The 42,757-nt window shown below is 70.7% G+C and carries 34 protein-coding genes and 1 pseudogene; 12 read left to right on the forward strand and 23 right to left on the reverse strand.

The genetic code is table 11. The features are described from left to right. Positions 1 to 8: 8 nt before the first annotated feature. The 19 genes from ACZ6KY_RS03320 to ACZ6KY_RS03410 form a co-directional block, all read right to left on the reverse strand. Positions 9 to 1,292: a thymidine phosphorylase gene (locus ACZ6KY_RS03320; RefSeq protein ID WP_469308608.1), complete on the reverse strand. Its 1,284-nt coding sequence runs from the start codon at positions 1,290 to 1,292 to the stop codon at positions 9 to 11. A 66-nt stretch (positions 1,293 to 1,358) separates the two neighbouring features. Continuing rightward, positions 1,359 to 1,772 (reverse strand): cytidine deaminase, encoded by a 414-nt coding sequence (locus tag ACZ6KY_RS03325; protein WP_469308609.1) that lies wholly within the window; start codon positions 1,770 to 1,772, stop codon positions 1,359 to 1,361. After that, positions 1,769 to 2,971: an ABC transporter permease gene (locus ACZ6KY_RS03330; RefSeq protein WP_469308960.1), complete on the reverse strand. Its 1,203-nt coding sequence runs from the start codon at positions 2,969 to 2,971 to the stop codon at positions 1,769 to 1,771. Before ACZ6KY_RS03330 ends, ACZ6KY_RS03325 begins: the two co-directional genes overlap by 4 nt. A 59-nt stretch (positions 2,972 to 3,030) precedes the next feature. Next, positions 3,031 to 4,155: an ABC transporter permease gene (locus tag ACZ6KY_RS03335; RefSeq protein ID WP_469308961.1), complete on the reverse strand. Its 1,125-nt coding sequence runs from the start codon at positions 4,153 to 4,155 to the stop codon at positions 3,031 to 3,033. 2 nt (positions 4,156 to 4,157) lie between these two features. Then, positions 4,158 to 5,846 carry an ABC transporter ATP-binding protein gene (locus ACZ6KY_RS03340; protein ID WP_469308962.1) on the reverse strand — a complete coding sequence of 563 codons (1,689 nt, stop codon included), beginning with the start codon at positions 5,844 to 5,846 and terminating at the stop codon, positions 4,158 to 4,160. Between the two features lie 243 nt (positions 5,847 to 6,089). Next, positions 6,090 to 7,142: a BMP family lipoprotein gene (locus ACZ6KY_RS03345; RefSeq protein WP_469308610.1), complete on the reverse strand. Its 1,053-nt coding sequence runs from the start codon at positions 7,140 to 7,142 to the stop codon at positions 6,090 to 6,092. Between the two features lie 313 nt (positions 7,143 to 7,455). Then, positions 7,456 to 8,511 carry a BMP family lipoprotein gene (locus ACZ6KY_RS03350; RefSeq protein WP_469308611.1) on the reverse strand — a complete coding sequence of 352 codons (1,056 nt, stop codon included), beginning with the start codon at positions 8,509 to 8,511 and terminating at the stop codon, positions 7,456 to 7,458. A gap of 330 nt (positions 8,512 to 8,841) precedes the next feature. Then, positions 8,842 to 10,074: a M20 family metallopeptidase gene (locus tag ACZ6KY_RS03355; RefSeq protein ID WP_469308963.1), complete on the reverse strand. Its 1,233-nt coding sequence runs from the start codon at positions 10,072 to 10,074 to the stop codon at positions 8,842 to 8,844. 520 nt (positions 10,075 to 10,594) lie between these two features. Next, the gene (gene pstB, locus ACZ6KY_RS03360) at positions 10,595 to 11,419 is read right to left on the reverse strand and encodes a phosphate ABC transporter ATP-binding protein PstB (RefSeq protein ID WP_469308964.1); all 825 of its coding nucleotides are present in this window, start codon (positions 11,417 to 11,419) and stop codon (positions 10,595 to 10,597) included. Between the two features lie 402 nt (positions 11,420 to 11,821). Then, complete coding sequence (locus tag ACZ6KY_RS03365) at positions 11,822 to 12,730, reverse strand: sortase (RefSeq protein WP_469308612.1); 909 nt, start codon at positions 12,728 to 12,730, stop codon at positions 11,822 to 11,824. A gap of 117 nt (positions 12,731 to 12,847) precedes the next feature. Then, on the reverse strand, positions 12,848 to 14,842 hold the full coding sequence (locus ACZ6KY_RS03370; RefSeq protein ID WP_469308613.1) for an Ig-like domain repeat protein: 1,995 nt from the start codon (positions 14,840 to 14,842) through the stop codon (positions 12,848 to 12,850). A 137-nt stretch (positions 14,843 to 14,979) separates the two neighbouring features. Then, positions 14,980 to 17,655: a hypothetical protein gene (locus ACZ6KY_RS03375; protein WP_469308614.1), complete on the reverse strand. Its 2,676-nt coding sequence runs from the start codon at positions 17,653 to 17,655 to the stop codon at positions 14,980 to 14,982. An 83-nt stretch (positions 17,656 to 17,738) separates the two neighbouring features. Next, positions 17,739 to 19,508 (reverse strand): substrate-binding domain-containing protein, encoded by a 1,770-nt coding sequence (locus ACZ6KY_RS03380; protein WP_469308615.1) that lies wholly within the window; start codon positions 19,506 to 19,508, stop codon positions 17,739 to 17,741. Continuing rightward, positions 19,508 to 20,800, reverse strand: a complete 1,293-nt coding sequence (pstA, locus tag ACZ6KY_RS03385) for a phosphate ABC transporter permease PstA (protein WP_469308616.1) — start codon at positions 20,798 to 20,800, stop codon at positions 19,508 to 19,510. Before pstA ends, ACZ6KY_RS03380 begins: the two co-directional genes overlap by 1 nt. 1 nt (position 20,801) lies before the next feature. After that, a complete protein-coding gene (gene pstC, locus ACZ6KY_RS03390) occupies positions 20,802 to 21,896 on the reverse strand; it encodes a phosphate ABC transporter permease subunit PstC (RefSeq protein WP_469308617.1) in 1,095 nt (364 codons plus the stop codon). Between the two features lie 261 nt (positions 21,897 to 22,157). Then, positions 22,158 to 23,237, reverse strand: a complete 1,080-nt coding sequence (locus tag ACZ6KY_RS03395; protein ID WP_469308618.1) for a hypothetical protein — start codon at positions 23,235 to 23,237, stop codon at positions 22,158 to 22,160. Positions 23,238 to 23,275: 38 nt separating this feature from the next. After that, positions 23,276 to 24,214 carry an N-acetylneuraminate synthase family protein gene (locus tag ACZ6KY_RS03400; protein ID WP_469308619.1) on the reverse strand — a complete coding sequence of 313 codons (939 nt, stop codon included), beginning with the start codon at positions 24,212 to 24,214 and terminating at the stop codon, positions 23,276 to 23,278. Between the two features lie 14 nt (positions 24,215 to 24,228). After that, positions 24,229 to 25,536, reverse strand: coding sequence for a cytidylyltransferase domain-containing protein (locus ACZ6KY_RS03405; RefSeq protein ID WP_469308620.1), 1,308 nt, complete (start codon positions 25,534 to 25,536; stop codon positions 24,229 to 24,231). 85 nt (positions 25,537 to 25,621) lie between these two features. Further along, positions 25,622 to 26,935: a DUF6716 putative glycosyltransferase gene (locus ACZ6KY_RS03410; protein ID WP_469308621.1), complete on the reverse strand. Its 1,314-nt coding sequence runs from the start codon at positions 26,933 to 26,935 to the stop codon at positions 25,622 to 25,624. A gap of 198 nt (positions 26,936 to 27,133) precedes the next feature. Here ACZ6KY_RS03410 and ACZ6KY_RS03415 point away from each other — a divergent pair, with 198 nt between their 5' ends. From ACZ6KY_RS03415 to ACZ6KY_RS03425, 3 genes are all read left to right on the forward strand, one after another. Then, on the forward strand, positions 27,134 to 28,114 hold the full coding sequence (locus tag ACZ6KY_RS03415; RefSeq protein WP_469308622.1) for a glycosyltransferase family 2 protein: 981 nt from the start codon (positions 27,134 to 27,136) through the stop codon (positions 28,112 to 28,114). Further along, positions 28,111 to 29,445 carry an alpha-2,8-polysialyltransferase family protein gene (locus tag ACZ6KY_RS03420; protein ID WP_469308623.1) on the forward strand — a complete coding sequence of 445 codons (1,335 nt, stop codon included), beginning with the start codon at positions 28,111 to 28,113 and terminating at the stop codon, positions 29,443 to 29,445. The genes ACZ6KY_RS03415 and ACZ6KY_RS03420 overlap by 4 nt, the downstream gene beginning before the upstream one ends. A gap of 431 nt (positions 29,446 to 29,876) precedes the next feature. Continuing rightward, positions 29,877 to 31,040, forward strand: coding sequence for an acyltransferase family protein (locus ACZ6KY_RS03425; protein WP_469308624.1), 1,164 nt, complete (start codon positions 29,877 to 29,879; stop codon positions 31,038 to 31,040). Positions 31,041 to 31,052: 12 nt separating this feature from the next. Here ACZ6KY_RS03425 and ACZ6KY_RS03430 read toward each other — a convergent pair whose 3' ends face one another. Next, positions 31,053 to 31,712 carry a TetR/AcrR family transcriptional regulator gene (locus ACZ6KY_RS03430; protein ID WP_469308625.1) on the reverse strand — a complete coding sequence of 220 codons (660 nt, stop codon included), beginning with the start codon at positions 31,710 to 31,712 and terminating at the stop codon, positions 31,053 to 31,055. A 62-nt stretch (positions 31,713 to 31,774) separates the two neighbouring features. On the opposite strand from ACZ6KY_RS03430, the gene ACZ6KY_RS03435 reads away from it, so the two are divergent. Then, on the forward strand, positions 31,775 to 33,262 hold the full coding sequence (locus ACZ6KY_RS03435) for an FAD-dependent oxidoreductase (protein ID WP_469308626.1): 1,488 nt from the start codon (positions 31,775 to 31,777) through the stop codon (positions 33,260 to 33,262). Here ACZ6KY_RS03435 and leuE read toward each other — a convergent pair whose 3' ends face one another. The 3 genes from leuE to ACZ6KY_RS03450 all read right to left on the reverse strand — a co-directional run bounded on the left by leuE (position 33,263) and on the right by ACZ6KY_RS03450 (position 36,216). Then, positions 33,263 to 33,913 (reverse strand): leucine efflux protein LeuE, encoded by a 651-nt coding sequence (gene leuE / locus ACZ6KY_RS03440; RefSeq protein ID WP_469308627.1) that lies wholly within the window; start codon positions 33,911 to 33,913, stop codon positions 33,263 to 33,265. It lies immediately after the preceding gene. 51 nt (positions 33,914 to 33,964) lie between these two features. Then, complete coding sequence (locus tag ACZ6KY_RS03445) at positions 33,965 to 34,543, reverse strand: Uma2 family endonuclease (RefSeq protein ID WP_469308628.1); 579 nt, start codon at positions 34,541 to 34,543, stop codon at positions 33,965 to 33,967. 92 nt (positions 34,544 to 34,635) lie between these two features. Further along, positions 34,636 to 36,216: an acyl-CoA mutase large subunit family protein gene (locus ACZ6KY_RS03450; RefSeq protein WP_469308629.1), complete on the reverse strand. Its 1,581-nt coding sequence runs from the start codon at positions 36,214 to 36,216 to the stop codon at positions 34,636 to 34,638. A 251-nt stretch (positions 36,217 to 36,467) separates the two neighbouring features. Here ACZ6KY_RS03450 and ACZ6KY_RS03455 point away from each other — a divergent pair, with 251 nt between their 5' ends. The 8 genes and pseudogenes from ACZ6KY_RS03455 (at position 36,468) to ACZ6KY_RS03490 (ending at position 42,620) form a co-directional block, all read left to right on the forward strand. Then, positions 36,468 to 37,343, forward strand: coding sequence for a L,D-transpeptidase family protein (locus tag ACZ6KY_RS03455; protein WP_469308630.1), 876 nt, complete (start codon positions 36,468 to 36,470; stop codon positions 37,341 to 37,343). A gap of 141 nt (positions 37,344 to 37,484) precedes the next feature. Continuing rightward, positions 37,485 to 37,825: pseudogene (locus ACZ6KY_RS03460) on the forward strand (zinc ribbon domain-containing protein); the annotation flags it as partial. A 579-nt stretch (positions 37,826 to 38,404) separates the two neighbouring features. Further along, the gene (locus tag ACZ6KY_RS03465) at positions 38,405 to 38,848 is read left to right on the forward strand and encodes a hypothetical protein (protein WP_469308631.1); all 444 of its coding nucleotides are present in this window, start codon (positions 38,405 to 38,407) and stop codon (positions 38,846 to 38,848) included. A 290-nt stretch (positions 38,849 to 39,138) separates the two neighbouring features. Continuing rightward, positions 39,139 to 39,315, forward strand: a complete 177-nt coding sequence (locus ACZ6KY_RS03470) for a hypothetical protein (RefSeq protein WP_469308632.1) — start codon at positions 39,139 to 39,141, stop codon at positions 39,313 to 39,315. Positions 39,316 to 39,483: 168 nt separating this feature from the next. Continuing rightward, positions 39,484 to 39,849, forward strand: a complete 366-nt coding sequence (locus tag ACZ6KY_RS03475; RefSeq protein WP_469308633.1) for a PRC-barrel domain-containing protein — start codon at positions 39,484 to 39,486, stop codon at positions 39,847 to 39,849. A 486-nt stretch (positions 39,850 to 40,335) separates the two neighbouring features. Next, positions 40,336 to 40,995: a fasciclin domain-containing protein gene (locus tag ACZ6KY_RS03480; protein ID WP_469308634.1), complete on the forward strand. Its 660-nt coding sequence runs from the start codon at positions 40,336 to 40,338 to the stop codon at positions 40,993 to 40,995. Positions 40,996 to 41,336: 341 nt separating this feature from the next. Continuing rightward, positions 41,337 to 42,260: a YihY/virulence factor BrkB family protein gene (locus ACZ6KY_RS03485; protein WP_469308635.1), complete on the forward strand. Its 924-nt coding sequence runs from the start codon at positions 41,337 to 41,339 to the stop codon at positions 42,258 to 42,260. 81 nt (positions 42,261 to 42,341) lie between these two features. Continuing rightward, a complete protein-coding gene (locus ACZ6KY_RS03490) occupies positions 42,342 to 42,620 on the forward strand; it encodes a GlsB/YeaQ/YmgE family stress response membrane protein (RefSeq protein WP_469308636.1) in 279 nt (92 codons plus the stop codon). Positions 42,621 to 42,757 lie beyond the last annotated feature (137 nt).

Genomic DNA, 42,757 nt, shown 5'->3' on the forward strand with positions numbered 1-42,757 from the left:
CGTGCCGATCAGGCGATACGGTCCAGCACGATCGGCGTGGCCTTGAAGTCCGTGCCCGCCGGCGCGATGTCGTAGGAGCCCTCGACTCCCTGGAGCGCGTACTCGAAGCGGTCCGGGGTGTCCGTGTGGAGGGTCATGAGGGGCTGGCCCGCCGTCACCGTGTCGCCCGGCTTGGCGTGCAGCTCGACACCCGCGCCGGCCTGCACCGGGTCCTCCTTGCGGGCGCGGCCGGCGCCGAGGCGCCAGGCGGCGATGCCGATGTCGTACGCGTCGAGGCGGGTCAGCACACCGGAGGCCGGGGCGGTCACGACGTGCTGCTCGCGGGCGACGGGCAGCGCGGCGTCCGGGTCACCGCCCTGAGCGGCGATCATGCGGCGCCAGACGTCCATCGCGGAGCCGTCGGCGAGCGCCTTCGCCGGGTCGGCGTCCTTCACTCCGGCCGCGTCGAGCATCTCGCGCGCCAGGGCGATGGTGAGCTCGACGACGTCGGCCGGGCCGCCGCCGGCGAGGACCTCCACCGACTCGCGGACCTCCAGGGCGTTGCCCGCGGTCAGGCCGAGCGGCGTCGACATGTCGGTGAGCAGCGCGACCGTCTTCACACCGTGGTCGGTGCCGAGGCCCACCATCGTGGAGGCCAGCTCGCGGGCGTCCTCGATGGTCTTCATGAAGGCGCCGGAGCCGACCTTCACGTCCAGGACGAGCGAGCCCGTGCCCTCGGCGATCTTCTTGGACATGATGGAGGAGGCGATGAGCGGGATGGCCTCGACCGTGCCGGTGACGTCGCGGAGCGCGTAGAGCTTCTTGTCGGCCGGGGCGAGGCCGTCGCCGGCCGCGCAGATGACCGCGCCCGTGGTGTCGAGGACGTGCAGCATCTCCTCGTTGGACAGCAGCGCGCGCCAGCCGGGGATCGACTCCAGCTTGTCCAGGGTGCCGCCGGTGTGGCCGAGGCCGCGCCCGGAGAGCTGCGGCACGGCGGCACCGCAGGCGGCGACCAGCGGGGCCAGCGGGAGGGTGATCTTGTCGCCGACGCCGCCCGTGGAGTGCTTGTCGGCGGTCGGGCGGGACAGGGAGGAGAACTCCATGCGCTCGCCCGAGGCGATCATCGCGGCCGTCCAGCGGGCGATCTCACGACGGTTCATGCCGTTGAGCAGGATCGCCATGTTGAGGGCGGCCATCTGGTAGTCGGCGACCTCGCCGCGGGTGTACGCGTCGATGACCCAGTCGATCTGCGGATCGCTGAGTTCGGCGCGGTCCCGCTTGGTGCGGATGACGGAGACGGCGTCCATGGCCATGGCGTTCCTTCCGAAAGATGAGCGGCCCCTCCCTGGGATCGGTGGATCAGGAGGGGCCGCGGGGCATTACTTGGTGAGATGGGCCGGCCCGAAGGCCTGCGGCAGCATCTCGGAGAGGGGCACGAGCCCCTCCGGTGTCTCCAGGATCAGTTCGTCCCCGCCGAACTCGAACAGCAGCTGCCGGCAGCGTCCGCACGGGACGAGGATCTCGCCCCGCCCGTCGACGCACGTGAAGTGCGTCAGCCGGCCGCCGCCGGTGGTGTGCAGCTCCGAGACGAGACCGCACTCGGCGCACAGGCCGAGGCCGTAGGAGGCGTTCTCGACGTTGCAGCCGGAGATGATCCGGCCGTCGTCGACGCGGGCGGCGGCGCCGACCTGGTAGTCCGAGTAGGGGGCGTACGCGCGGGACATCGCCGTACGGGCCACCTCCCGCAGCTCCTCCCAGTCGACGTCCGCGGACGCCACGCCGGCGGGGGTCACTTCCCCTGTCCCTTCCGGTACGGCAGACCGTCCGCCTTCGGCATGCGCAGGCGCTGGGCCGACAGCGAGAGGACGAGCAGCGTGATGACGTACGGGGTGGCGGAGACGATCTGGTTGGGCACCTCGTTGGTCGTGGCGTACCAGAGGTACACGAGGACGCCGACGACCAGGGTGATGACGGCGGACACGTACTTCTTCTTGACCGCGAGCCAGATCGCGCCGATGACGAGCAGGATGGCGCCGAGCAGCAGCAGGGCGTGGACGTTCTCCGAGCCGCCGCGCAGGTTGAGGCTGTCGGTGTAGCCGAACAGTCCGGCGCCGAGCGCGAGGCCGCCGGGCATCCAGTTGCCGAAGATCATCGCCGCGAGACCGATGTAACCGCGGCCGCTGGTCTGACCCTCCAGGTAGAAGGGGTTGGCGACGATGGAGAGGAAGACTCCGCCGAGGCCGGCCAGACCGCCGGAGATGATCACGGCGATGTACTTGTACTTGTAGACGTTCACGCCGAGCGACTCGGACGCGATCGGGTTCTCGCCGCAGGAGCGCAGCCGCAGACCGAACGAGGTGCGCCACAGGATCCACCAGGTGGCGGGGACCAGCGCGATGGCGATCAGGGTCAGCCAGGAGACGTCGGTGACCAGACCGCCGAGCAGACCCGCGAGGTCCGAGACGAAGAACCAGCCCTTGGAGTTCAGGGTGGTGAGCCAGTCGGAGAGCCCTGGCACGGTGAACTGGCCGAGCGAGTCGACCGGCGGGGACTGCTTGGCCGAGCCTCCCTGGACGCCTTCGAAGGCGATCGGGGCGAGGTAGCGGGTGACGCCGAGCGCCAGGATGTTGATGGCCACACCGGAGACGATGTGGTTGACGTTGAACGTGACCGTGATGATCGCGTGCAGCAGACCGCCGACGGCGCCGCCGAGGACGCCGATCAGGACACCGGTCCACGGGCCCCACTGGTAGCCGGCCCAGGCGCCGAACCAGGTGCCGAGGATCATCATGCCTTCGAGGCCGATGTTGACGACGCCGGAGCGCTCGGCCCACAGACCGCCGAGACCGGCCAGGCCGATCGGGACGGCCAGTTCGAGCGCGGTCGACATCTGGCTGACGTTGGTGATGCCGTCGGCGCCGGTGATGATGCGGACGATCGAGGTCAGCGCCAGGGCGCCCGCGATCACCAGCAGGAGGACGGGAAGCGACATCCGGCGGCCGCCGGGAGCCGCGGGCTGCAGCGTGGGCTGGTTGACGTCGGTTGCGGTGGTCACTGGCCAGCCACCTCCTTCTGGGTGTTGTCGGTGGCGCCGAGGACGTGGCCCGCGGCGATTTCCGCGCCGACGCGGCGCTGCTGGCGGCGCAGACCCCACTCGCGCACGGACTCGTACGAGACGACGACCGCGATCACGATCAGGCCCTGCATGATGACCGCGATTTCCTTGTCGTACCCGTGGAAGTCGAGCTCGGGCGAGGCCTTGTCCAGCCAGGCCCACAGCAGGGCGGCGAAGGCGATGCCGACGGGGCTGTTGCGGCCGAGCAGGGCGATGCCGATACCGAGGAAGCCGATGCCGACCGGGAAGTTCAGGCTGTACGTGTGGGTGTCGCCGAGCAGGATCGGCAGACCCGCGAGACCGGCGATGCCGCCGGAGAGCAGCATCGCGGTGAGCACCATGCGCTTGGGGTCGACACCGCTGGCCGCGGCGGCGGACTCGGAGGCGCCGGAGGCGCGCAGGTCGAAGCCGAAGCGGGTGCGGTTGAGGACGATCCAGTAGCCGATGCCGAGGAGCACCGCGAGGATGACCAGGCCGTAGATCTCGCCCGCGTCACCCATGTTGAAGCCGGGGATCCAGCCGGACTTGTGCATCTCGCCGGTGGTGTTGTTGTTGCCGAGCTTGACGCCGAAGACGTCGGGCAGCCAGAGGTAGGCGATGACGGAGGTCGCGATGGCGTTGAGCATGATCGTCGCGACGACCTCGCTGACCCCGCGGGTGACCTTGAGGACACCGGCGATACCGGCCCAGAACGCGCCGGTGCAGATGGCGGTCACCATCAGCAGCGGGACCTGGAGCACGGCCGGCAGCGCGACGTGCGCGCCGACGATCGCGGCCATCATGGCGGCGAGCTGGTACTGGCCGTCGACACCGATGTTGAACAGGTTCATCCGGAAGCCGATGGCCACCGCCAGCGCCGCGATGTAGTACAGCGAGGCCTGGTTGATGATCAGGACCTGGATGTCGGAGTACGTCGCCTGCTGGAACATGATCGTGTACGGCTCGATCGGGTTCTTGCCCGAGGCGATCAGCACGACCGAGGTCAGCGCCACGGCGACGACGAGCGCGATGACCGGTCCGGCCACCCCGAGGAGCAGGCGCTCCTTGTCGAACTTCTTCATCATCAGGCCTCGTCTTCCGGGGCGTCTGCCGGGGTCTCGGCGGGCTCTTCGAGCTCGGCCTGGTCGGCGAGCTCCTCGTTCTCCAGATGTCCGGAGGCGGCGCCGGTCATGGCCGAGCCGAGTTCCTCCGGGGTGATGGTGGCCGGGTCGGCGTCCGCGACCAGCTTGCCGTTGTAGATCACCCGGAGCGTGTCGGACAGGCCGATCAGCTCGTCCAGGTCCGCGGAGATCAGCAGGACGGCGAGTCCTTCGCGGCGCGCCGCGCGGATCTGGTCCCAGATCTGCGCCTGCGCTCCGACGTCCACACCGCGAGTGGGGTGGGCGGCGATCAGGAACTTCGGCCGGTGGCTCATCTCTCGGCCGACGATCAGCTTCTGCTGGTTGCCGCCGGACAGGGAGGCCGCGGTGACGTCGATGCCGGGGGTACGGACGTCGTACTCCTCGACGATGCGCCGGGTGTCCTGCTGGGCGCCCTTGATGTCGATCCAGACGCCCTTGGCGTTGGGCTTCTCGGTGACATGGCCGAGGATGCGGTTCTCCCAGAGGGGTGCTTCCAGCAGGAGGCCGTGCCGGTGGCGGTCCTCGGGGATGTAGCCGATGCCGCTCTCGCGGCGCTTGCGCGTCGACAGGCCGGTGATGTCCTCGCCCGCGAAGCGGATGACACCGGAGTCGGCGCCCTTGAGGCCGATCAGCGCGTCGATGAGTTCGGTCTGGCCGTTGCCCTCGACACCGGCGATACCCATCACCTCACCGGCGTGGATGGTGAAGGAGACATGGTCGAGCACGAGCCGCACGGTGCCGCGCTCCACCTCGTCCATGAGCAGGGCCGCCGAGCCCTTGCCCATCGACACCGAGCCCTTGGCGAAGACCACCAGGTCCTCGACCTCGATCACGGCCCGGTCGGTGACCGTCGACTCGGAGGTCTCGGGCGTCGGCAGTTCGCTGCCGACCATCAGCTCGGCGAGCTGACGCGGGGTCGTCTCGGACGGCACGGCGGTGCCGACCGTCGTACCGCGCCGGATGACCGTGATGTCGTCGGCGACCGAGAGGACCTCGCCCAGCTTGTGCGAGATGAAGATGACCGACAGGCCCTCGGCCTTGAGTTCGCGCAGGTTGTCGAAGAGCGCGTCGACCTCCTGCGGCACCAGGACGGCGGTGGGCTCGTCCAGGATCAGGATGCGGGCACCGCGGTAGAGGACCTTGAGGATCTCCACGCGCTGCCGCTCGGCGACGCCGAGCTCCTCGACGAGGACGTCGGGGCGGACCCCGAGGCCGTAGCGCTCGGAGAGCTCCACGATCTTGCGGCGGGCCTTGCCGCCGATCCCGTACAGCTTCTCGCTGCCCAGGACGACGTTCTCCAGGACGGTGAGGTTGTCGGCCAGCATGAAGTGCTGGTGGACCATGCCGATGCCGCGGGCGATGGCGTCCGCGGGCGACGAGAAGGTGACCTGTTCACCGTCGACGGCGATGGTGCCCTCGTCCGGCTTCTGCATGCCGTAGAGAATCTTCATCAGCGTCGACTTGCCGGCGCCGTTCTCGCCGACGAGGGCGTGCACGGTGCCCTTGCGGACGCTGAGGTGGATGTCGTGGTTGGCCACGACGCCAGGGAATCGCTTGGTGATCCCGGCGAGTTCGACAGCGGTCGCCTGACCGTTGACCGCGCCGGCCGGAGGGCTGCTGGACGCGTTGATGGCGCACTCTCCTGAGGGAAAGGGGGTCGTCTACGCGCGTAGCGCCCCTACGGCAACGAAAGGGGCCACGCGCCGCGAGAACGGGACGCGGGGAGCAAGACTCCCCGCATCCCGTTGAGCGGACGTAACCCCGCGGTTACCAAGCGACTCCGGGGCGGAGCGGGCGCCTCCCCGTGCCGGACGGCACAGAGACGCACCCGAACTTCCCCGGGACCGCATTGGCTGCTCCTGAGGTACTTCTCGTCAGCTGGTCTTGACCTTGATCGCACCGCTGATGATCTTCTCCTGGGCGGCCTTGACGGCGTCCTGGATCGCGGTGTTGTTCTTGAACGCCGGGTTGGAATCGGCCAGGCCGACCTCACCGGACTTCAGATCGCCCCGAACGATACCGCTCTCGGGCTTGCCGTCCTCGACCGACTTCGCCAGGTTGTACACCGCCTTGGCGACGTCCTTCGTGGCGGAGGTCAGGATCGAGTCCTTGTACTGGGCCAGCGCCTGCTGGAGGTACTGGTCGGAGTCGACACCGATGGCCAGGACCTTCTTGGCGGAGGCGGCCTCGATGACGCCCTGACCGGACAGACCGGCCGCGGCGTAGACGACGTCGGCCTTCTTCTCGATCTGGCCCTCGGCGGCCGTCTTGCCCTTGTCGGGGCTGGCGAAGCCACCCTCCTGGGCGGTCTGCGTCAGGTACTGCGAGAGGACCTTGACGCCGGGCTTGGTGTCCTTGACACCCTGCTCGAAGCCCGCCTCGAACTTGTGGATCAGCGGAACGTCCACGCCGCCCACGAAGCCGACGGTGTCGGTCTTGGTGGACAGGGCGGCGGTGACGCCGGCGAGGTAGGAGGCCTCCTGCTCGGAGAAGACCAGGTCCGCGACGTTCTTCGCCGTGACGGTGGAGTCGTCGACGATGCCGAAGGTGGTGTTCGGGAGCTTCGCCGCGGCGGCCTTGACGGCCGGGCCGTAGGAGTAGCCGATGCCGATGACCGGGTTGTAGCCCTGCTTGGCCAGCGAGACCAGACGCTGCGTCTTGTCCGCATCCGTCTCACCGTCGGTGGGCTCGACGTCGGCGGTGGCGTACTTGAACTCGCTCTTGGCCTTCTTCAGACCCTCGAACGCGGCGTCGTTGAAGGACTGGTCGCCCTTGCCGCCGACGTCGTACGCGATGGCGAGGCCCTTGTGACCCTTCGCGTCCGTCGAGGACGAGGCGGAGGTCGAGGTGCCGCCACAGGCGGACAGAGCGAGGGCGAGAGAGGCGGTCGCAGTACCTGCGAGCGCGATGCGGGTAACCCGGCGCATTACGTGTGCTCCTGTCGTTCAGCGCCTGACGGTTCAGCTTCGGCGCTGGCTTCGCCGCAGATTAACGCGCGTAGACCAACTAGAAAACCCCTTCTGTCCACCTTGTTATCCGGCTGTGCCCGACGCCACTTGTCCACGCGACCGGGACTTGCCGATCGCAAAGGGAAAGTGGCGGTGGGTGACCCCGGAAACGGACAGCGGAACGGGCGGGCACCTGGGGTGCCCGCCCGTTCCGCTGCGCTTCGACCGTGTTCGCCCGTACGACGGGGAGGTGGCGGGACCGGCCCGCCGCGTCACCCGCCGCTCGCGGCGACTAGCTGGTCTTGACCTTGATGCTGCCGTCGACGATGGCCGCCTTGGCCTTGGCCACGGCGTCGGTGAGACCGGCGATCTCACCCATCTTCGGGTTGCTGTCGGCGAGGCCGACACCGTTGACCTTGAGGTCGAAGGTCTGCGTACCGGTCAGCGGCTTGCCGTCGTGGACCGACTTGGACAGCGTGTAGACCGCGCCGCCGACGTCCTTGAGCGCGGAGGTCAGGATGTGGTCCTTGTACTGGGCCAGCGCCTGCTGCTTGTACTGGTCGGAGTCGACGCCGATCGCCCACACGTTCGCCTTGGCGGCGGCCTCGATGACACCCTGGCCGGACAGACCGGCCGCGGCGTAGAGGACGTCGGCGCCCTTCTCGATCTGGCCCTCGGCGGCGGCCTTGCCCTTGTCGGGGCTGGAGAAGCCACCCTCCGCCGCGGTCTGCGTCAGGTACTGCGAGAGGACCTTCACGCCGGGCTTGGTGTCCTTGACGCCCTGCGTGTAGCCGGCCTCGAACTTGTGGATCAGCGGAACGTCCACACCGCCCACGAAGCCCACGGTGTTGCTCTTGGTGGCCTTGGCGGCCGCGACACCGGCGAGGTACGAGGACTCCTGCTCGGCGAAGACCAGGGAGGCCACGTTCTTGCCCGCCACGACCGAGTCCACGATGCCGAAGCTGGTCTTCGGGAACTTCGCGGCGGCCTTCTCCAGCGCGGGGCCGTAGGCGAAGCCGATGCCGATGACGGGGTTGTAGCCCTGCCTGGCCAGCGACTCCAGGCGCTGCTGCTTGTCGGCGTCCGTCTCGTTGTCGGTGGGCTCGACGTCGGCCGTCTTGTAGCCGAACTCCTTCTTCGCCTTCTCCAGACCGGCGAACGCGGCGTCGTTGAAGGACTGGTCGCCCTTGCCGCCGACGTCGTAGGCGATGGCGAGGCCCTTGGCACCGCCGCTCGAACTGCTGCTACTGCTGTTGCTGTCGCTGCTGGTGCCGCCGCAGGCCGTGGCGGCGAGTGCGAGCGACGCGACCCCCACCGCGACGCGGGTCAGGCTGGCTATCCGACGCATCTGAAGCTCCCCATTCTCCAAAGCCCCGCAGTGGGTGCTGAGTTCGGCGCACATTAACGCGCGTAGACCGTCCAGGGAACGGGGTTCCGCCTGGCCGTTATCCATTCGTGCCGATGGCCGGTTACGTCCTTGTGAACCACCGGACCGAAAGGCGCGTTTGGGGATGCAGCACCCTCCACGACCACCACGCGGTGTGTCCGGATAACGGAGTCCACGTGACGGAGCGGGTGGCTTCTGCTCCACAGAGTGACTGATGACGAACGACTGGGGACCACGCTACTGCGAGGGATCTGGGGGCGCGACCGGAATCACCGGCCGCGCCCGACGCCTTCAGACCCGGTCGGACGGGTCCTGGACCAGCAGGGCCGCGGCGGTGAACATCTCGACGCCGACCGTGATCGCGTGCTCGTCCGCGTCGAAGTCGCCCCGGTGCAGATCACGGATGGTGCGGTCGCCCGGCGGGCGCACCCCGAGGCGGGCCATCGCGCCGGGCACGTGCTCCAGGTACCAGGAGAAGTCCTCGCCGCCGAGGCTCTGCTCGGTGTCCTCGATGGAGTGCGCGCCGCGCCGGGCGGTCATCGCGTCGCGGAGCAGGTCGGTGACGGCGGGGTCGTTGACGACCGGCGGGACGCCCCGGATGTAGTTGATCTCGGACTTGGCGCGGTAGAGGTTCGCGATCTCGTCGATGGCAGCGTGGACGAGGTCGGGCGCGGCCCGCCAGGCGTCGAGGTCCAGGCAGCGGATCGTGCCGGACAGCTCGGCGTGCTGCGGGATCACGTTGCAGGCGTGCCCCGACTCGATGCGCCCCCAGGTCACCGCGAGCCCGCTGCGGGCGTCCACCCGCCGGGCGACGAGCGCCGGCACGTCGGTCACGACCCGCGCGGCGGCGGTGACGAGGTCGGTGGTGAGGTGGGGGCGCGCGGTGTGGCCGCCCGCGCCGTCCAGGGACACTTCCAGCCGGTCGCACGCCGAGGTGATGGCGCCGTGCCGCAGTCCGATGCGCCCCGCGTCGACCCTCGGGTCGCAGTGCACGCCGACGATCCGCCCGACTCCTTCGAGCACGCCCGACTCGATCGCGTCCGGGGCGCCGCCGGGCAGGACCTCCTCCGCGGGCTGGAAGATCAGCCGGACGCGCCGGGGCAGCAGACCCTGGGCGTGCAGGTCGGCGAGGACGAGACCGGCGCCGAGCACGACCGTCGTATGGACGTCGTGGCCGCAGGCGTGGGCTCGGTCGGGCACCGTCGAGCGGTACGCGCAGTCACTCTTCGTGTCCGGGATGGGCAGCGCGTCGATGTCGGCGCGCAGCGCCAGCATGGGACGTACGTCGTCCGCGTCACCGATGTCACAGATGAGGCCGGTCCCGATGGAGAGGACACGCGGCTTCAGGCCCGCCCGTTCCAGGCGCGCCTTGATCGCCGCGGTGGTGCGGAACTCCTGGTTGCCGAGCTCCGGGTGCATGTGCAGGTCGCGACGGAACGCCACGAGTTCGGCGCGCAGCGCCTCGGGCAGCGCGCCGGGGAGCAACGGCTCCCCGGGGAGATCGGCCTCGGACTCTCGGGACATCAGTTGGTTCACCCTTTGAAGGGTAGGACGATCGGGCGGCCAACTGACCCACGATCAACAAAAGTTCAGCCCGTTAGGGGAAGAAAATCTGACCGCGCGGCGCATGACCGGCTACGAGGATGGGTAAACTCGCCCGGCTCTTCGGGCGTTTGGATCTTGAGCGGGCCGGGTGACCGGCTGTGATCCGACTCGGCCGGGGATCGCCCGCCGATGTGCACGAGGGAACGCCCGGTATACCGGGCGCATTCCCCTATCCGGCCTCCACAGTCTCACAACACCGCAACCGGATTCCGTAACCGTCACCGTCGCGCGACGGGCGGGTCACGTTCTGTGATCCGCGGGGCCGGGGGCGGCCCCCGGCGATGGGTGGGGCCGGGGTTGGCCCGGGTGGGCCCGCGAGGACGGCCGGACGAGCGGGGGCCCGCCCAGGACGGACCCGGCGGGGGCGGGCCCGGCACGGGTCGGCGCAGCACGGGCGGACCCGGCGCGGGTGGTCCGGCCCGCACCCGGCGGGGGGGGCTCAGCCGAAGCGGCCCGCTACGTAGTCCGCCGTGCGGTGGTCCTTGGGGGTGCCGAAGATGTCGGTGGTGGGGCCGTGCTCGACGATGCCGCCCGGGGTTCCCTGCTCGGCGAGGAAGAAGGCGCACCGCTGGGAGACGCGGGCCGCCTGCTGCATGTTGTGGGTGACGATCACGACGGTCACCTCGCCGGCGAGCTCGTGGATGGTCTCCTCGACGCGGCGCGTCGAGGTCGGGTCGAGCGCCGAGCACGGCTCGTCCATCAGCAGCACCCGGGGCCGTACGGCCAGGGCGCGGGCGATGCACAGACGCTGCTGCTGGCCGCCGGAGAGCGCGCCGCCGGGCTGGCGGAGTCGGTCCCGTACTTCCTTCCACAGACCGGCCCTGGTCAGGCTCTCCTCCACCAGCTCGTCCTTCTCCCGGCGGCCCGCGCGGGTGCCGGTCAGGCGCAGGCCCGCGACCACGTTGTCGTAGATCGACATGGCCGGGAACGGGTTCGGCTTCTGGAAGACCATGCCGATCCGGCGCCGGGCCTCGGTCAGCCGCCGCTCGGGGGCGTAGATGTCCTCGCCGTCGAAGAGCACCTCGCCGGCCATCGCGGCCGAGGGGATCAGCTCGTGCATCCGGTTGAGGGTGCGCAGGAAGGTCGACTTGCCGCAGCCGGAGGGGCCGATCAGGGCGGTGACCTGTCCGGCGGGCATGGTCAGGGAGACACGCTCCAGCACCAGGTGGCTGCCGAACCAGGCCGACACCTCGCGCGCTTCGAGCTCCGCGGGGGCGGCCGTCGGCCGGGCCGGGAGCGTCCTGTCCGACGGGACGGGCGGCAGCGCGACGGTGTCGGCCACGGCGGTCCCCGGGTCGATGACGGCGGTGGCGGCGGGCGCACGGCCGGTCCCGGCGGTGGCGGCCGGCACGCTGTCGGTCGGGGCGGTCTCGGTCGCGGCACTGTCACGCGCGGCGGTCGCATCGGTCACGTCGGGCACCTCATGGCGGGATCGGGTCGGGCTCGGCTGGGTCACGCGGGGTCGAGTCGTCAGGTCGGGCTCGGCACGGGTCGGGCTCGGCTGTGTCACGGGTCGGGTCGGGTCGGGGTCGAGGCAGGCTCGGCACGGGGTCGAGTCAAGCTCGGCACGGGTCGGGTCGGGCTCGGCACGAGGTCGAGGCGGCCGGCCACATCGCGGATCGGGTCGGGCTCGGCCGGGTCACGGGGACGGGGCCGCTCGGCGCGGTCACAGTAGGTTCGGGAGCAGTTCGGTGGCTCGGGTCGCGACCTGGAGGCCGAGAAGGGCGACGACCGGCGCGAACACGATCCAGGTCTGGTGGCGGCCCCAGCGGTGCCAGGCCCACACCGCGGCGACCGCCACGGCCACCAGTGCCTGGAGCCACATCACCAGCGGCCACGGCATCCCGCCGGGGCGGGCCAGCGGCTGTTCGGCCTCGGGAAGCGTGCCGGAGCGGATGACCGCGGCCGGGGTCCGCGCGGGTGCGGAGACCAGCTCGGCGTCGACGCGCAGCACTCCGCCCGGCATGAAGTCCGGTCCGGTGGCCGTGAGGAGGACCATGCGGCCCTTGCCCGCGTCGAGCGGGGCGGGCGCCGGATCACCGGCGCGCCGGATGCCGAAGACCTGGTACTTCGCCTTGCCCTGGCCGGTGGTCACGCTGAACGTGTCGCCTGCGGCGAGGTCGCCGAGGTGCTCGAAGGGACCGCCGTACGCGGCGGCGCGCCCCATCAGCACGCTGGTGCCGGCCTGCCCCGGCATCGGGGTGTCCCGGCGGTGGCCGGGGCCGTCGGTCATGACGCCGGAGTCGGTGCCCTCCAGGACCACCTGGTGGACGTGGAGGGCGGGGATGTCGACGATCGCGACCGGGGTGCCGGGGGCGAGCAGCGCGCCCTGCTGGTCGGTCTGGGCCACCGGGGCGGTGCCCAGGGCCAGTTGGGCCCGCAGGGAGTCGTACGCGGCGTGCTGCGCCGCTCGTTCCTGGAAGCCGCTGAGGAACAGCAGCTGCGCGGTGAGGCCGAGCAGCAGGGCCGCGAGGGTGAGCAGGCCGCCGCGGGCGAGATGCCGGACGGCGGTGACGCTCCGAACACCCAGCCGCGGCGCGGGCGTTGCGAGCGTGGTCTGTACGGCGACCGTCACGGCGGCACGTCTCCTTCACTCAACTCATGGAACGGGTGGGGCGGAAGGCGGAAGGGGTCCCGCCGGGAGCGCCCTGCTGGGCGTCCCCGGCGAGAGGGTGGTTCAACAGGCCGCGGATCAGCTGGACTTGATCTTGAACGTGGTGCCGGTCTTCGAGTTCACCGTGGTGGAACCCACGTACCAGGCGTGCAGGGTGTGGGTGCCGCGGGACAGCTTCGGCAGCTTGATGGTCACCTTGCCGCCGCTCAGGGTGCCGGTGGCGATGACGCGCGAACCCTCGTAGACGCGGACCGTGCCGGTCGGCGTGGTGCCGGTCGCGGAGACCTTGGCGGTGACCTTGGCCTGCGCGAGGTGGCTGATCGAGGCCGGCGCCGTGGTGGCGAGGCTCGGGGCCGCCTTCGAGACGGTCAGCGAGACGGTCCCGTTGGACGTCAGGAGCTTGCTGTTGCCCGCGTAGGACACCGTGAGGCTGTGCTTGGCGACCTTCAGGTGGCTGGACAGGCTGACGGAGACCTTGCCCGTGCTGTCCAGGGTGCCCGTGCCGAGGGTGGTGGTGCCCTCCTTCACGGTGACCGTGCCGGTCGCGACGACGCCGTGCGTGTCGGCGACGGCGACGGCGACCTTCGGGGCCTTGCCGTACGCGGTCGTCGCGGTGGTCGCCTTCGTGCTGGTCGTGTACTTGATGTCGCCGGTCCAGGAGGCGACGGCACCGCTGCCGTTGAGGTTGGCGGCGGAGACCTCGGCCGTGTAGTGGCCGAGGGCCAGACCGCCGAAGGTGTACGACGTGGTGGTGGCCGGGACGTCCTTGACGGCCACGACGGCGCCGTCCGAACCGGTCAGGGTCACGCGGTAGTCGGTGAGCGGGAGGCCGGTGGCGGACGGGGCGGTCCAGTTGAGCTTGACGCTCGCGTCGCCGCGGGTGCCGCTCAGGGCTGGCGCGGCCGGGGTGGAGGCGTCGACGCCGGACTCCTCCAGGCCGCCGAGCCTGGCGTGCTTGGCCGGGTTGACCGAGCCGTTGTAGGACTCGTTCACGAAGCCGAACTCGGCGATGACGCCCTCGGCGGCGTCGGAGGCGAGGGCCGCCTCGTGGGCGCCGCTGGTGACGAAGACGTCGTAGAGGTCCTTGTCGAAGAAGATGCCGGTCGGGTCGATCGCCCGGGTCGGGACGACGTTGTAGACGTCGCGGCCGAAGGTGGCGTTCTCGTAGTAGGCGCCGACCGGGGCGAGCTTGCCGTTCACGGTGGCGACCGGGGTGGTGGCACCGGTGTCACCGGGAAGCTGTACGGCGGCCAGGTGGGCGCCGGCGGCGGCCGCGGCGGTGCTGAAGTCCGGGGAGATACCGTTGTTCTGGGCGATCCAGCTGCCCACCGAGAACGGGACGAGCGCGCCGTCCGCGTCGAGGGCGCCGTCGGCCTGGTTCTCCTGGACGGTCGCGACGTTCGGGGAGAGCGTGGCGTCGGTGAGGCCGATGGCGCCGAGGAAGAACTTGCGGGTGCCGGAGCCGGACTGCGGGATCTTCGGGTGCACGGTCTGGCCGTTCACCTCGGTCAGCGTGCCCGAGTAGATGTCGTGGAGCTGGTCGACGGTCAGCGTGTTCAGGGCCGAGCCGCGGACCGCCACGCCGACCGCGTCACGCGCGAACGGGATGTAGGTGAAGGCGGTTCCGGAGGTGCTCGGACCGCTGGAGGAGCGGGCGAAGTCGACCTGGCCCTTGATGGAGACACCCGAGCTGTCGGGGAACTTGTCACCGGTCAGCGCCATGCTGAGGGCGAGGCGGCCCTTGCCGGAGCCGTTGGGGCGCAGGAAGGACGGGCCGCCCGTGCGGGTGGTGATGTTCGAGGTGGTGGAGCCGGTGACGGGCTCGATCGCGTCGTAGGAGGCGACGCCCGCGCCGCTCGCCGACTTCACGGCGGTGGTGGCGTAGCTGTTGTTGTTGACGGTGTCGCCGGCCAGGGCGTTGAGCACGTCCTGGGTGGTGTCCGAGCCCACGCCGACCAGCTTGCGGAAGGTGCCGGCGGGGGTGGGGTCGGCGGACGCCGGGCTCGCCAGAGCCAGCGTGCCGGACACCACGGCGGCGGCGACCATGGCCGCCGAAAGGCGCATCGTGCGCATTGAGAGTCTCCAGAGGGTGTGCGACGTGACGTCGGGAGGATCTGGCAGGGTGGTACGGGCCGTCCGCCCCGACTGCCTTTCGGGGCGGACGGCCGTCTGTGGGGAGCGCGGGCCCGGCGGGCCCGCGCTCCGCGGGCTCAGCCCCGGCCGGAGGGCAGCCGCTTGCGCAGCCATTCGGGCGGGGTGAACGCGGGGACGGTCACTCCACGGCCGCCGGGCAGCGGGATCCGCAGCGGAAGCCGGAGCCTGCCGCCGCCGGCGAACGGCGCGCCGATCCCGGCGAAGGCGCCGAGCGCGGCACCGACCGGGACGGCGTACCGCAGGGAGTCGGCCGGGTCGTCGGGCGTGGTGCCCAGCGCTGTGGTCTCTACGGCCTTGCCGCCGTCGTAGGACGGTGCGGCGCTCGGCTTCGTGCTCGCGCCGGCGCTCGGCGCGGCGCCGTTGCCGCCGCTGCCGCCGCCCGTGGAGCCGCCGGAGACGGTGCCGCCCGATCCGCCGCCGGAGCCGAGGGAGTCGCTGCCGCCGGTGGAGCCGCCGCCCGTGGAGCCGCCGCTCGATCCGCCGGCGGAACCCGAGCCGCCGGAGGGCGTCGAGCTGGGTGCGGTGTAGTGGACGAGGGCGTCTGCGGCCTTGGCCGCCTTGGTGCGCAGGGCGGCGGAGAGCGGGGCGTAGCCGACCGGGAGCAGGCCCGGGTCGGCGCCGTTGGTCTGTCCGTCACCGGTGGCGTACCGCAGCAGGGCCGCGTAGTCCTTGCGGGCGGCCGCGTCGACCTTGGCCGGGCGGACGGCCGCGTAGACGAGCTGGGCGAGCGGGTAGGCGCCCTCCGCGCCGGCCGTCGCCGGGGTGATCTCGGGGGCTCCGGTGCCGGTGGCGCCGGTGGCCGCCGCGGTCAGGGACGCCGCGGAGGGGCCCACGAACTTGCCGGCGGTGTTGCGCAGCCGGGCGGTCTGGAGGCCGTAACGGGCGGCGGAGGCCGCGTCGGTGACGGTGATCACGAAGCGGGAGCCGACCGTCTGGGGTCCCGGGCTCTTGAAGGCCGGCGGGTTGGCGAGCGCGTCCCAGCTGGACTTCCAGAGGGTGTCGGCACGCCGGGTGTGCAGGGCGCCGGAGTGCATGTCCTCCACGTACGGGTGGAAGTCGGTCATGCACTGCTTGACCGTGGCGTCGGAGCCCGGCGGGATCGTGCACCAGGGGTCGCTCTTGGGGTAGTCGTCGGAGCTCGCGGGGTCGAAGGCGACGCCGGTCGGGTTCAGGTCCGCGTCGGTGCTGTAGTACGGGTTGACCCGGGTGCCCCAGTCGTCGGCGGCACCGGCCAGGAAGCCGCGGGCGTCCTTGTCGGAGAGGATCCACTGCCACAGCGCGCGGGCGGAGTCGCTGTGCCCGAGCGCGGTGATCAGGTCGGTGTCGGTGGACGGGGTCTCGGAGACCGAGAGGTCCGCGAACTCGGGGTTGAGGGAGATGAATTCGGGGTCGCTTGCCAGGCCGGCGGGGTTGGTCTTCGCCCAGCCGTAGCCGGTGGCCGCGTTGTCGGCGAGCACCGCTCCCCAGGGCGAGTTGCGGTACGACTCGGTGAGCAGCTTGGCGACCAGGCGCGGGGTGAGGTCGACGGACTCTACCTTGGTGCCCGCGAGTTGGCGGACGGAGTCCGGTGCGCCCGCCTTGGGTCTGCGTTCGACGGTGAAGCCGATGACGGTTCCGGAGAGCGCGACGGGCGCGTACACGGTCGGGTCGGAGGGTGCCGTGGTCCCGGTGTCGGCTCCGAGGGCGCGGGTGGTGAAGGCGAGGCCGGAGGAGCCGTCGTCGGTGAGGCGGGCACGGGTGTCCGGTTCGCCCAGCTCGGTGTAGCCGTACACCGTGCCGGTCGGGCACAGGGCCGCCTGCCAGCTGGTCATCGCGTCCGCGGCGAGTTCGCTGCCGGTGGTGGCGCGTTCCTCGGCGCCGAGCGCGCAGTTGGCGCCGACCGGGTTGAAGCCGAGCGGGATCGCGACGCGGTTCTTCCAGTTGGTGGAGGAGACCGGGGATCCGGCGTTGACCTGGCTGTGGTCGGCGTACGGGCTGCCGTCCAGGTCGAGGTGACCCTGCGGGACGATGACGAGCCAGCAGGAGCGGGGTTTGGTACCGCCGTTGGCGGTGACCGGCAGACCGCAGCCCAGGTGCGGGGCCTCGTTGGCGGTCTGGACCTCGAAGTACTCCTTGCCGGAGCCGTCGGCGCCGGTACGGGCGAAGTCGACCTCGTTGGTGGTGTTGCGGTTGAAGAAGGCGTTGTTCTGGGTGCCGGAGGTGATCACCGTGCCGTCGACGGACTTGAAGGGCACCTCGCCCGGGGCGTTGGGGTTGGCCGCCCCGTACCGGTTGTCCTGGCCGTAGTTGGTGGGATCGGCGCTGTAGAACACCTTGCGGGTGTCGTCGTAGTCGTTGCCCGGCCAGCCGCCCCGGTCGGTGGTCGGAGAGGCGCCGTACTGGCACTGGGTGCGCGCGGGGCCCGGGTTGGACGCCACCGTGCCGTCGTCGTCGCCCCAGCACTGCATGATCTGCACGAAGTCGGTGTTGAACGACGTACCGGCGAAGGTGGACGGGGTGCCGCCTGACCAGGAGACCGTGACCGCCTGACTGGTCAGGTGGGTGGTCTGGCCGACGGTGAACTTCATGTCCTTGAACTCGCCGCGGCCGGAGACCGTGACGGCCGAGGAGGTGGCGTCCGCGGCGCCCGCCGCGGACGCGGGGGCGGCGGCCTGGGCCACGCCGAGACCGGCGAGGGCGCCCACGGCGGCTCCGGCGACGACGCGCAGGAGGAGCCGTCGTACGCGGAGCACCGCTCTCCCGCGCGGTCGCGGGCTCGTGGCCGCCGGTCTCGCGCCGCGGGGCTCTGTGCCACGGGGTCCTGTGATGCGGGAGTTCATCGCTTCTGCCCCTCTCCGGCGTCCTTGCCGGTGCCGCGCCCGGCGATCGCCCGGGACACCACGGAGGGCAGCAGGACGAGTCCGAGGACCAGGAAGCCCGCGATCAGCATCAGCGTCTGGGCGCTGGTCCAGCCCTGGGTGCCGGCCACGGAGACCGGCTGGGCGAGCGCGATGGTGTCGTTCGGCGCGCCGGTGCCGCCGGTTCCTCCGCCGCTGCCGCCCGAGGAACCGGCCCCCGAGCCGCCGCCCGTGCCGGGCGAGAGCGTCTGGCCGGTGTCCGGGTCGACGACCGGTGCGGAGCTGCCACCGGTCCCGCCTCCCGCGGCCGTGCCACCGCCGCCCGAACTCCCGCCGGTGGTACCGCCGTTGGTGCCGCCACTGGTGGAGCCGCCCGAGGTGGAACCGCCGCTCGTGCCGCCCGTGGAGCCCGAACCGCCCGAGCCGCTGCCCGCCTTGGCGCCACCGCTGCCTGTGGTGCAGGCCGGGGCGCCCTTCTTGTCGCAGGCGGCCGGGTAGGGAGCGGTCTCGGCGAGCTTGTTGTGCCCGTCGCTGGAGAAGGTCGGGTTGTTGCAGCCCTTGAGGTTGACGCTCTGGGCCTGCACGCCCGGGATGCGGCGGATCTGGTCGAAGCCCGCCTTCACCAGGTTGATCGGCAGGGGCGAGTAGCCGAGCGAGGGCGCCTGTTGCTGGCCCTGGCACATGAAGTAGTACGAGAACGCGCCGAGCGTCTTGCCCTTGGTCCTGGTGAAGGTGCCCTGCACCTTCAGGGGCAGGATCATGTACGAGTAGCTGGACAGCGGGTAGTTGCGCCGGTCGGAGTCGTTGTAGACGCCGTCGAGCTTCTGGGTGAGGTAGTCCGCGGAGCTCTTGTCGGTGTTGATCTTCGCCTTGAGCAGCGAGACCGCGACGTTCTGCGGGGTCGGCTCGGTGTAGTAGCCCGCGTGGTTGAGGACCTTGGCGACCGGATAGTGCGCGTTCAGTGCGTACGAGTAGTTGACGTACCCGATCGCGCCCTCGCCGTAGTTCTGGGCGACGTAGCCCGCGACGCCGAGGTCGCCGGACTGGGCGATCATGCCGGAGACGGTCGGGTAGTACGAGGTCTGCCCGCAGGCTCCGGAGCGGCCGACCTTCTGGCAGTAGGACTGCCAGAGCGACTTGTGCTGGTTGGCCATCCACATCGTGAACTGGGCCGTGGAGCCCGAGCCGTCGGAGCGTACGACGGGGACGATGGCGCGGTGCGGGAGCTGGAGCCCCGGGTTGTCGGCCTTGATGACCGGGTCGTCCCAGGTCTTGATGACGCCGGTGAAGATCTTGGTGACCACGTCGCCGGACAGGCGCAGGTTGGTGACCCGCTTGCCGTTGACCGTCAGGTGGTACATGAAGACGGTGCCGCCGGCCACGATCGGCATGTAGGCGTACGACCCGGACGCGGGCCGTTCGGCGGCCGAGCCGTCGGTCGGGTGGGTCTGGAACGGGATGTCCGAGACGGCGAAGTCGACGGTGCCGCTGAGGAACTGACGGCGTCCGTCGGAGGATCCGGTGCCGGCGTAGCTGATCCGCATGCCGTACTGGTTGACGGCGCGGCGCCATTCGTCGACGGCGTTCTCGGCCCAGGTGGAGCCGGCGCCGGATATCGGCGTGTAGCTGTCGGCGGCGGCGGGGGCCGCCAGCGGACCGGCCAGCAGCGCGGCGATCACGCCGAGCAGCGCGCCGAGCGTCCCGAGTGCCCGAAGGCGCCCGAGGGCGGTGTGGAGGTGGCTGCGCATCAGTCGGTCTCTCCGGTGGCGGGGGCGGACAAGGCGGTTCCCGCGGGGTGCGATCCCCCGGGGCTCTCGAACAGGGACAGGCCGGGCGCGTGCAGGTCCTCGAAGCGCCGTACGTCCTGCCGTGAGGCGCGGGCGGTACGGCGGGCCTGGCGCTTGGTCTGGTGGCCGGGGCCGCGCCCGCCGATCACCCGGGCGATCACGAACAGCACCAGGACGAGGGCCATCAGGACGGCGGCGGCGCCGAAACCGCGGGCGATCATCGTGGGCTCGGGCGACTTGACGAAGTTGAAGACCGCGAGCGGCAGCGAGACCATCGGCCCGCTCGTCGGGTCCGCGTTGAGCGCGGCCGTGAAACCGGCGGTGAGCAGGACGGGCGAGGTCTCGCCGATTCCGCGGGCGGTGCCGAGGATGACGGCGGTGGCGAGGCCGGAGCGGGCGGTGGGCAGCACGACGTGCCACACCGTGCGCCAGCGCGGCGCGCCGAGCGCTTCGGCCGCCTCGGTGAGGTTGCCAGGCACCAGGCGCAGCACCACGTCGGAGGCCCGGATCACGATCGGCAGCATCATCACGCTGATCGCGAAGCCGGCCGCGAGGCCCGACTTCTGCATGCCGAGGCCGAGGATCCAGGTGGCGTACACCATCAGACCGGCGACGATCGAGGGCAGCGCGGTCATCGCCTCGACGATCGTCCGCACGAACCGGGAGAACCGGCCCGGGATCTGGTTCAGGTAGACGGCGCAGGCGAGACCGAGCGGCACGGTGATCGCGAGCGCGATGGCGATCATGGTGAGCGTGCCGAGCATCGCGTGGGCGATGCCGCCGTGGGTGAGCGGGTCGAGCGGGCCCGCGGCCTGCATGTCCTGGGTGAAGAAGTTGCCGTGCGGCAGGGCGTCCTTGCCGCGCCAGCCGGTGAAGCCGACGACCATGAAGAGGCCGGAGAACAGCAGCGTGGCCGCCGTCCACAGTACGACCGTCATCACCCGGTCGCGTACGGCCTGGCCGTCCTCGTCGAGCCCGGTCAGCACCGCGTAGATCGCCAGGAAGACGAGGTAGGCGGTGACGGTGAAGCCCAACGCGCCTGAGAACGGGGCGAGTTGACCGAACAGCAGGACGGTGGCGCAGAGTCCGGAGGCGGCGGCGCCGCACAGGGACAGCACCCCGGTGCGGCTGACACCGCCGATGCGGCGCGGCCGGAGGGGTTGCGGCGCGTGCTCGACCGCGGCGGGCACGGGGGCCGGCGCGGGCTCGGCGTCGCGCACGCCGGACAGGGACGTTTCTTCGATGACGGTCATCTCATGCCTCGCTCTGCGCGCCGGAACGGCTGCGGGCCACCACGGAGGAGGCGGTGAAGTTGACCGCCAGGGTGAGCAGGAACAGCGCCAGGCCCGCCGCCATCAGCGCCGACATGCCGAACTCGGAGGCGTCGCCGTAGTGCAGTGCGATCAGCGAGGACACCGAGTTCGAGCCGGTCTGCAGGATGTGCGGCTGGATGACGAAGACCGGCGAGATGATCATGTAGACCGCGATGGTCTCGCCGAGCGCCCGGCCGAGCCCGAGCATGGTGCCGCCGATCATGCCGCCCTTGCCGTACGGCAGGACGACGCTGCGGATCATGCCCCAGCGGGTGGCGCCGAGCGCGTAGGCGCCCTCGCGTTCGCCGGGCGGCGCCTGCGAGAAGACCTCGCGCATCACCGAGCACTGAATCGGCGCGACCATCAGGGCGACGACGAGCCCGGCGATGAAGGTGGAGGCCGTGTACACGCTGTCGGTGGCCAGCGGCTCGCCCGGCTGGGCGCCGTCCACCGTGAACAGGGGGATCCAGCCGAACCAGGTGGACAGCCAGCGCGACAGGCCGATCACGTGCTGCTGGAAGAAGAACAGCCCCCACAGCCCGTACACCACCGAGGGGACGGCCGCCATCAGGTCGACCATCGACACGAGGGTGCGGCGCAGTTTGGGCGGAGCCACGTCGGTGATGAACAGGGCGGTTCCGACGGCGAGCGGCACGGAGATCGTCACCGCGACCAAGGCGATCAGGACGGTGCCGGTCATGACGGCCGCGATGCCGAAGTTGTGGACGTCCGGCTGCCATGCGGAGGTGGTGAGGAAGGCGAAGCCCCGGGCGCGCAGCGCCTGACCGGCCCTCAGGAGGAGGAAGAGGCCGACCCCCGCCATGACGGCGAGGACGGCGATGCCGGTGGCCGTGAGCTGGTACCGGAAGACGCGGTCACCGAGGCCGCGGGCCGCGTTGAGCCGCCGGGGAGTGAGTTCTTCGGCCTCCGGCCTGTCGGACTCCGATATCTCGGTCCCCGGTATGCCGGACGCCGGTTCTCCGGACTCGGATCTTCCGGACTCCGGTCTGTCGGACTCCTCTTGCGCGGACGCCACGTGCTTGTCCCCCCCATTCCGGAAACGGAATCCCCGCGCGGTCGCCGATCGGTACCGCGCGCTGCGATTCAATGGCCGGATCGTGTCGGTCCAACGCGCACATCGTGGAGAACTGGTGAACAGCGCACGACTGTTCGGTGCGGTGATCGTGGAGGATGCGCGCAGACGGCTCGGATGATGCGCGTAGATCATGTGGCGGGTGAACGAGCAGGGCCCGGCGCGGTGCGCCGGGCCCTGAACGTCGAGAGAATGTGGCTTGTTTCAGACGGTCGAGACCGCCGACAGCCGGTGCACGCCCCGGGCCGTCCCGGTGACCCCGGACAGGAAGCCCTGGGCCCGGGGCGAGGCGTTCTCGGTCAGCCAGCTCGGGTCGATGTCGCAGACCGCGACGCGCACATCGGTGCCGACCAGGGCGAGCGGCAGCGTGTGCACGACCGTCGACGGGAAGCTCAGGATCGTCCGGCCGATGGGGCCGCGCCGGGCGATCAGTTCGAGCGGCAGGTCGGGACGGACGATTTCCAGACCCGTCTCGGCGGCCAACCGGTGCAGTTTGTCGGCGCTCTCGCGGCGGTGCGCGAAGTAGCGGGTCGCGCCGTGCGCCTTGGCGAGCGCGCGGACCGCCTCCCGATAGCGGTCCGGGTCGACCACGCCCGTCTCGACGAGCGAGGTGCCGACCATGTCCGCGGTCTTGGTGATGCGCGGCGGGCCGAACCGGGCCCGGGTCCAGGAGAAGTCGTTGGCGGTGATCCGGACGCCGTCCGGTGCCGACTCGATCGGCATCGAGGAGAAGACCTCGACCGTACGGCGGTCACTGGGCGTCAGCCGGCGGCGGGCCGCGGCGGACACGGGAGCGAAGAGCACGTCCCGCGGGCCGGGGCGGCCACCGCGCCGGTGCCAGCGCACCAGGCGTTCACCGCGGGCGAGCTGGGCGACGAACTCCATCGTCGCCGTGCCGTCGTCGACCACGACCAGGTCCTGCGCCCGGGTGATGGTCAGCAACAGCTGCACATAGCGGGAGAACGGGTCCCCCATGACGATCCGCCGGGCCCGGCGGAGCAGCGGAGCCAGTCCCCCGATCGTGTGGAAGGGGGCCGTGGTGCCGCCGCGCGCCTCCTCCCAGCGGACCGCGTGGCCCTCGTCGCGGGCCAGTTCCGCCATCCGGCGGAGCTGGCCGCGGGTCATCGGGTCGTTGGGAGACAGGACGACGAGGGTGAGCCCCGCGCCGGGCGCCGCACCGTTGTGGGCATGTGCGTGCGCCCATTCCAGCACGTTCAGGAGCTGTACCGGACTCTCGACGAAGGCGAGAGTGTGGGAGCCGGCGGAACCGGCGCGTGGGCTCATCGACGTACGACCGTCCCGTCGTAAGGAATTCAGGGCGTTCAGACCGAGACGGGCTCGCCCGCGGCCGCGGCGATCTCGGCCTCGGCGACGACGCCCGTGACGCGGCGCAGCTTCTTCATCGGGCCGAGCTCGGACTCGTAGACCTTCTTGACACCGTCACCGAGGGAGGCCTCGATGGTGCGGATGTCGCGGACGAGGCGGGTCAGGCCCTGCGGCTCGACGGAGGCGGCCTGGTCGGAGCCCCACATCGCGCGGTCCAGGGTGATGTGACGCTCGACGAAGGCGGCGCCGAGGGCGACCGCGGCGAGCGTGGTCTGCAGGCCCGTCTCGTGGCCGGAGTAGCCGATCGGAACGTTCGGGTACTCGGCCTGGAGGGTGTTGATGACGCGGAGGTTGAGCTCCTCGGCCTGCGCCGGGTAGGTCGACGTGGCGTGGCACATCAGGATGTTGTCGCTGCCGAGGACCTCGACCGCGTGGCGGATCTGCTTCGGCGTCGACATGCCGGTGGAGAGGATGACCGTGCGGCCGGTGGCGCGCAGCGCGCGGAGCAGCTCGTCGTCGGTCAGCGAGGCGGAGGCGACCTTGTGGGCCGGGACGTCGAACTTCTCCAGGAAGGCGACGGCCTCGGTGTCCCACGGGGAGGCGAACCAGTCGATGTTCCTGCTCTTGGCGTACTCGTCGATCTGGCGGTACTCGTCCTCACCGAACTCCACCCGGTGGCGGTAGTCGATGTAGGTCATGCGGCCCCAGGGGGTGTCGCGCTCGATGTCCCACTGGTCGCGCGGGGTGCAGATCTCCGGGGTGCGCTTCTGGAACTTGACGGCGTCGCAGCCGGCCTCGGCGGCGGCGTCGATCAGCTTGAAGGCGTTCTCCAGCTCACCGTTGTGGTTGATGCCGATCTCACCGACGACGTAGACGGGGTGGCCGGGGCCGGCGGTCTTCGAACCGAAGCTGCGCAGACGGGAGTTGGTGCTCATGGCGGGGAAGTTCCTTACTTGTCGAGGGAGTCGAGAGAGGGGCCGAGGATCCAGCTGGCGATCTCTCGGATCGCGCCGTCGCCACCGGGAACGGTGGTGACCGCGCGTGCGGCGCCGCGCACGACGTCGTGGGCGCTCGCGACCGCCACCGGCCAGCCCACGAGGGCGAAGCACGGGAGGTCGTTGACGTCGTTGCCGACGTAGAGCACGCGCTCCGGCGCGATGCCCTGCTCCTCGCACCACTGCTTCAGCGCGAGGTCTTTCCGGTCGATGCCGTGCAGGACCGGAATCTTGAGCTTCCGGGCTCTGGCGGCGACGACCGGGTTCTGTTCCGTGGACAGGATCAGCATCGTCAGCCCGCTTTTGCGCAGGGCGGCGATGCCGAGTCCGTCCCCGCGGTGCACGGAGACGAACTCCCGTCCGTCGGAGTCGATCAGCACCCTGTCGTCGGTCTGGGTGCCGTCGAAGTCGAGGACGACCGCGTCGATGTCATCGGCGGTCGGGAGGGAGCCGGGCCTCGTCGCGTCGAAGAGCGGCGCGAGGGCACGGGCGCGGGCGAGGTCGTGCGGGTCGTCGATCTCCAGCACGCGGGCCGGGTCGGTGCGCACGAGTTCGGTGCGGCCGAAGAAGCGGTGCTTGGCCTCACGGAAGCCGGCGGCCTCCATGGCGTAGACGGCACCGGTCTCCAGGAGGTCCTGGGGACGGTCCTGGCGGCGCGGGCGGAAGGACTTGTCGTGGTTGACGCCGTAGCCGCCGCTGGTGGCGGTGTCCGTGACCAGGACGTCGCTGCCGCCGTCGACGGCGGCGCGCTCGGTCTCGACGGCCACCGCGGCGGTGGCCTCGTCGTCCCCGTCGCGCCACACGAAGCCGTGGAAGGGGGCCACGGTCAGCGCCGTGTCCGCGCCGTTCGCGACGATCGCGTCCACGACGCCGTCCACGTCCTCGCGGATGATGAACGGGCTGGTGCACTGCACGAGCAGGACCACGTCGACCGGGGAGCCGTGCAGCGCCTCATGGGTGTCCATGGCGTGCAGGACGGCGGCCTCGGAGGTGGCGGTGTCCCCGGCGATGGCGGCGGGGCGCAGCACGACCTCGGCGCCGGCCTGGCGGGCGGCGGCCGCGATGGCCTGGTCGTCGGTGGAGACGACCACGTCCGTCACGAGGCGGGCGGCGCGGCACTCGCGCACCGCGCGGGCCACCAGCGGCACTCCGCCGACGGGGAGGAGGTTCTTCGCGGGCACGCCCTTGGAGCCACCGCGCGCGGGGATCACCGCGAGTACGCGGCGCACCGGCGCGGCTTGGCCCGCTTCCGAGTTGGTCATGCGCTGTGCTCCTTGACGAGGGAGGCGAGGAAGGCGAGGAAGGTATGGGGGGCGGAGGACCGCGGGCCGGCCGCTGTCGGGGCGCTCACAGGTCGCCCATCCGCCGGATCACCGGTGCCACGCGCTGGACGCCGTGGCGGTAGGCGCCGCGGGCGGCCCGGCGCACGATCTGCCGTACCTGACTGGGTTCCCGGTCCGCCGCGGGGGCACCGGGCAGCGGGCTGCCGTCCGGGCCGAGGTGGTGGCGGGCGAGGATGCCGGGCAGATAGCCGGGCGCGGTGAAGGGGGTGTAGTAGGGAGCGAGGGACGGCAGCTTGTCCGCGGCCAGCAGCCCGGTGATGCGCCGGCGCGCCACGTCGAAGGCCGTCTCGTACGAGCCGTCGGCGGCGACGCCCTGCCGTGCCACCCAGGCGGCGTCCGGCACCGGCCGGTACCCGGCGTCGAGCTGGTCCCAGGAGGCGAGGCAGCCGGAGCCCACGAAGTGGTGGTTGCCGAGCGCCTCGCGCACCCCGAGGTCGCTGAGGACGACGGTGGGGATACGGCGGTGCAGGGACTCCAGGGCGGCGGTGGAGCTGATGGTGACCAGCAGGTCGGTGCGGTCGAGGACCTCACCCATGTGCCCGTACACCAGCCGGAAGTTGGCCGGCGGGTCCGCCTTCTGCACCAGCTTCTGGTACGGCAGCTCCTCGATGTGCGTGGTGTGCTCGCCCGGCCTGGAGCGCAGCTTGAGCAGGACCTCGCGGTCCGGGTGCAGCCGCGCGTGCCGGATCAGCCGGTCCAGCAGGTACGTACGGTCCTTGCGGCTCTCCGGTACGGAGGGCTGGGCGGCGAAGACGACCGTGTACGGGTCGTTCTCCTGGTAGGCCGCCCCGCCGAGGAAGGGCAGCGCGACCTCGGTCACCGACCCGGCGTCCGCGCCGACCCCCTCGTACACGGCCCGGAACCGGTCCGCGTCCTGGCGGGAGTTGGCGAGGACCAGGTCCGCGCCGTGCCGCAGGAGCAGTCCGTCGGCGAGCTTCTCGTAGACGACACCGACATAGCCGGTGACGACCAGGGGCCGCTTCGTCCGCCCGTCCCAGGCGTGGGCCAGGCCGTGCAGGACCGCCTGGACGGCACCGCCGACCAGGGCGAGGACGACCACGTCGTAGACGCGGTCCTCCTTGCCCAGCTCGCGCAGGAACTCGACGGCGGTGACCTCGCGGAGGGAGTCCGCGCGGACGCCGACCTCTTCGAGCTGGCGGGCGGTCGGGGTGGCTCGGCCGCGCAGGAGGAACCCGTCGAGGCGGATGTCCGATTCGGCCGGAGAGACGCGGTTCGCGGTGAGCGAACCCCATTTCCACCGGGTGTCGGAATCCGCGAGGACGGCCACCCGCAGGGACTTCGGGGTACTTGCTGGCACGTCCTAGACGCTAGGAACCCTTTTCGAGGAGCGGCCCAACCCGAATACAACAAACGGTTAACAGCACATCGACGAATGGGGAATCAGGCCGGGATCGGCTGAGAAAACGACGTGGTTCACGGTTCCGCCACGTGTCGTTCACCTCGTATCCCACCAACGGTCAAGACGAATGCCGGGCCGCCCCTTAACGTCACTCGGGTGGTCAAGCTCTCCGTCATCGTGCCGTTCTACAACGTGCAGCAATATGCGCCCGACACCCTGAAGAGCCTGCGTGCGAACGCACGGCAGGACTTCGAATTCATTCTCGTCGACGACTGCTCGCGCGACGAGACACCGGACATCCTCGCGCGCGCGGAGCGCGAGCTCCCGGGTGCGGTGTATGTCAGACACGAGAAGAACGGAGGACTGGCCACCGCACGCAACACCGGGATCGACAGAGCGCGTGGCGAGTACCTCACGTTCCTCGACGGGGACGACTGGCTCGCCCCCGGATACTACGAGCAACTCGTCTCCTCCATCGAGGACCTGGGCTGCGACTTCGTCCGTACGGACCATGTCCAGTGCACCGCGCGGGCCCGCACCATCCACCGTGTACCGCACGGCCGCCGCGGAGTCGTCCTCGATCCCCGTGACGCCATTCTTCCCTCCGACCGTTCCACCTCCGTCGACTACGCCTACGCCTGGGCGGGCATCTACCACCGCCGGCTGGTCGACCGCGGGCTGCTCCACTTCACCGACGGGCTGCGCACGGCCGAGGACCGGCCGTGGATCTGGAAGCTGCACCGGGAGGCCGAATCCTTCGCCACGGTGGGGCTGCTCGGCGTGTTCTACCGGCGTGGCGTCGCCTCCTCCCTCACCCAGATCGGGGACGTACGCCAACTCGATTTCATTCGCGCGTTCGACCAGGTCGTAGCGGAAACGGCCGAGGACCGGGACGCGGAAAAACTCCTGCCCAAAGCCGTGCGTACATATTGCGCGATCATTTCCCATCACCTGGGATCCATCGAAAGGTTCGAGCCAGCAGTGGCACGGAAACTGAAGTCCATGAGTGCCGTCGCGCTGCGCCGTATGCCACAGGACGTGCTCGACGAGGCCCTCGACTCGATGGACGTCCAGCGCGCCACCCGGCTGCGCCGGCTGCGCCGACGGCCCGCGCCCGCCGCGGGGGTGGCGGCGTGACCACCCAGATCTTCATGGCGTCCACGCTGTACGGCACGGCCACGCTCGCCGCGGCCCTCGACACCGACAGCTTCGGACCCGCCGGCCGGCGCATCCTGCTCGTCTCCAACAACGCGGCGACACCCGAGACGACGTCCTCCGTGGACGAGATGCCCGGCTTCGAGCAGCTGCGCGGCCGCTTCGACGACGTCATCTCGTGGAACGAGACCATCTCGCCCTTCCACCCGGGCGGCTGGGCGCCGCGGCCGGACGACGTACCCCTGTGGGAGCGGCATCTGCGGCTCGCCTGGAACCTCGGCGACGACGACGTCGAACTGGCCGTGGAGTCGATCCAGGTCAACCCGGCGCTCGGCGTCTCCCAGATCTTCATGGGCGCGCCCGTCACGGTGTACGCCGACGGCCTGATGAGCTACGGCCCCACCCGCAACAAGATCGACCCGCTGGTCGGGACCCGGGTGACCCGGCTCCTCCATCTGGACCTGGTCCCCGGTCTGAAGCCGCTGCTGCTCACCGAGTTCGACGTCGAGCCGGAGATCGTGCCCACGGACGCGTTCGTGAAGGTGCTCGCCGAACTCGTCGACACCGGTGACGAGTCGCCGTCGATCGACGAGCCTGCCCTGCTGCTCGGCCAGTACCTCTCCGCGCTGGAGATCCTCACCGCCGAGGAGGAGGAGCAGCTTCACGTACGGATGCTGAAGGGCGCCCTCGCGCTCGGTCACACCCGCGTGGTGTTCAAGCCGCACCCCTCGGCGCCGGCGCGCTGGTCGCGGATCCTGGAGAAGGAGGCCGAGAGACTCGGCGCCGACCTCACCGTCCTTGACACCCCGGTCCTCGCCGAGGTGCTCTACCAGCGGATGCGTCCCGCTCTGGTCGTCGGCTGCTTCTCCACGGCGCTGCTCACGGCGTCCGCGCTGTACGGCCTGCCGGTCGCCCGCGTCGGAACCGGCTCGCTGCTGGACCGTCTCACCCCGTACGAGAACAGCAACCGCGTCCCGGTGACCATCGTCGACGCGCTGCTGCCCGAACTGTCGGACAGCGCGGCGGTCACCGAACAGCGCCCCGGCATGGACGTGGCGGACCTGACGAAGCTCCTGAGAGCCGTGGGCTTCGCGATGCAGCCGAAGATCTATCCGGACCTGCGCCCGGCGGCCGAGAGCTATCTGACGCACCAGCTGACCCAGCACACCTGGCGCTACTTCAAGCGCAAGCGCCTCACCTCGCTGGCGCTGCCCGGCGCGGTGCCGGCCCAGCTCGCGTTCATCCCGCGCAACGCGACCGTACGGCGGGTCGCCCGGAGGGCGCGCTCCCTGAAGCGGGCGGTGGGCCGCTGAGGCGGCGACCGGGACAGGAGCGTCCGCGAGGGCGGAACGCTCCGGCAGCGAAGGACCAGGGAGCGGGGCCGGGTCGCATACGACCGGGCCCCGCTCCCTCGGGCTGCCCGAATCGCCGCTCGGGCTGCCCGGATTCCCGGTCGTTCGGGACGCTCACGACGTGCGCCAGTGAGCACCCCTGCGCGCCCTCACGCCCGCAACACCCCCCGCGACACGCCCGCGACACCCGTTCGAGAACACACCAGGACCCCGTACGGGCCCGTACGGAACCTCGTCGATTTGTGACGATTCGGAAGAGTTCTCAACGTAGGGGCATCACATAGATGAACTCCCGTGGGCGAGACGACAAACCGGCCTCGCCAAGGCGTAAACATCCCCGACTATCGGACTAACGTGCTGTGGGCCAGCTGAGTCCCATTGAGGGGAACCTTGTGATCGACACGCCCGAGGAGGCCCGCGGGACGGCAACCGGCACCGTGGTCCGTACCGTCCTGCCACCTGCCGAGACGTCTCCCGCGCCCAAGCCCGCGGCGCGCCGGGAGAACCGGCTGCGCGCCCTCGACGGGCTACGGCTCATCGCGGCCCTGATGGTGGCCGGGTACCACTACGGCGGCCGGGACGGCGAGGTCGTACAGGCCTGGGGCAGCTCGCCGAGGCATCAGTTCCCCACCCTGCACACCCTGTTCGCCTACGGCTGCCTGGGTGTGCAGGTCTTCTTCGTGATCAGCGGCTTCGTCATCTGCATGAGCGGCTGGGGCCGGCCGCTGCGCTCCTTCTTCGCCTCGCGCGCCTCCCGACTGCTGCCCGCGTACTGGGCCGCGATCATCATCGTGACGGCGGTGTTCACCCTGCCGTTCGTCGCGTACAAGGCGGTCTCCCCGAGCGACGCCCTGCTCAACCTCACCATGCTCCAGCAGCCGCTGGGCGTCGACCGGGTACTGGGCGTGTGCTGGACCCTGTGGGCGGAGGTCCGCTTCTACGCCCTCTTCGCGCTGTGCATCGTGCTGCCGGGGGCGAACCGGCAGCGCGTGATCCTGTTCTGCGCCGGCTGGACACTGGCCGCGGCCATCGCGCAGGGTGTCAACGAGCCACTCCTCAACATGGTCCTGATGCCGGAGTACGCCCCGTACTTCATCGGGGGTGTCGGCCTCTACCTCGTCCACCGCAACCGCCGTGACGCGCACGCCTGGGGCATCGTCGGCGTGAGCTGGCTGATCGGCCAGCACTACGCCGTCCAGCGGCTGTGGCACGCCCCGAACCCGGAGTTCTTCTCCACCCGCTCGTCCTTCGGCATCATCCTGGTCGTCACCTTCGGCTACGTCGCCGTCGCCGCGATCGCGCTGGGCTGGCTGCACTGGGCGAACTGGCGCTGGCTGACGGTCGCGGGCGCGCTGACGTACCCCTTCTACCTGGTCCACGAACACCTGGGCTGGGTCGCCATCAAGGCCTACCACCAGACCCTGCACCTCCCGTCGTACGGCGCCTTCCTGGCCACGGTCGCCACCATGCTGCTGCTCGCCTGGCTGCTCAACCAGTACGTGGAGAAGTGGCTCGCCCCGAAGCTCCGCACAGCCCTGTCGAAGCCGCGCCCGTAGCCGCGCCTCCGCTCAGCCGATGCCGTAGCGCGCCCCGATGCCCGCGACGATCAGAGCGAGCCCTTCCTCGAAGTGCCGTTCGTAGTCCTCGAAGATCTCCGCGCCCGCCGCTGCCGACAGGGGGAAGTCGGCCATGCGGCGGGCGCGTTCCGTCACGTCGTAGCCCTCGCGGCGCTCGCCCGGGAGGGGTTGGACGCCCTGCTCCTCGGTGACGAACCCGATCGTGTACAGGTACGTGGTGGACGTCGCGCGGACCGCCTGGGTGAGGGTGAACCCCGCCTCGGTGAAGAGCGTCAGCGACCGCTCCATCTCGACGGCGTGCAGCGTGCCGGTGAAGCGTGAACCGCTGAAGACCTTCGCCCCGTCGCGGTAGCTCAGCAGGGCGGCGCGCAGTCCGCGGTTCGCGGCGAGCAGCCGCTCCCGCCAGCCGGCGTCCGGCGCCGCCCCCGCGTCCTCGACCATCCGGCGGTACATCTCCGTCGCCATCTCGTCGAGCAGTTCCTGCTTGTTCTTGAAGTGCCAGTAGAGCGCGGGCGCCTGGACGTCCAGCTCCTTGGCGATGGCCCGCAGGGTGAGGCCGTCGAGGCCCGTCTCGTTGAGCAGCCGCAGTGCGGTCTCGACGACCTGCTTCTTGTCCAGCTTGGGGGATCGCTGGGGTCTCTGGGTAACCACGCTTGACAGTTTAACGCCGTTAAGGGCAGGCTCGACGCATGGAACTTAACGGCGTTAAGGAGATGGGTGTGGATTTGGGTGTCGGCACGCGTGCGGACGTGGCTGTGGCCGTGGACGTCGAGGGGGAAGTGAAGGTCGACGTGGACGTCCTTGTCGTCGGGGCCGGTCCCACCGGTCTCGCCCTCGGGGCCGATCTCGCCCGGCGCGGGGTGGACGCCCTCGTCGTGGAGCGGGCCGACGCGCTGTTCCCCGGCTCCCGCGGCAAGGGGATCCAGCCCCGCACGATGGAGGTCTTCGACGACCTCGGCGTCCTCGACGCGATCCGCGCGGCGGGCGGCGACTACCCGGTCGGGATGATCTGGCGGGACGGCCGCAGGGTCGGTGAGCACCGGATGTTCGACCCGGCCGAGCCGACCGAGGACTCGCCGTACGACGCGCCGTGGATGGTGCCGCAGTGGCGTACGCAGGACATCCTCCGCGCGCGGCTGGAGGAGCTCGGGGGCCGGGTCGACCTCGGCCGCGAGGTGGTCGCCGTCGCCCAGGACGAGGACGCCGCGACCGTGGAGTTCGCTTCCGGCGCGCCGGTCCGCGCACGGTACGTCGTCGCCGCCGACGGTGGCCGCTCCGCGGTGCGCCGCGCGCTCGGCATCGCCATGGCCGGGGAGACCGTCGACCCGGACCCGATGCTCGTCGCGGACGTACGGATCACCGGCCTCGACCGCGACAACTGGCATGTCTTCCCGCCCCGCGAGGACACCGGCGGCTTCCTCGCGATCTGCCCGCTGGCCGGCACGGAGGACTTCCAGGCCGTGGCGCAGTTCCCGGAGGGCACGGACGTCGACCTCTCCCTCGACGGCATCCGCAGGACCGTCGCCGAGCGCTCCCACCTCTCCCCCGAGGCCGTGACCGAGGTGCGCTGGGCCTCGGACTTCCGGCCGCGCACGGCCCTGGCGGACCGGTTCCGCGCCGGGCGGGTCCTCCTCGCCGGGGACGCGGCGCACCTCCACTCACCGGCCGGCGGCCAAGGGCTCAACACCAGCGTGCAGGACGCCTACAACCTGGGCTGGAAGCTCGGCGCGGTCCTGCGCGGCACGGCTCCCGGGTCCCTCCTCGACACCTACGAGGAGGAACGGCTCCCCGTAGCCGCCGACATGCTCGGCCTGTCCACCCGGGTCCACCGAGGCGAGGCCCGCCGCGGCGAGGCGACCCGCCAGCTCGGTCTCGGCTACCGCGGCTCCTCCCTCGCGGTGGAGACCCGTACGGGCCTGTCGGACGAGGCCCTTCGCGCGGGCGACCGTGCCCCCGACGGAACCGTGGAGGGCGTACGCCTCTTCGACGTGTTCCGGGGACCGCACTGGACCCTGCTGACGGTCGGCACGGACGCGGAGGCACCGGTGCTCCCCGGAGTCCGTACGGCGCGGATCGGGTCGTACGAGCGGTACGGGACCGGGGTCTTCCTCGTCCGCCCCGACGGGTACGTGGGATGGGCGGGCACCGACGCGCGGGGCCTGGCGGAGTACGCGGCCCGGGTGGGCCTGAGCGTCGGCTGACTAGGCGCTGGCGAGCGTGAGCTTCACCGCGAAGCCCAGGAAGAGGGCGCCGGCGGCGGTCGTGGCGCCCGCCGAGAGGCGCTTGCGCCGGCGGAAGGCCTCCGCGAGGCGCGTACCGCTGAAGATCAGCGCGGTCAGGTAGAGGAAGCTCGCGAGCTGGGCGAAGGCGCCGAGCACAACGAAGGAGAGCGCCGGGTAGGCGTACCCGGGGTCGACGAACTGCACGAAGAAGGCGACGAAAAAGAGGATCGCCTTCGGGTTGAACAGACTGATCACCAGCGCCCGCCGGAACGGCCGCTCCCCGGCCACCGCCTCGGGCTCCGCGCTCTCCGCGACCGGCTCCCGCCGGGCCCGCCACATCGCCCACGCGGCCCGCAGCATCCCGACCGCCAGCCACGTCAGATAACCGGCCCCGGCGTACTTCACGATCCCGAACAGCACGGCGTTCGCCTGCAGCAGCGACGCCACACCGGCCGCCGACAGTGTCATCAGCACGGTGTCCCCGCACCACACACCCGCGGCGGCGGTATAGCCCGTACGGACACCCCTGCGGGCGGCGACGGACAGCACGTACAGCGAGTTCGGCCCCGGCAACAGGACGATCAGGACGAGACCCGCGAGATAGGTGGGGAGATCGATGACACCAAGCATGAGAGCGAGTGTCGCACGCGGCTACGACAGCGAGCGGAGGCGTCCCGCAGGTCAGTCACCGTCGAGGAGGGTGTCCACGGAAAGGCCGAGGGCGACACCGACGGACTCGGGGACCGGGACGCTCTGGCCCCGCTTGTAACGCTCGGGGGCCGCGTACTCGCCGTCGGCCGGGTCCCGGTAGAGCAGGACCTCGTCGTGCTTGCGGTCGGCCACGATGTAGACGGGGATCCCGGCCTCGGCGTAGCACTCGGCCTCGGGGCCGAGGTCGTCGGACCAGTTCGACGAGGTCACCTCGACGACCAGGCGGAAGACGTTCGGGGCGTAGCAGTTCTTCTGGACGAGGGCGTCCCGGAAGTCCTCGTCGACGATGGAGAAGTCGGGGATCGCGTAGTCGTCGCGCAGCGTGGGCAGCCAGAGACCGACGCCTTGGACGTACTCACGCCCCGCCTCCACGATCCCGGCCCGGTCGAAAGCCCTGCCCAGCTTCGTCAACGACAGCGCATGCGAGCCGTCCGGCGGTGGTGTCGCGGTGAGCCTGCCCCGGAGAAGCTCCACGCGGTGCGCGGGCAGTACGCGGGAGAGCAGGTCGGCGGCTTGGCTCAACGTCAGTTCGTGCCGCGGTACGGCCACGGCAACCTCCCTCTCAGGACTCACTCTCCATGAGTGTGACCGGGGGCGTGCCGCTTCCGCCCCCGGTCACCCGTACGAAGGAACCGCCCAGGTCAGAAGGCGTCCGTCGGGACGTAGGCGCCCCAGATCTCGCGGAGTGCGTTGCAGACCTCGCCGACCGTGGCGCGGGCGCGCAGGGCGTCCTTCATGGGGTGGAGGACGTTGTCCGTGCCCTCGGCGGCCTTCTTCAGGGCGGCGAGGGCGGTGTCGACGGCCGCCTGGTCGCGCTCGGCGCGGAGGCGGGCGAGGCGTTCGGCCTGCTGGGCCTCGATGGCCGGGTCGACGCGGAGCGGCTCGTAGGGCTCCTCCGCGTCGAGCCGGAAGCGGTTGACGCCGACCACCACGCGCTCGCCGGAGTCGGTCTCCTGGGCGACGCGGTACGCGGAGCGCTCGATCTCGCCCTTCTGGAAGCCGTGCTCGATGGCCTCGACCGCGCCGCCGAGGTCCTCGACCCTCGTCATGAGGTCGACGGCGGCCGCCTCGACGTCGTCGGTCATCCGCTCGATGACGTACGAGCCCGCGAAGGGGTCGACCGTCGCCGTCACGTCCGTCTCGTAGGCCAGGACCTGCTGGGTGCGCAGGGCCAGTCGCGCGGACTTGTCGGTGGGCAGCGCGATGGCCTCGTCGAAGGAGTTGGTGTGCAGCGACTGGGTGCCTCCGAGGACCGCGCCGAGGCCCTGGACCGCGACCCGGACGAGGTTCACCTCCGGCTGCTGCGCGGTGAGTTGGACGCCCGCGGTCTGCGTGTGGAAGCGCAGCATCAGCGACTTGGGGTTCCGCGCGCCGAACTCGTCCCTCATCACCCGGGCCCAGATGCGCCTGGCGGCACGGAACTTGGCGACCTCCTCCAGGATCGTCGTACGGGCGACGAAGAAGAAGGAGAGGCGGGGCGCGAAGTCGTCGACGTCCATGCCGGCGGCGACGGCGGTACGGACGTACTCGATGCCGTCGGCGAGCGTGAACGCGATCTCCTGCGCGGGAGTCGCTCCCGCCTCGGCCATGTGGTAGCCCGAGATCGAGATGGTGTTCCACTTCGGGATCTCGGCCCGGCAGTACTTGAAGATGTCCGCGATCAGCCGCAGGGACGGTTTGGGCGGGAAGATGTACGTCCCGCGGGCGATGTACTCCTTGAGGACGTCGTTCTGGATCGTGCCCGTCAACCGGTCCGCCGGGACGCCCTGTTCCTCGCCGACCAGCTGGTACATCAACAGCAGCAGCGCGGCGGGCGCGTTGATCGTCATCGAGGTGGAGACCCTGTCCAGCGGGATCCCGCCGAACAGGACGCGCATGTCGTCGATGGAGTCGATCGCCACGCCGACCTTGCCGACCTCGCCGTGCGCGAGGGGGGCGTCCGAGTCGTGGCCCATCTGGGTGGGCAGGTCGAAGGCGACCGACAGGCCCATCGTGCCGTTGGCGATCAGCTGCTTGTAGCGGGCGTTGGACTCGACGGCCGTGCCGAACCCCGCGTACTGCCGCATGGTCCACGGGCGGCCCGTGTACATCGACGGGTACACACCACGGGTGAAGGGGTACGCGCCCGGCGCGCCCAGTTTCTCGGCCGGGTCCCAGCCGTCCAGGGCCTCGGGGCCGTAGACCGGTTCGATGGGCAGTCCGGACTCGGATTCGCGCGCCATTGCTGTGCCTCCCGTGAAGCGGCCCGTGACAGGAATCGACCTCGGCCACGGACTGTAGGGCCCAGGCGCACGAGGCGGAGGGACCCGCGCCGGGACTTGGCTCACCGACCCGTCCGCGGGCCGGTTCCATGGTTCCCTTCCACCATGCCGCCTGGTTCGCGACCGGTCACCCGCGGGGAGCATCCCAGGTGACATGGCGGCGGGGACGGGGGCCTGATGTGCATGACAGGACGGGTGGAACAGGGGTCCGGATGCGTACGACTGGCTTGAAGAGATCACTGGCCGCGCTCGCGGCGTTCGCCGCGGTGAGCGGCTGCACGGCGCACGCCGTGGACGCGCGGGGGAAGAAGGCGCCGGTACGGATCGACGGTTCGCTCGCCCCGGCCTCCGGCGCGAAGGGGGAGGACGACAAGCCCGCCGCCCCCTCGAAGGGGGAGGACGACCCGTCCGGCTCCACCGGGGCGGGGAAGGACGGCAAACCCTCCGCCGCCCCCGCCAAAGTCCTCTGGTCCAGCGGCGACCGGGGCGACGACGTCCGCGGGGCACAGGCCCGGCTGCACCAGGTCGCCTGGCTGATCACCCCGCCGACGGGGACGTACGACGCACGGACGGTCGAGGCCGTGAAGGGGTTCCAGGGCAAGCGGGGACTGCCGCGCACCGGTGAACTGGACACCGTCACCTGGCAGCGGCTGCGGGGGATGACGCACGAACCGGCGGCCTGGGAGCTGTACCCCTACGGCGGGCAGCCGGCCGCGAAGCCCGACCCGCGCTGTATGACGGGCCGTGTGCTGTGCGTCAGCAAGGCGAGCCGCACGCTGCGTTGGATGATCGACGGCAGGACGGTCTCGGAGATGGACGTGCGGTTCGGCTCGCAGTACACGCCGACGCGCGACGGTGTGTTCAGCGTCTACTTCAAGTCGCGCCACCATGTGTCGACGATCTACCACACGTCGATGCCGTACGCGATGTTCTTCAGCGGCGGCCAAGCGGTGCACTATTCCTCGGACTTCGCAGCCCGCGGCTACTACGGCGCCTCGCACGGCTGCGTCAACGTGCGGGACGAGGGCAAGGTAGCGGCGCTGTTCGCACAGGTACGGACGGGCGACAAGGTCGTCGTCTACTGGTGACAGAGCCCTGCCCGGAGGCGGGCGGGCGAGGGAGAGTGGGGGGGGGGGGGGGGGGGGGGGGGGGGGGTCCCCCCCCCCCCCCCCCCCCCCCCCCCCCACCCCATGCCTCTGCCTCTGATCATGCGCAGTGCTCCGTCGTTCAGGGCGGGGCTGAGCCGCTCCATCAGCGGGGAGGCGTGGGGCCGTACGGTCACCATGCCGGCGTACAAGACGGCCCGGTTCGGCGGCACTCTGCACAAGGTCCCGGCCCCGAACGCATCCCGGCGTCGTTCCGCGTGCGGCTTGATTACGTCCGGCAGTCGGGAGACCCAGGCCGTGTTCGTGTGCAAGAACCCGGACTGCGGCTGGTCGGGCAACGCCGACCACAACGCGGCCCGGAACATCCTGCGCCTGTACCGGACGGGCCTCGCGCTCGTCCCGGCTGCCGGAAGGGCAGTCGTCAGGCGCGCGCGAAGCGCGTCAAGCCCGCTGCCGCAAGGTGAGCAGGAATCTCCCGGCCTCAGCCGGGAGAGCGCTTCAATCGCCACGATGTCGCCAGTACCAGACCAGACCCGCGACGAAGGTGCACAGGAAGAGGACGGGCAGAATCAGTCCTGGGATTCGGGCCGCCGTCATGACACGGCTCCGACAGAGGAACAGGCCCATGGGGACCAGGTGTTGGCCATTGCTTTCCGCTTTCGACGAGCTGCCGGCCGCCGGGGCGCGCGACGACGGACCCGTCCCGACGGCGGCCGCGCTCAGGTGGCGAGGGCTCAATGATGGCCGGAAGATCGGCAAATGGATCCCGGCTCGGAACGGCTGGATCTGTGTGCGAGGAAATCCGGCGGGCGCACCCGTGGCACCGTGGCACGGATCGATCCGGCTCCCGGCCGTCGGCGACGTTCACGCGATGGCCGCTCATCCTGCCGGGGAGCCGCCGTGAAAGGGGTTTCTAGGCGGCCAGGCAGGGGTTTCGCCCCGGGTGTCCCGTCGCGCCCCTATCCTTCGAACGGCTGAACTACCTTGTCGGCTCTTGCTCGTTCTCCTCCTGTGAGCATCGTCGAGGCGGAGATGAGGAGTCGATGAGCCGACACCGCAAGGGCCGTAGGCACCGCAAGGTGAACATGACGCCGCGTCCGGTCGGACCGAGGAGATCACCGCGCGCCGTGCGGGAGCAGGTGAGCACGCGTGAGCCCCGGGTGGTACGGGCCGAGTCCGCGATTCCCGGGCAGAACATGGACGGGGAACGGGTCGGCTTCGTGTCCAGGAAGGTGAGCGAGGGCGGTCTGAGCCGCCACGCGGTGCGTACGTGGGAGCGGTTGGCGGAAGCCGGCTCCGGCGGCGTCGAGGTCGCCGAGCTCAGTGCGGCCGTGGGCTTCCAGCGCTCCACCGTGCTCGGGCACCTGAAGGGCCTGGCCGAACTCGGGCTGGCCGAGGACCACGAGAGCGTGTGGCGTGTGACCGGCGCGGTGGAGGGCACGGTGGCGCGTGAGCGCGTACGTGCCTCGGCCGGGAGCGTTTCCTAGGACGGTGGTCCGAGGGCGCGCTTGCCAGGGTGCCTGAGCGGGCGCCTGTCAGGGTGACCACCCTGGCAGGCGCCCTTTGTCGTCCGCCGAGCCGTCTGCCGGTTCGGCCCCGTCCGCTGGGCGAGAGATCCGCCGGCCACACCACCTTCCCGGCGGGAACGTGGCGGGCGTGCCCGGCTGATGCGGCGGATTCGTCACGCGTCGTAGTGTCGGGCGGCTTTCCCGGGGCATTCGGATCCCATCGTTTCGACATCGCCTTTCACGCGTCAACCATCGACAAGGGAGATCCCATGCTCGGCATCGCTGCCGCGGTACTGCTGTTCATCGCGTTCCTGATCAACGCCGGTGACGTTTCGACCAATCACGTGTTCACGTCGACCAACGTCATGCTCATAGGACTCGCCCTGCTCGCGCTTCACCTCTCCGGTGTCGGTGCCGGCTGGTCGACGCGCAGCCGCCGTCGCTGACGGGCCCGGCGATCCCGCCGAGTGCGGGCGGGACAGCAGGGTATGCGCAGTCCTGAGGCGGCACGGAGGCGGATTCCCCCGTGGATTCCCCCCGTGGCCTCTCCCTGCCGCGTCCCCGCCCTGGGTGGGTTGTCGGCAGGACGAACCGGTGAGCTGACGGAGGAAAACATGACGGTCGACGGAATCTGGTCGTACGCACCGGAGTTCAACCACCCCGAGATGCACGAACTGGCCGGCTACAGCGTCGAGGCGACCGACGGGACCATAGGGCACGTCGACCGGCAGGTGGACGACTCCGGGATGCGGCACCTGATCGTCGACACCGGCGTCTGGGTGTTCGGGAAGAGCGTGCTGGTGCCTGTGGGCGTCGTCGCCGGCATCGACGCGGAGTCGCGGAAGATCACCGTCGAGTGCACCCGCGAGGAGATCAAATCGGCGCCCGTGTTCAGGACCGACCGCGAGACCCTGGACCCCGCGTACCTGTCGAGCGTCGGAAGCTACTACCGGAGCCTGCCGCCGAGGCAGCCCGTCTGAGCCGTCGTGAGGCGACCTGGGGCGTCGTCCGTCGGCCCGAGTGCGACGGTCGGTGCCCGAGCACGGCGGTCGGCGCCCGAGCGCGGCTCATGACGCCTGACCAGGGGCAACCGCCTCAACTGCCCTTCTCCGGCAGGTGATGCCGGTTCCCGAGCCACGGCCTTCGCGCCGTGGCTTCGCTGCGTCGGAATGCCGGAGCGGAGACAGTCGCGGGCTTCTGGTCCGAAGCCGCGCGCTTCCCGGATTGGTCCCGGCCTGAAGTTCCCTCGAATCGGTTATTGCTGATCCGCCGACCAATCCAGGACGGCCCCTGTCTCGGATTCCCCGTGTGAGCCGAGATTCGAAGAGTTCGACGCGTGCCCCCGGGTCCTCCGTCGGCGCCTCGCAGAGGTCCGACCGTTCGTTCTCCACGGAATTTCCGCTCGAAAACCACGGCATTTTCTGGTCCGCGCCTCGAATGCCGCTTCGTTCCGACAGGAGAACCTCATGAACATGCGTATCCGCCGTGTCGCGGTGGCTGTCGCCACCGCCGCCGTGCTGCCGATCGTACTGACGGCTTGTTCCGACGGCGGCAAGGACAGTGGCGCGTCGAATTCGGCGAAGGCATCGGCGTCCACTCCTGTCTCGGACGGGAAGTCGACCGGTTCGACGGAGATGGCGGGGAGCGCCGACGAGCCGTTCGGCCCGGGGTGCGCGTCGGTGCCGAAGGACGGGGCCGGGTCGTTCGACGGGATGGCCAAGGACCCGGTGGCGACGGCGGCGTCGAACAACCCGGCGTTGTCGACGCTGGTGGCGGCGGTGAAGAAGGCGGGTCTGGTGGACACACTGAACAACGCCGAGAACATCACCGTGTTCGCGCCGACGAATGAGGCGTTCGCGAAGATTCCGAAGGCGACGCTCGACAAGGTGCTGGCGGACAAGGCCCAGTTGACGAAGATTCTGACCTATCACGTCGTGGGCCAGAAGCTGACACCGAAGCAGTTGGAGAACGGTTCGTTCGAGACGCTGGAGAAAAGCAGGCTGATGACGAGTGGTTCGGGGGAGTCGTACACGGTGAACGACTCCGCCAAGGTGGTGTGCGGCAATGTGAAGACCGCCAACGCGAATGTGTACATCATCGACACCGTCCTGATGCCCAAGAGCTGACGCGACGAAATGCTCCGGCCCCGCGGTCGACAGCCGCGGGGCCGGAGGGAGTTTCCTGTTGGCGGGCAGGAAAAGGGGGAGTGGCCGGGACACGCGTCCGTTCCGGCCACTCCCCGTCGTGTCTCGCCGATGGACGAGCGGGAGCTTCGCACGAGTCCGCTGACGGCGTCCCGCGCGTACGACCGGTTCCCTGAGGGCGACGCTGAGGAGGCGTAGGGGAACTCGCGCGTGGAAGGAGAGCCTCGACCGGCCTCGCCAGAATGGGGCCGGGAACGCCGGCCGGACCGGCGCCGAGAGGTGAGGGATGAGCAGACGAATCGTCGGAATGTTCCGGACCGCGCATGTCCGCTGAATCCCGGCCGAACGGCGCCATCGAGGCGGTACGGGCGGCACGGTTCCGCCGGTACGGGCCACGGCTGCCCGCCCTCTGGTGGCCCGCGCTGCGCCGCACTCCCGTCTCGATGTGGAACGACGACGTCGCCGACTGGGCGGCCGCGCTGACGTACTACGCGATCCTGGCGGTGCTGCCGGCCATGCTGGTCATGGTCATCGCCTTCGGCCTGATCAGTCCGGACACCGCCCAGCAGTTCATCGCACACGTCACGGCGTACGCGCCGGCACAGTCGGGGGCGGAACTGCACCAGGCGCTGGGGGAGATGCTGCGGCAGCGATCCGCCGCCTGGACACTCCTGGTCGCCGGTGCGGCGAGCGCGCTCTGGTCGGCCTCGAGCTACCTCGCCGTGTTCCGCAGGGCCCTGCATCGCATGCACGACGTGGCGGACCGCCGCTCGGCCTGGCGCACCGCGCACCGGCTGGTGCTGACCGCGCTGGCACTGCTCGGCCTGCTCGTGGTGAGCGCGCTCGTCCTGCTGCTCACCGGCCCCGTGGCCGAGGCCGCCGGCCGCGCCTTCGGGCTGGACGGCCCGGTGGCCGTGGCCTGGAACCTGCTCCGCTGGCCCGTGCTGATGTGCCTGGTCGCCCTGCTGGTCCTCGTCGTCTTCCACACGGGTCCGCCGCCCGCCAGGCGGCGCCGGTACAGCCTGCCCGGCGGCATTCTGGCAGCGTTCCTCTGGCTGGCCGTCTCCGCCGGATTCGCGCTGTACGCCTCCGGCTTCGGCGCCTACAGCAGGCTCTACGGCTCTCTCGCCGGCCCCGTCGTCTTCCTCGTGTGGCTGTGGCTGTCCAACCTCGCCCTGCTGGCCGGCGCGCAGTTCACCGCCGAACTGAACGGGGCCGCGGCGGCGAGGAATCGGGCAACAGTTTAAGACACGCAGGTTTGTTCCGGCCGGGACGGCGCACACGGAGTGAGGAAGTCACATCTTGTACGGACGAACGGTGGAGGAACTGTGGGCATCATCGCTTGGATTCTGATCGGGTTGCTTGCCGGTGCCATCGCCAAGCTGCTCCTGCCGGGCAAGGACCCGGGCGGGATCATCATCACCATGCTCATCGGTATCGCGGGAGGCCTGCTGGGCGGCTGGCTGGGCAAGGTCATCTTCCACGTCGACTCGATCGACGGGTTCTTCGACGTGTCGACCTGGATCGCGGCCATCGTCGGATCGCTGATCCTTCTGGTTCTGTACCGGGTGCTGACCGGTAACCGCCGGTCGCACCGTCACGCCTAAAGGGTCTGAGGGCCCGTTCGGCGCGTCATGACCCACGGCCTGGGGGGGGGGGGGGGGGGGGGGGGGGGGGGGGGGGGGGGGGGGAGGGGGGGGGGGTGGGGGGGGAGGAAGGGAGAAGAAGAAGAGGAGGAGAGAAA

The sequence above is a fragment of the Streptomyces sp. NPDC042002 genome (assembly GCF_055588305.1).

Excerpts from the sequence above, each read along its gene's own strand:
- ACZ6KY_RS03480 (WP_469308634.1), top strand. The coding sequence starts at position 40,336 with ATGAACATGCGTATCCGCCGTGTCGCGGTGGCTGTCGCCACCGCCGCC.
- ACZ6KY_RS03355 (WP_469308963.1), bottom strand. The coding sequence starts at position 10,074 with ATGTCCCGAGAGTCCGAGGCCGATCTCCCCGGGGAGCCGTTGCTCCCC.
- ACZ6KY_RS03455 (WP_469308630.1), top strand. The coding sequence starts at position 36,468 with ATGCGTACGACTGGCTTGAAGAGATCACTGGCCGCGCTCGCGGCGTTC.
- ACZ6KY_RS03335 (WP_469308961.1), bottom strand. The coding sequence starts at position 4,155 with ATGAAGAAGTTCGACAAGGAGCGCCTGCTCCTCGGGGTGGCCGGACCG.
- ACZ6KY_RS03350 (WP_469308611.1), bottom strand. The coding sequence starts at position 8,511 with ATGCGTCGGATAGCCAGCCTGACCCGCGTCGCGGTGGGGGTCGCGTCG.
- ACZ6KY_RS03400 (WP_469308619.1), bottom strand. The coding sequence starts at position 24,214 with ATGAGCACCAACTCCCGTCTGCGCAGCTTCGGTTCGAAGACCGCCGGC.
- ACZ6KY_RS03395 (WP_469308618.1), bottom strand. The coding sequence starts at position 23,237 with ATGAGCCCACGCGCCGGTTCCGCCGGCTCCCACACTCTCGCCTTCGTC.
- ACZ6KY_RS03370 (WP_469308613.1), bottom strand. The coding sequence starts at position 14,842 with ATGCGCACGATGCGCCTTTCGGCGGCCATGGTCGCCGCCGCCGTGGTG.
- ACZ6KY_RS03345 (WP_469308610.1), bottom strand. The coding sequence starts at position 7,142 with ATGCGCCGGGTTACCCGCATCGCGCTCGCAGGTACTGCGACCGCCTCT.
- ACZ6KY_RS03475 (WP_469308633.1), top strand. The coding sequence starts at position 39,484 with ATGACGGTCGACGGAATCTGGTCGTACGCACCGGAGTTCAACCACCCC.
- leuE (WP_469308627.1), bottom strand. The coding sequence starts at position 33,913 with ATGCTTGGTGTCATCGATCTCCCCACCTATCTCGCGGGTCTCGTCCTG.
- ACZ6KY_RS03470 (WP_469308632.1), top strand. The coding sequence starts at position 39,139 with ATGCTCGGCATCGCTGCCGCGGTACTGCTGTTCATCGCGTTCCTGATC.
- ACZ6KY_RS03405 (WP_469308620.1), bottom strand. The coding sequence starts at position 25,536 with ATGACCAACTCGGAAGCGGGCCAAGCCGCGCCGGTGCGCCGCGTACTC.
- ACZ6KY_RS03330 (WP_469308960.1), bottom strand. The coding sequence starts at position 2,971 with ATGTCGCTTCCCGTCCTCCTGCTGGTGATCGCGGGCGCCCTGGCGCTG.
- pstA (WP_469308616.1), bottom strand. The coding sequence starts at position 20,800 with ATGACCGTCATCGAAGAAACGTCCCTGTCCGGCGTGCGCGACGCCGAG.
- ACZ6KY_RS03380 (WP_469308615.1), bottom strand. The coding sequence starts at position 19,508 with ATGCGCAGCCACCTCCACACCGCCCTCGGGCGCCTTCGGGCACTCGGG.
- ACZ6KY_RS03435 (WP_469308626.1), top strand. The coding sequence starts at position 31,775 with ATGGGTGTGGATTTGGGTGTCGGCACGCGTGCGGACGTGGCTGTGGCC.
- ACZ6KY_RS03465 (WP_469308631.1), top strand. The coding sequence starts at position 38,405 with ATGAGCCGACACCGCAAGGGCCGTAGGCACCGCAAGGTGAACATGACG.
- ACZ6KY_RS03320 (WP_469308608.1), bottom strand. The coding sequence starts at position 1,292 with ATGGCCATGGACGCCGTCTCCGTCATCCGCACCAAGCGGGACCGCGCC.
- ACZ6KY_RS03450 (WP_469308629.1), bottom strand. The coding sequence starts at position 36,216 with ATGGCGCGCGAATCCGAGTCCGGACTGCCCATCGAACCGGTCTACGGC.
- ACZ6KY_RS03485 (WP_469308635.1), top strand. The coding sequence starts at position 41,337 with ATGTCCGCTGAATCCCGGCCGAACGGCGCCATCGAGGCGGTACGGGCG.